This window comes from Flavobacterium covae (assembly GCF_001534645.1).
GTDB classification, from domain to species: Bacteria; Bacteroidota; Bacteroidia; order Flavobacteriales; family Flavobacteriaceae; genus Flavobacterium; species Flavobacterium covae.
Map to the genome: position 1 here is coordinate 1 of NZ_CP013992.1, position 57,671 is coordinate 57,671.

A 57,671-nucleotide genomic window follows, 5' to 3' on the forward strand; every position below is an offset into this window, starting at 1 on the left:
AGCAACTTGAATTAATTTAAATAAAAAACCATTTAAAAAAATTAAATTCAATGAAAATTTTATAGCTTTTAAAGGATTTAGTCCATTCTATCTAGAAAGTGAAAATTTAGATTTAGTTTTTAGTTGCTTGGGAAAAAAAGAAGGTTTTTACGAAATTATTTTAGATGAGGAAAACGGAATAAAAAAATTAATATCTGTTTTAGATACTAATTTTAAATTAGAAACAATTCAAGAATATATAGTAAATTCTATATTTAGTGTAGAATTTGACTCGAAAACTAATCCCTTACATATTAGTCCTTCCGAAAAATCAAAAACCTCAAAATATGACAACAACCAATTTTATTATCCTGTAAGAATCAAAGATAATTGGCTTATGATTAAAGACGATAATAATAAAAATCATTGGATAAAATGGAGAGATAATAATGGCATAATATTAATAACATGGAATTATGATGCTTAATTTTTCAATATATTTTTGATTTCATATTCATTGATTTATAATAATCCTCAAAATAAAAAAAATGAAGGAAGTTATTCAATTACTACTACAATAAAATGTGAATTATCAAAAAAAGCAGAAATATATTATATTACAGTAAAATAGAATACTGCTATTATAAGTATTAGTACTGAACATACAATAGATTATTGACACTGTTCCACCAAATCTGTAAGTTAAAAATCCAAGTCTTAATTTTATAACTTACAGATTTTGTGGGTATTAACCTAAAAAAACTTAAACAATCTCAAAATATTTTCCAGGTAAAGGTCTAATTACGCCTTTTAATTCCATATTTAAGAATATAGAAGATAGCTTATAAATAGGTAGTTCGCATTGGAGTGCAATATAGTCTAGGTGTTCTTTGCCTTTAGTTTTTAAAAAATCATATACGATTTGTTCCTCTGTTTCGAGAGAAACAAACAGTTGTTTTTGTATAGATTTTATTGATTTTTTTAAATCCCAGTTCAGATGGTAAATTAAATCTGTGGCATTTGTTAATAATTGTGCATTGTTTGTTTTTATCAAATTATTACATCCTTTACTATATTTATCGGTTACTCTTCCTGGTACAGCAAAAACATCACGATGATAATTATTAGCCATCTGGGCAGTTAATAGAGAACCTCCTTGTTCTGCACTCTCAATTACAATAGTAGCTTCTGAAATACCTGCTACTATTCGATTGCGTCTTACAAAGTTTTCTCTATCAGGATTAGAAGTACTCCAAAATTCTGTTATAAATCCCCCATTTTCTTCCATTTTTCGCATATATTTTTTGTGACTTTTGGGATAAATTTGGTTCAAACCATGTGCTAAAACACCTATAGTCTGTAATCCGTATTTCATAGCGCATTGGTGTGCTACTATATCTACTCCATAGGCAAATCCGCTTATAATAACAGGGTTAAGAGGTGCTAAATCTTGAATAAGATTTTCGCAAAAATCTATACCTTGTCGTGTTACTTGTCGTGTACCAACAATGCTAATGATTTTTGGGTTTTCTAAATGAATGTTTCCTGTTGTAAATAATAAAATAGGGGCATCATAACATTCTTTTAATCTCGTAGGATATAAAGAATCTTGAAAATACCATACGTTAATGGATTCTTTTAGTAAAAAAGATAATTCTTTTTCTGCTTTGGTAAATAAATTTGTTTTTTTTAAATTCTGTATCAAAAAACCTCCTACTCCATCAATTTTGGCTAATTGTGTAGGGTTGGTTTTAAATACTTCTTCTGCTGATCCGCAACTCAAGATCAATCTTTTAGCAATAACATCTCCTACTCCTTCTGTATTCAAAAGAGCTAAGGCATAAAATAAATCAGTATGTAACATGGCGTATAAATAATAATGTTACAAGTTACATATTTTTTAATTGTTGATAACATTTGTTAATAAAATTTTTAATTTGACTTGTAATTTTTAATTTTGTTCTCTAAGAATTTAATTTTATCTAAAATGAATTACCTATTTAAATAAAAAGGTTTTTTGCAGTTAGTGAGATTAGTTTAAAAGATTATTTAAAAAACAGATGAATATCGAACAATATATATCCGAATTACTTTATCGTTATCAGTGCGTAATTATTCCTAATATAGGTGCTTTTTTAACTGAAACGATAACGACCACTGTACAAGAAAACATAACTACTTTTTTTCCTCCTAAAAAAGTAGTTTCATTTAATAGTTACATAAAAAATAATGATGGTTTATTAGCTAATCACATAGCATTACAGGAAGGGATAAGTTACACAATAGCTGTAGCAAAATTGGATTCTTTAGTAAAAGAATGGGAACAAAATTTGCAAAGACGTGAATTTATTATTTTAAAAAACATAGGTATCTTAAAATATAATATTGAAAATCATATCGTATTTGAGGCATTTGAACATACTAATTATTTAACTTCATCGTTTGGGCTTACTTCGTTAGTATCTCCGACTATTAAACGCGAGGTCTTGAAAACAATCGTTCCTCAGGAGACTATTAAAATATTAGAAGAAGAAGAAAAGGAAGAACCTATTTTGGGTCTTCCACAAAAGAAAAATCCATTTAGAAACTTTTTAAAATATACAGCCATATTAGCGGTAGGTGTAGGATCTGGAACTTTTGGATATTTAAGTTACCTTGAACAAGAAGAGCAATCAAAATCATTAACGGTTCAAAAAGAAGTTCAAAAAGAAGTAGAAACTAAATTACAAGAGGCTACATTTTTTATAGAAAATCCTGTTCATCTCAATTCAGAAAAGAAAACATTGGCCTTTCATCTAGTTGCTGGTTCTTTTAGAAGTTTATCTAATGCTGAGCGTGCAGTAAATGAATTAAAAGCTAAAGGTTTCCCTGATGCTAAAATTATAGATCAAAACGAACAAGGTTTATTTCCTGTTTTTTATGGTAGCTATGCTACTTATACAGATGCACAACATCAACTAACAACAATTCAAGAAAAAGACAATCCAGAAGCTTGGTTATTAATAAAAAATTTATAATTCACAAAAAAGCCTTCTATCTAGAAGGCTTTTTAGATTTTTATACAAAAAAAACATTATATCTTTGTAAAAAATTTAAATTATGCAACCTAAATACCCTTCAGAATCCTTAACTGTTATTACTGACTTAGTTTTACCTGGCGAAACCAATCCGTTAAATAATTTATTTGGCGGTGAACTTTTGGCTAGAATGGATCGTGCAGCAAGTATAGCTGCTAGGAGACATTCACGACGAATTACAGTTACTGCTTCCGTAAATCACGTTGCTTTTAATAGATCTATTCCTTTAGGAAGTGTGGTAACTATTGAAGCAAAAGTATCTAGAGCTTTTAATTCTTCTATGGAAATTTTTTTAGATGTATGGATTGAAGATCGTGAATCGGGTAATCGTACTAAAGCTAACGAAGCTATTTATACATTTGTGGCAGTAGACGAAACAGGAAGACCTGTTGAAGTTCCTCAAATAATACCTCAAACGGAGGAGGAAAAATCAAGATATGATGCCGCTTTAAGAAGAAAGCAATTGAGTCTGGTATTAGCTGGAAAAATGAAACCAGATGAAGCCACAGAATTAAAAGCTTTATTTATCCAATAATAAAAAAGAGGAAGGTGTTCTAAAAAGTAAATAAAGTAATATTTGGTTTATCACTACCGTAATAAGAGGTATCTTATAAAATATTATGTAACTTACCTAACTATTGATTTCATTGGGTCTGACTTTGATTGACTGTAGCGACATGACTAAACCAGATTAAATAACAAAATGATACCTTTTTGAACACCTTCGTTTTTTAAAAAGAAATACTATTTTAGCAAATATTCTTCCATATATCGTATAACTGCTAAACGCTGAAAATCAATATTTGCTTTTTTACGAAACCCATGTCCTTCATCTTTTGCTTCTAAGTACCAAACTACATTTCCTTGTGATTTTAACTTATCGCGCATTTGAGTAGCTTCGGTTACAGGTACACGTGGATCATTTGTTCCTTGGATGATAAACATTGGTTTTTTAATTTTATCTGTATTATTCAAAGGCGATATTTTATCTAAGAACTCATACATTTTAGGATTACGTTCATCTCCGTATTCTACACGACGTAAATCACGACGATAGTTTTCTGTGTTTTTTAGAAATGTATTAAAATTAGAAATTCCTACAACATCTACACTACAACGAATTTTATCGGCATAATGAAATGCTGTTGCTAAGGTCATATAGCCCCCATAGCTTCCTCCCATAATCATAATACGATCCTGATCTAAATCGGGCTGTTGTGCAATCCACTCTAACAAAGCACCAATATCTTTAACGGAATCCTCTCTTAGAAAACCATTATCTTTAGCTAAATAGGTTTTTCCAAATCCCGAAGACCCTCTTACATTAGGATAAATTAGGGCTACTCCCATTTCATTTGTATAATAATTATTAGCTCCTAAAAATGATGCTAAGGACTGTCCTTCAGGTCCTCCATGAATACTAATCATAACAGGTCTTTTTCCTGTAAATTTTTGAGAGGCAGGATAATAAAAACCTGAAATTTTCATTCCGTCAAAACTTTTCCATTCAATTTGTTTAGGAATAGACATATCTTTTTTTTGCATTTCACCTAGTTCGCTCTCTGTCCAACGTGTAATTTTTTGGGTTTTTAAATTTAATTTATACACATCCGAAGAAGAGTCAGCTGTAGATTGTGAAAAGAAAATATTTTGTCCCTCTTTAGTAAATCGTACATTTCCTATTAAGCCATTGTGAATATTAGGAATTGCTTTAAATTGTTTTGTTGCCGTTTCCATCAAATACAATTTATGGACTCCCCCTTCATTGGTTGTAAAAACTAATTTTGTTTTATCTTCACTCAAATCATAGCTTTCTACATCCCATGGAATAGAGGAGGTTAAATATGATATTTTTTTGGTTTGAAGGTTAAATAATGCCAAACGTTTAAATTCATTATCTCGATCCGTTGTAAACCAAATTTCATCTGTTTTCTTTGAAAAGTTAGCATTTGTTTGTACAATGCCTTTGTCTGTTCTGTTAGTAATCTCTGTTAGTTTACTTGTAGTGGTGTCTAACATCCAAATATGCGATTCGTTAGCTGAAATACCTTCTGTAATGAGCAGTTTTTTCCCATCTTCAGAAATATCCGTAATACTCCAACCTCCTCCTTTTACTTCTAAAACTAATCGAGTAGATGAAGGATCATTAGGATTTATATAATAAATATCACGATCGCCTCCATTGCGTTTAGTTGAAGAAAAGTAAAATCCAGCCCCCTTTTTTTTCCAAGTTACGTTTCCATTTTGAGAACGTCCTCCATCTGTTAATAAGGTGGACTGTCCTGTTTTTAGGTCTAATTTATATAATTGTCCAAATTCATTTCCTCCTGCGTCACGACTATAGATTAGGTATTCTCCTTTTACTGGTTCATAAGATGCGTTGGCAATAGGTTCTTCAAAAAAAGTAATTTGGGTACGAGTACCCAAAGGCTGTGTTACCTTATGTAATTGATTTGTTGATCCAAAGCGCGTAAAAACAATTACTTCATCTTTTATAGGATGTACGGTTGATAAACCAGCTCCCCTTGTTTCTGTATATTTTTTTACCTTTTGCAGTAATTCTTTAGAAATGGGTGCAATATTTTCTGCAATCAAGTTTTCATTGGGCAGGACTTCATTTCTTTTGTCTTGTGCAATTGTTTCTATACCTAAAAATAGTACAAACAATTGTAATGGTAATTTTCTCATAATTTATATTAACTAATGTTTTTTATTACTAGTTTGCTATCCTTTTTTGATTCCTTTATTAATAAGATAAATACCAAAGATAACAACGGCTACTCCAATTCCTAAAGTAAGAGTAAGTGGTTCGTTAAAAATAATGGCTCCTAAAATTACAGCCACTATAGGATTAACGTAAGCATAAATACTGCTTACTTCGGTAGGTAAGTGTTGTAAAACATATATTAGGGCTATAAAAGTAGTAATAGAACCAAATACCACTAAATAAGCAATGGACCACCATGCTTGCGACGGAATTTCAAGTAAACCTATAGAAGTTCCAGTAGCTCCTGTATATGCAAAAAGTAAAATACTAGAAATAAGCATTTGTAGTCCTATACTAAAATAAGGGTTGAAGTTTTTAGCTTTCTTTTTAGTATACATACTACCTACAGCCCAGGTAATAGTAGCTAAAACAGAAAGAAAAATTCCAAATTGAAAATCGGGTTTGATAAAATCAGCTAAATAATCAAAAAACACGATACATACACCACTAAAACTTACTAGTAATCCAACAATGGCTAGTTTTGATAATCGCTCGCCATTAAAAAAACTAATAATTACGATCCATAATGGAAAAATAGCTCCAATTACAGCTCCTAATCCACTAGAAATATATTTTACTCCCCAAGTACTGAGTCCGTTACTTAATACAAAATTTAAAATACTTAGAATTAAAATAGTTCGCCATTGTTTAGCTTTGGGCCATGGTGCCTTTTTAAACCAGAAATAACTTATATAAAAAAAGGCTGCTATAAATTGTCGAATAGCAGCTAATTGTAAAGCAGGCATTGCTTTTACTCCTTGTTTTGAAGCCAACCAAGTTGTGCCAAAAAAAAAGCAAACCCATATAAGAGCTAGAATAGGTAATCCTAAGGACTGTATTTTTTGAATTAGTTTCATTAATAAAGATCTATATTAAATTTGTATTGTAATTCATTTCTTAAAAAGGTAGAATCAATTATTTTTCCCTCTGTATCTGAATCAATAAATTTTGGTATTTCTAAATTGTTTTCTATTGCTTTCTTTGTATAGTAGCTTTTTCGTGTAGGATGGAAAGGAGCTACCGCATTTAATGTTTTTCCCCATACTTTATTATGATCATGATGGTTTAATACTGCTTCTATAATACCTATACAATCCGTTTGATGAATTAGGTTTATTGGTGCTTCTGGATTTTCTAGGTTTTCTTTTCCTGCTAAATGTTTTACAGGGTGTCTATCTTGTCCTATTAATCCTCCAAAACGTATTATAGTTGTTTTGAATTTTGTATTATTTTGTAACATTTGTTCTACTTCTACTAATTGTTGACCACCTTCTGTCGATGGAATTGGTATATTTTTTTCTGTTAGTATAATTCTTTCAGGCGTATCTCCATACACAGAGGTAGAACTTATAAAAAGCACTTTTGATATACTAGAGGTTTCAATATAAGGGATAAGATTTTTAATTTTTGTAACAAAATTTTCATTGCTATTCTTCCGTAATTTAGGAGGTATATTGATCACTAAAATATCGGATTCTTCCAAAAAATCTGAAATGTTTTTTGTAATTCCATCTTCAGATAGTTGAATTAAATAGGCTTGAATTTTTAATTTTTCTAGAATCTTTAGTTTATCTAAAGAAGTTGTTGAGCCTTTTATTGTTTCTCCTTTTAAAATTAGTTTTTTTGCTAAGGGTAATCCTAGCCAACCGCAGCCTAAGATTGAAATTTTTTTATCTTTATAAATCATTTTTTAAGATTCTTTTTTAACTAAAATGTAGAAATCATTTTCGAGTGCTCTATATCCTTGATCGTATAGAAAGTAATAGATATTACCCGTTTTAGTAGTATATATTGAGGTAAAATATTCAAAATCAAACCCTTTACTTATTAGCTTTGTTCGGTTTGTTTTAGTTTTACTTTCTGAATTGAGTTCAGTTAATATACGATAATTTTTACGAAGTTTATTATTAATATTGCGCATCAGATTGGTACAATCTTTATTCATGCGATTGTTATAAGCATTACGACACGCATCACTGCAAAACTTTTTGTCTTCGCGACCTACAAATTTTTCGTCACATTCTAAACATTGTTTCATATCTATTGCTATTATCTTATCAATAAAATTTTATTATTTTTTTAAACAAACCTTATGATCTCTCTCTTTTCATCTATTAACTTAGGTATTTATAAAGAACGGAAAAATCAAATCAAAAGTGTTAGTTTTACGCTACAAATTCATAGGTAATCATTAATATATACTTTTTAATCTATAATTTTACGAATACGTTGTAGTTTATATTACCTTTTACTTTTATTGTAATTAACTGTTAAATAATACGTTTTATAAATAGGTTTGTACAGTATAATTTTTTCACCAATTTTAGCTATATTTTTTATTATTTTGTATTGTTCTTCTTTTTGAATTTCGTTTAATTTATCAATAGTCATCATTTTGTCAAAGTCTTCCAGATTTATTTTTTTTACGACTATATTTTCATAAATAGATTTAAACATTGTTACTGATGAGAAAGAAAATGATTTCTCTATATCATATCCTTTATCATCCATTGTTAAGGGTTTCGGAACTGTATTATTTGATACAAAATTTATTAAATTAATATTATCTGTGTCTCCTTTTAATACGAGTACGTTATCAACTATATTGATTATTTCAATAGAATCCTTTCCAATAGTCAATTTTTTTCCGATCTCATTTTTTGTTAAATTAATAGAATTGTAACCTACTATAAAATCCATTTTCATGATCAAAGAACCATGAATTTTTGTGCTATCGGATTGGTTACTATTTAAAGGGTAATTGCAAGTAATTTGATAAATATCGTTTTCAATTCTATTTCCTCCTCCTTGTGTATTTTTGATTACTAATGAATCTTTACCATAAAAAAGTTTATTTTTGGATTTGTTGATTTCAATTAATGAACTACGTAATTTATTGTTATTTAAATTGTTAAGTATATTGACAATAAAGTATAGTCGATCTTTTTCAATTTTAATTTTTGCAGTTTTATTCATCAACTTATAGTAAGAATCTGCTTCCTCAAATGAAAATGGTTTTGAAAAATAATCTTCTGAATTATAAATTGCTGTTTTAAATTTAAAATCTTGAACTTTTAAGATCTCACTATTTATTCCATAAATCAAGTTAACTATCATTTTCCGATCTTCTTCTTTTAAAATCTTTTGAGCTTGTGCCTTTTGGAAAAATAATAGGATTACAATTACTAAAAGTGCTTTATTGTAATATTTCATAGTTTTTTGATTTTTTATGCTAACGCACAATATGTGTATGATCTTGTAATTGGTACTTTTTTAGTACGTATTTAAATTGAATAAAACTTGTACTAACGATACACATCATACTTCAATTCTTTATAAATAGTATTTCTCCAAAGGGTAAAAAACAAGTATGTTTTTGAATATAAAGGTAGCAAAAAAATACTTTCAAACGACAACAAATAATTACAACCGATAATAAATAATTAGTAACCGAATCATTATGAGATAAGTACTCAAATTTGCATTGTCGGATAAATGAAACGACAATTGATTTTAGATAAATAATAACATTTAAATTTTAAACGCCATGAATGCCTTAAAAAACAAAGTACAATTAATTGGTCACGTAGGACAAGAACCTGAAATCAGAATCCTTGAAGGAGGAAAAAAATTAGCTAAATTAACATTAGCAACAAATGAAGTGTATTATAATGAAAAAAAAGAAAAAGTAACAGATACACAATGGCATTATATTACGGCTTGGGGTAAAACTGCCGAAATTATTGAAAACTTTGTCACAAAAGGCAAAGAAATAATGGTAGAAGGAAAAATAACCTATAAAAACTGGGAGGATAAAAATGGTGAAAAACGCAATACAACAGAAATCGTGATAAATGAGTTGTTATTAATCAGTAAGTAAAATTATATTCATAAAGTTACCTTAAAATAATTAATTTTAGAGACTATTTCACAAAATGTATAAGTTAAAAGTTTAGGCTTGGATTTTCATATATCTTATAATAATATTTCGTGCAAAAATATCTATTGTAAATTTTAATTAAAAGAATTACACTCGAAATTCCTGAATCTCGTGTGTAATTCTTTTTCATATCATTAATTTACAGATGTTTGGGAGTTATTTAATTCTTTAATAAAATAGCTTGGTTTTATCCCAGTTTTTTTAGAGAAAGCATTGGAAAAAGATTCTGCTGTATTAAAGCCAAATTCATTAGCAAGGGCTAGTATAGTAAATCTTCTTATTTTATCATCTTTTTGTAAAATTCTTAAAGCATAATCTATTCTCAAATCATTTATATATTGAATAAATGTTTTTTGTTTATACTCATTAATGATTTTCGAAACATATTTTGTATTTGTTTGAAATTCATCCGCTACATTTTGAATGGTCAAATTAATTTTTAAAAATCCTTTCTCGTTTTCGAAGACAGTCAGTTTTTCTAAAATATCGTTTAGTTTTTCTTCATTTATACCAATTTCTTTTTCTTCAATTATAATTTTTTCATTCTGAGCAATTGGCTCAGTTATAATTGTTTTATTATCTAGTTCCTTTATTAATTCTTGAAAACGCTCCTTGTACAGTTTTTTTTGTTTTTTATTGTTCAGAAAAAGAATTAATACTAAACAAATAGATAAGATAGTAGTTATGATTGCTATAATATAATTACTTTTTAAACTTTGAATGGTGGTGTCTTTTTTCTCAATTAAATTAGGTATTTGGTATTTCTTGATGATTACCTTATTTAATAAATGATTTTTCTTATTGATTAGACTATCAATAGAGGTTAATTGAGTCAAATATTTTAAATGGTTTTCTTTATCACCACTCCTTTTATAGTAATTAACTAGATAGGTGTACCCATCTGTAAATTCAGGAAAAATAGATTTAGTTTTCCTGTAGACAGAATCTACCAGTTGAAAGTTTTTTACTGCTAAATTTTTCAGCCCTAATTTTTCGTAAGCTTTGCCTCTATAATAATAGCCAGCAATAACATTTGTACTGTCTTTAAATTCGATAAACTTGGGTAATGATTTATTTATACTATCTAAAGCAATTTTGTATTTCTTTTTGTTTATCTGATTTGAACCTTCATTTAATACAAAAAGGTATTTATAATACTCATCATTTGTCTTTAGAGCTAATTTGTAGCCTATTCTATTATAATAGGAACAAGAATCAGTCTTTTTAAGACTTTTATAAGCGTCAGCTAGGCAAAATAAAACATTGGTATGCAAGTATGAAAAATTATTTCCCGTATATTTCTGATTCTTACTGTAATTATAACATTCTTTATAGATAGGCAAAGCCTCCATTACATCACCATAATGTTCTGAAATAAAAGTTGCTATATCTAAACGACTTCTATAATATAAATCCAGGTCTTTATTTTTTACTTCTTTTACAGCCAGATTAAAATTTTCCATAGCTTCATTATACCTGCCTAACTGTATCAATTTAAAGGCCTTTTCTCGATATCCTGTAAATGGAAAAAATTTACTTTTTGAACCTTTAGTATATTTGATTACACTATCAAAATATTTAATGGACACTGAAGCAGGTTTGTTATATAATAACATATAATAATATTGTGCCACATAAATTGAACTATCACTTTTTACAGCCTTATTATAATAAAACTTTAAAATTTTAGAACGCAATTTTTCATTACTAGTATTATCATAGTAAAGGTCGTTTAATTTATTCAAGTTTAGTTTGGCTAAATTGATTTCTTTGCTTTGTGCCTTTGTTGTACCATAATTTGATAGTATAAGTAAGAAAATAATTGATAATAAATGCTTCATTTTATATGTTTTGCTAAAACTCAAAAAAGAATTTGATAATTTAATTTGTAGGTTAAACTATTGTTTATCAGTGAAATGTTTGTAGAAGGAATCTGGTTTTCCTGAATCCAGACCTTAAATTCCTGAATTCCGAGTATATTGATTTGCACATCGCATTTACCTCCCTTTACTTTGCACTGCAATTGTGAAACAAAGTTATTAAAACAAGTAAAGCTTTAAAACTTTAATTCAGCATTATTTGACGATTGGGTAGGGGATAAACAAGTAACAAACAAAAAACTATGGGTACTAAAAATCAAATCAGTCTTGAAATGCCACAAAGTGTTTTAGACCAAGTACAAACTAAATTACAAGAATGCAAAACTTTATTAGCACCTTTTTTGCAAGGACTCACTGCAACGGAGCGAATGGAAATTTTTAAAATGGGTGACAAGACGGTGGCTACGGCACAAAAAATAAAGTCGTACTTGCAAACTAATCCTGAATTTGCTCCTGCTTATATGGATCAAGCCGAATTTTTAAAAGACGAAGCGGTAGTAACACAACTAACTCCTTTAGCAAACATGGCAGAACAGTTAACACGTGACCTTAACGACACCGTTATGTTAGCTGGTAGCGAAGCTATTTATAACGCCTTACTGTATTACGGTCAGGTAAGAGAAGCGTATGCTAAAGGAATTCCTACGGCTAAACCTGTATATGAAGATTTAAGCCAGCGTTTTAGCAAACGACGTAAAGGAAATATGAGCCTTTAACGAACTAAAATAAGCAAAAAGCGTATTTATAGTCTTTTTAAGCAACTTTAACGAAGCTTTTAGTAATTCGGTACTAGTTGTAAGCGTCAGATGAATAGCTAAGAGGTATTAAAGAATAGTTTTGAGCTCCCTATGAATACCTTTTGGGTTCAAAAAAATAGTTTTTAGCTACAATGGGATGTCTTTTAGGGGAAAAAAGGGTAATTTCTTAAATTAATAAGTAAAAGAGACAAATGGTAAGATTTTTAATAGCACTGATTCAATATATCGTCAATTTTATTTTGGAGTATTGCATCAAGTAAATGACTGAAATTAGTATTATATTTTTTATTGAAATTGCCATTGAATTTTATACATTCAAGAATTTCAAGTAAATAAAAATAGTAAGTAATTACTACTTTTGGATGGTTTTTCTCCTAAGTAAATGAAAAACAAAAAAACTTTTTGGGTTTAAAAGTCTGTTACCAAAAAGGAAGTGAACCAACAGACTGTAAAAAAGCAGCCTTAGCATTTGTTTTGGACGACAACTAAGACTGCAATTAATAAAAAAACAAATTTAGAAAATTTAGGATTGATTGAATTAACACTAACTGAAAAGAGAAATACAGAAGGAGGGGTCTGGTCTTTAATAATTTTGGGTATGCTTTTGCTATCTTCTCAAGAAGCTAGATAATCTTTAAAAAAAGCGTAAGTCATTTATGATAAATATATAGACTTACGCTTTAATATATTTTTAAAAATATGTTTTTGATAATTAAGTATATATATCTTAACAGGTTAAGAGGTTTTACAGGAAAAGGTAATTTTCTATCTATGATGTTTGTGATATTATTATATTACTTTTCATTTTATTTAATATCTCTGAATTATGAGTCAATAGGGTATATAAGCAATTTTTACGCATTAGAAATAATTTTGATACATTTTAATAGAAAGGATCTATCGCTTTTAAAAAAAAGTGATAAATATCTTAGAATAATTGTGTTAGAATATCTACTTCAAATTTTCCCAGCATTGTTTCTATTCATAATTAAAAAGGACGTTCTTAATGCGTGTTTTTTTATCAGTATTTTAGCTTTTGGTTTTTATATTAAAGGAATAAAGCAATTAACTTTTAAAGTTAATCCGTTTGTAAATTATGATCCTCTTTGGATTATAGTCTATAGAAAGTATTATCTACAGATCCCATTAATAGTTTTGTTTTTTATGATTTACATTGTAAAAGAGAATAAAAATGACAATATGTTCATTTTCATAGTCTTATGTGTAGCTATTTTGTGTTGTTTGCCTAGTTTTAGTAGAGAAAATAAATTTGATATTATGAGAAGTGAAAATATTGGGAAGTCGTATTTGATGACACAATTAAAATCATCTCTTATGAATACATTAATAATCATTTTCTCACTAATCTTATTCTCATTTATTTTGCAGATAAATTATATGAATATAATCGTTTTCTTGATTGTACCTCTTTTGGTAATTATCAGTGTTAACCTGAAATACAACTATTTTGAAAACCTTTTTATGCAACAGATGATATTCGTATTAATATTATTATCGAGTTTTTACTCGATGGGGCTATCGTTTATTGTTATACCTTTTTTAGTTAGAAAATCTACATATAATATAAAAATGATTCAGAATGTTACTTGATATACATATAAGTGAAAAAACAATTGGAGTAAACAAAATAATAGATAATCTTAATTTAGTGATTAATTCAAATGGAATTTATGGAATTGTAGGAAAGAATGGAACAGGTAAGACCACACTTTTCAAGTGTATTTTAGGTATTGAATCCTACAGCGGACTTAATAATTCATTCGAGAAAATGAATCTTAGGAATACTTGCTGGTGTCCGACCGAGACATACTTATACGAAGACTTGACAGTTAATGAATTTTATAGATTTTATGATAAATTGATGAATATAAATCTAGAAGATGAACGAATATTGGTATTTAAAGATATTCCATTGGATATACAAATTAAAAATTTGTCCACAGGAATGAGAAAAAAAATGTTTCTAAATGCTTTATTTCAAAAATCATATAAATATTATATATTAGATGAGCCTTTTAATGGGCTGGATCTTGAAGCCAATTTTATATTATGGAATTACATAAAGAAAATTTCTGGAGATTCCCTAATATTAGTATCATCTCATATTTTAGATAGCTTGGTTAAAAATTGTGAAGCGATATTTGTTTTAAAAAATGAGGGTGGAAAATATTTCAGTAGTAATCAGTTTAATCAAATTGAAGATTTCCTTTTTAAATCAATTAAGATATGATTAGCCAAGAAGACCCTATACATACTCAAAAAAACCTTATAGCATGCAATGCTACCCGAAGTAAATCATTATACCTAGTAGTACTGGTAGTTCTAGGAGCACTTCCTTTTATTTATGTCGATATTAGTAGCCAGAGCCGTGGTATTATTCGTAGTCAGCAGGATAAAGTACCTTTGCAAACAGTAGTGAGTGGAAAGAGTATAAGTTACTTACTAAAAAATAATAAACTGGTAAAGAAAGGAGATACCTTAGTACAAATAGCGCAAGATAATTTACAAACAGAAAAAGCCAGTACCCAAGCCACCGTTAACGATAACCAAATTTTATTGAACGACTTGTAAAAAGCCGTATTGGAACAAGACAATTCTAGTAATGCATGAAGGTCAAGTAGTAGAGAAAGGAAATCATTTTGAACTTATAGAAAATGGAGGTAAATATGCAGAGTTGTGGAGTAAGCAAAGTTTAGTTTAATTATCTTGAATTTTAATTTGAAATCATCTAAAAATCAATAAATTTGCACCCGAATTCTTCCATTTAGAATTCAAAAACATTTTGTAACATTTCTCACTTAACGTTTATAGCATGCAACTGTATAACACTTTAAGCGCAGAAGAAAGAGCGGAGTTGATTGACCAAGCGGGGAAACAACGTCTAACCATTTCTTTCTATCAATATGCGCACATCACTGACCCGCAACAATTCCGTAACGATTTATTTTTAGCTTGGGACAAACTAGAAGCTTTGGGACGCGTATATGTGGCGACCGAAGGAATTAATGCACAAATGAGTGTGCCAGCTGAAAATTTTGAAGCTTTCCGCGATACCTTAGAAGCTTATGATTTCATGAAAGGCATCCGTATCAACGTAGCTGTGGAGCATGATGATCATTCTTTTTTAAAATTAACCGTTAAAGTACGTCACAAAATCGTTGCCGATGGATTAAATGACGCTACTTTTGATGTAACAAATAAAGGAGTACATCTGGAAGCTGCAGCCTTCAATGCGATTTTAGACGACCCTAACACGATAGTGGTAGATTTTAGAAACCACTACGAAAGTGAAGTTGGTCATTTCAAAGGAGCTATCACGCCTGATGTAGAAACTTTCCGTGAATCGTTGCCTATTATTAATGAGCAATTACAAGAATTTAAAGAAGATAAAAACCTAGTAATGTATTGTACTGGGGGAATCCGTTGCGAAAAAGCATCAGCTTATTTCAAGCACCAAGGATTCAAAAATGTGTACCAATTAGAAGGTGGAATTATCAACTACGCACGCCAAATCAAAGAGCAAGGGTTAGAAAGCAAATTCATTGGTAAAAACTTCGTATTTGACCACCGTTTAGGAGAAAGAATTACTGACGATATTATTGCGCAATGCCACCAATGTGGAAAACCGTGTGACAATCATACAAATTGTGCTAACGACGGTTGTCATTTATTATTTATTCAATGTGATGCCTGTGCTGAAAAAATGGAGTATTGTTGTTCCACCGAATGTTTAGAAACCACACATTTATCGTTAGAAGAACAAGTAAAACGTAGAAAAGGGATTAATGTAGGTAATAAAATTTTCAGAAAAGGAAAGTCGGATAGTTTAACCTTCAAAAAATCTGGAGTTTTAGAAGGCATTAGTCTAGCTAAAGCCACAGAAGAACTGCCGAAGCCTAAAACTTTACGCCAACGTATAGCTGTGAAAAAAGTGATGGTGGCAAAAGGAGAACATTATTATTCTAAATCACAAGTAGGACAGTTTACAATAACAAATCATGAGTTGAAAGCTGGTGATAAAGTGATTATCCAAGGACCTACCACGGGAGAACAGCATTTGATAGTTGATAAATTAGTTGTTAATGGTCAAGAAGGATTGCTAGCTCAAACGGGTGATAAAGTAACTTTTGTTGTGCCTTTTAAAATTCGTGCATCCGATAAACTTTACAAAGTAACCAACTAATTTTTTTAAATGCTTACTCTTTTATTACTGTAAAATATAATAAGCTTTTTTGAATATTACTAAATGACTTCGACAGGAAAAATAGAATTAATGGCACCAGCAGGGAATTTTGAATCCCTGCAAGCCGCTTTAGATAATGGATGTGATTCCGTTTATTTTGGCGTAGAACAACTTAATATGCGCGCTCGAGCAACAGTAAACTTTGTTTTGGAAGATTTACCGGAAATTGCGCGTCGTTGTCAAGAAAAAAATGTAAGAACATATCTTACACTTAATACAATCATTTACGATCACGATTTATCCATTGTAAAAACCTTAGTATCAAAAGCTAAAGATGCTGGAATAACTGCCGTAATTGCTTCTGACCAAGCTGTAATTATGACGGCTAGAACTTTAGGAATGGAAGTGCACATTTCTACACAGTTAAATGTAACCAATATAGAAACGGTTAAGTTTTACGCCATGTTTGCAGATACTATTGTTCTTTCTCGGGAGTTGAGTTTGCGTCAAGTAAAAAAAATTACAGAACAAATCGAAAAAGAGCAAATCAAAGGACCTAGTGGGAATTTGGTAGAAATTGAGATTTTTGGTCACGGTGCATTATGTATGGCAGTTTCAGGGAAGTGTTATTTAAGTTTACATTCACACAATTCGTCGGCAAATCGTGGAGCTTGCAAACAAAATTGTCGAAAAAAATATACAGTTATTGACCAAGAATCTGGATTTGAAATAGAAATAGATAATGAATACATGATGTCGCCTAAAGATTTATGTACTTTAGATTTCTTAGATCAAGTTATTGATTCCGGTATTAAAGTACTTAAATTAGAAGGTCGTGGGAGAGCTGCTGATTATGTTGCAACAGTAGTTCGCACTTATCGTGAGGCAATTGATGCTTACTACGAAAATACATTTTCAAAAGAGAAAGTAGCCGTGTGGATGGAAACTTTATCGACTGTTTACAATCGTGGATTTTGGAGTGGTTATTATTTAGGACAAAAACTAGGAGAATGGTCTGATAATCCGGGTTCTAGTGCGACTCAAAAGAAAGTATATGTAGGTAAAGGTATGCATTATTTTCCTAAATCTGGTGTGGCAGAATTTAAAATAGAAGCATACGATATAAAAAAAGGAGACAAGATTCTAATTACGGGACCAAGTACAGGTGCTCAAGAATTAATTTTACAAGATATGTTTGTGAATGATATTCAGGCAGAAAAAGCCACAAAAGGAGATAGCTGTACACTAAAAATTCCTTTTAGAATCCGATTGTCTGATAAAATGTATAAAATTGTAGAAGCTTAATGGTCATTATAACTTTACAACGTGATAAATGTATCGGATGTAATTATTGTGTCGAATTTGCACCAGCACAATTTCAAATGTCGAAAAAAGATGGTAAATCAGTATTGATAAGATCAATAGATACCAAAGGCTTCCATACTTTAAAATCCCCAGATCATACAATAGTTGAAAATTGTGAGTTGGCTGAAAAAGCATGCCCTGTACATATTATTTCAGTAAAAGAAACCTAAATTTTATATAAAAAATACTTATTTAAAACCCGTTACGTTTTTATGTATCGGGTTTTGGTTTTTTGAAAATAGTAAATTCAAAATATGTATCTTTACACACAAAACTAAATTGGCAGTAGTAGTCCGCCTTTGGCGAGACGACCAATATATATTCAAATTTTATGGCATGTACAAGTTGTTCAACCTCTACGGGCGGTGCGCCTAAGGGATGTAAAAATAATGGCACCTGTGGTACGGATAGTTGTAATAAACTAACCGTTTTTGACTGGTTAGCCAACATGGCACTTCCAGGAGGACAAGATCCTTTTGATTGTGTAGAAGTTCGTTTTAAAAATGGAAGAAAAGAATTTCTCAGAAATTCAGAAAAAATAAACCTTTCTATTGGTGATATAGTAGCTACAGAAGCCAATCCAGGACATGACGTTGGGATCGTTACTTTAACAGGAGAATTAGTTAAAGTTCAAATGAAGAAAAAAGGGATAGATTACACAGGAGAACTACCTAAAATTTATCGTAAAGCCTCACAAAAAGATATTGATATTTGGCAAGAAGCACGCAACAGAGAATCAGGAATTCAAGTACGTGCAAGGGAACTAGCTATTGCATTGAATCTCGAAATGAAAATATCAGATATAGAGTTTCAAGGAGATGGGTCTAAAGCAACTTTTTATTACACAGCTAATGATCGTGTAGATTTTAGACAACTAATTAAAGATTATGCAGCGGAATTTAAAATCCGTATCGAAATGAAACAAGTGGGTTTTCGTCAAGAAGCCGCTCGTTTAGGAGGAGTAGGCTCTTGTGGACGCGAACTGTGTTGCTCTACTTGGTTAACCGATTTCAGAAGTGTAAATACTTCAGCAGCACGTTATCAACAACTTTCATTAAATCCTCAAAAATTAGCAGGTCAGTGCGGTAAACTAAAATGCTGCTTAAACTATGAGTTAGATACTTATATGGACGCTTTGAAGGATTTTCCAGATATGGAAACCAAATTACAAACGGATAGAGGAGAAGCTACTTGCCAAAAAATTGATATATTTAAAGAGTTAATGTGGTTTGCTTATCCTGATAGTATGGCTATTTGGCACATGCTTAAGGTAAGTGAAGTCAAAGAAATTATTGACTTAAATAAACAAGGAAAAAAAGTAGCTACGTTAGAAGATTTCGTTTACGAGGAAGAAAAAGAAACAGCTGAAAAAACATTTCAAAATGCCATGGGGCAAGACAGTCTAACTCGTTTTGATCAACCTAAAAAACGTAATAAAAATAACAGAAAGAAAAAAAACGTTGTAGTTTCTAATGAAGTAGATACCGTTTCTAAACCTGAAAATAGAAAACCTAAAAACGAAAATCAGCATTCTAAGTCTGAAGGAGGACAACGTACACGTCCTGATGGACAAAAAATAAAACAAGAAAGTAATCGTTCAAAACCCGAAGGCGGAAAACCAAAAGTTGAAGGAAACAAACCAAAAGTTGAAGGAAACAAACCAAAAGTTGAAGGTAATAATCCAAGATCAGAAGGACAACCAAGGATACGTCTAGAACGCCAAGAATCTAAAAGAGAACAAGCAAATCCTGAAACTCACAAACCTAAAAACGAAAATAGAAAACCTAGACCCAAAAATAATAGGTCAAAAAATAGAAATGATAAAAGAGATAATCAAAACTAATTGGTACAGTTTCCTTTTAGGAATCACATTGGTATCTTGTGACAAATCACAAGTATTTGACCAATATAAAACCTTTGAAAATGGATGGCCTAAAAAAGAAGCGGTTCGTTTTGAATTTGAACAAAATGCTTCTCAAAAACCATTAAATTTGTTTATTAATGTACGAAACAATGACGATTACGAGTTTAATAATCTATTTTTAATCGTAAAGTTAGAACAACCTAAAGGGAAAATATACATTGATACACTAGAATATCAAATGGCAAATCCAGATGGAAGTTTGATGGGACAAGGTTTCTCCGATGTAAAAGAGAGTAAATTATGGTATAAAGAAAACTATACATTCCCTAAAAAAGGAAAATATAAGGTAACCATTCAACAAGCAGTTCGTGAAAATGGAAAATTAAAAGGAATTGAGGTTTTAAATGGTGTTACCGAATTAGGTTTTAGAATAGAATCAATAGAAGAAAATGAATAATTATGGCTCAAAAATTAAACACTCGCAAATCAGACTATGATCCTTATGTAAAGAAATTTTGGAAATACTTTCTATATACATTTGGAGGCGTTTTTTTGTTTTTCCTTTTTGCTTCTTGGGGCTTATTCGGTTCAATGCCATCCTTTGAAGAATTAGAAAATCCAGAGTCAAACCTAGCTACTGAAATTATTTCATCAGATGGTGTGGTGATTGGTAAATTTTTTAATGAAAATAGAACACCTGTAAAATATGAAGATTTACCCAAACATCTAGTTAATGCTTTAGTAGCCACAGAAGATGAACGTTTTTATGAACATTCAGGAATTGACGGGAAAAGAACCTTAAGTGCAGCACTAAAACTAGGTACAGATGGTGGAGCATCTACGCTAACCCAACAATTGGCCAAGCTACTTTTTCATGGAGAACGATCTAAATTCAAGATCATAGGACTCATTCAAAAAGCAAAAGAATGGATTATAGCAATTCGTTTAGAACGTCAATACACTAAAAACGAAATTATAGCCATGTACCTTAATAAAGTAGATTTTGTAAACACAGCAGTAGGAATCCGATCAGCTGCCAAAGTATACTTTGCAAAAGAACCTAAACAACTTACAGTAGACGAATCAGCTATGTTAGTTGGAATGCTAAAAAACCCTTCTCTATTCAATCCTTTAAAAAGGGAAGAAAAAGTACGAGATCGTCGTAATGTTGTGTTAAAACAAATGGAAAAAAATGGATTTTTAACCACTACTCAAAAACAAAATTATCAGGCAAAATCTATTAAATTGACTTTTTCACCTGAAAAATATAATGAAGGAACCGCTACCTATTTTAGAGAATACCTTCGCGATTACATGAAAAAATGGGTGGAAGAAAACAAAAAAGAAGACGGTTCTGATTATAACATTTATTCAGATGGATTAAAAATATATACCACTATAGACTCTCGCATGCAGCTATATGCTGAAGAAGCTATGAAGGAACATCTAGCCAATTTACAACAAGAGTTTTTTATAGAACAAAAGAAAAATAAAACAGCTCCGTTCGTAAATATAACAGATACTGAAATTCAAAAAGTAATGGATCGTTCAATGCGTAATTCCGAACGTTGGAGAATTTTGTCAGAAAATGGCATGGAAGAAGATGACATAAAAAAATCTTTTCATATTAAAACAAAAATGACTGTTTTTACATGGAAAGGAGATAGAGATACAGTTATGACACCTTATGATTCAATACGATACTATAAACATTTCTTACAACCTGGTTTAATGGCTATGGAACCTCAAACAGGACATGTAAAAGCTTGGGTAGGAGGTATAGATTACCGTTATTTTCAATACGACCACGTAGGTTTAGGAGCACGACAAGTAGGTTCTACTTTTAAACCATTTGTTTATGCAACGGCTATTCAGCAATTAGGAATGTCTCCTTGTGACACTATTTTAGATGGTCCTTTCATGATTCGAAAAGGTAAACATAATGTTACCGAAGATTGGGAACCACGAAATTCAGATAGAAGATATAGAGGAATGATGACCTTAAAGAGAGCGTTGGCAAACTCAGTTAATACAGTATCAGCTAAATTAATTGATAAAACAGGTCCTGATGCCGTAATTGCTTTATTAAGAAAATTGGGCGTTGAAACAGATATACCTTCACAACCATCAATAGCTTTAGGTGCTGTTGATATTACGGTACGTGATATGGTAGCAGCATTTAGTACCTTTGCTAATCAAGGTATCTATTTAAAACCCCAAGTAATATCTAAAATAGAAGATAAAAATGGAAATGTCATTTTTGAACCTAAGTTAGAATCTAAAGACGTGTTGAGTAAAGATGTCTCGTATGCGGTCATTAAATTATTAGAAGGTGTTACAGAATCTGGTTCAGGAGATCGCTTACGTACACAAGGCGGAGGCTGGAAATACAACAGAGTAACCGGTTATCCTTATATGTTTACAAATCCTATTGCGGGAAAAACAGGAACTTCACAAAATCAATCAGATGGATGGTTTATAGGTATGGTACCCAATTTAGCAACAGGAGTTTGGGTAGGTAATGAGGATCGTTCAGCTCATTTTAAAACGTTAGCTGCTGGTCAAGGTGCTACAATGGCACTACCAATTTGGGGACTATTTATGAAAAAATGTTATGCTGACCCAACTTTAAATATCTCAAAAGAAGCTTTCGAAAAACCAAACGATTTAAAAATAAAAGTAGATTGCTATTCAGTATCGACTCATGCAAGAAGAGAAACTGATAGTACAGCTACCGACTCAACAAGAGTAAAACCAGAAGAACAAAATACAGACGAATTTGGATTATAAACACAACTATGATATCAAGAAAAGTTAACAATGTACAAGAAGCTTTAGAAGGAATTAAAGATGGAATGACCATTATGCTTGGTGGTTTCGGACTTTGTGGAATTCCAGAAAATAGTATTACTGAACTAGTAAATAAAGAAGTGAAAGACTTAACGTGTATTTCTAATAATGCAGGAGTAGATGATTTTGGTCTTGGATTACTTTTACAAAAACGTCAAATTAAAAAAATGATTTCTTCTTATGTGGGAGAAAATGCTGAATTTGAACGTCAAATGCTTTCGGGAGAATTAGAAGTTGAATTGACTCCCCAAGGAACTTTAGCTGAAAAATGCCGTGCCGCTCAAGCAGGTATTCCCGCTTTCTTTACACCAGCAGGTTATGGAACGGAAGTAGCTGAAGGAAAAGAAGTGCGTGAATTTAATGGGAAAATGCACATTTTAGAACATGCTTTCAAAGCTGATTTTTCCATTGTAAAAGCATGGAAAGGCGATGAAGCAGGAAATTTAATTTTCAAAGGAACTGCAAGAAACTTCAATGCGCCCATGGCAGGTGCTGCAAAAATCACTATTGCAGAAGTAGAAGAATTAGTTCCAGCAGGTACGTTAGACCCTAATGAAATCCATATTCCTGGTATTATGATTAACCGCATTTTCCAAGGAGAAAAATTTGAAAAACGAATTGAACAACGAACAGTAAGACAAAAGTAATTTATTGATTCTTTAATTTGAAAATTTGAAGATGAGAAACGATAAAGATAATTTAATTGTGAAATTAACTTTTGAATTTGCATTAGAAATAATTAGTTTCTCTGAGGAAATTAGAAAGACAAATCGTTTCGAAATGGCATCTCAAATTTTTAGAAGTGGTACATCAATAGGAGCAAATATTAGGGAAGCTCAAAATGCTGAAAGTAAGGCTGACTTTATTCATAAGTTTAAGATTTCAGCAAAAGAAGCAGATGAGTTACAATTTTGGTTAGAGTTGTGTAAAAATTCAGAATTCTATCCAAATCCTAATGAAGAATTATTCAGAAAATTGCAATCCATAAATTTGATTATTTCTAAGATTATAGCTTCATCTAAGAAAAAATAATTTTAGAATTTTCAAATTTTCAAATCATCAAATGATATATGGCATTAGATAAAAATCAAATAGCACAACGCATAGCAAAAGAAGTAAAAAACGGCTACTACGTAAATCTTGGAATCGGGATTCCTACGTTAGTGGCGAATTATGTACGCGAAGATATTTCTGTAGAATTTCAGTCTGAAAACGGGGTTTTAGGTATGGGACCTTTTCCTTTTGAAGGCGAAGAAGATGCAGACATCATCAATGCAGGAAAACAAACTATAACGACTTTACCAGGAGCGAGTTTCTTCGATTCAGCATTTAGTTTTGGAATGATACGTGCACAAAAAGTTGACTTAACCATTTTAGGAGCCATGGAAGTTTCTGAAAATGGCGATATTGCCAATTGGAAAATTCCAGGAAAAATGGTAAAAGGGATGGGAGGTGCTATGGATTTAGTAGCCTCTGCCGAAAACATCATTGTGGCCATGATGCACGTAAACAAAGCAGGTGAATCTAAAATCCTTAAAAAATGTACCTTACCTTTAACAGGTGTAGGATGTGTAAAGAAAGTAGTAACCGAATTAGCAGTATTAGAAATCACATCAAAAGGATTTAAGTTGTTAGAACGTGCACCAGGTGTAACGGTCGAGGAAATCATTAAATCCACCGAAGCAGAATTGATTATAGAAGGAGATATACCAGAGATGAAATTCTAATAATAAAAAATAATTTTATATTACTAAAACGATAGATTATCTATCGTTTTTTTTGTTTTAATAAATAAAAATTTAAAAAAATAACATTTAATTTTTTATTTTAAAAAAAATACTATATTATTGTTAAAATTATTATAATTAATATTTTATCAACAAAACAAACTATTAACTATGAAAAAACAACTACAAAGCGTAGCATCCATGATGGCTTTATCATTGGTTACGTTGTCAACTGTTGCTCAAGAAAGCAATAAGTATGTACAACTGAAAGAAAAAAACGAGAATAAAACACCGTCATTTGTTTCATTTAAAGAATCATCAGTCTATAAAACATCAGATGTTAAAATTTTATTTAAGGAACAACTTGGATTAAAATCTAATCAAGATTTTGCTAAAATGAAATCGGATTCTGATAACTTAGGTTTTTCACATGAGAAATACCAATTATACCACAAAGGAATAAAAGTTGAATTTGCAACCTATTCAGTGCATTCTAAAAATGGTAGAGTAAACTCTATGAATGGAGAATATTATAACATTGGAGATATAGATGTAAATCCGTCGATAAAAGCAGATGCAGCATTACAAAGAGCCATATCTCATTTGGGAGCACAAGAATTCTTATGGGACGATTTTGCAGAAGCAAATGCTAATAAATATTCTAAACCTCAAGGAGAGCTAGTTTTATTACCTCTAGATAATACTATTAAATTAGCATATAAATTTGATATTTACGCTACTAAACCTTTAAGCAGAGGAGATGTATATGTAGATGCGCAAAATGGTCAAATATTATTATATAATGCTACTATCAAACATTTAGGAGCACATGCCCACGGTAAAAAATCTACAGAAGGAACTTATATAGATATGTTTAAAACAAATTCTATGGCTTTTGTAGCAGCTAATGCTGCAACTCGTTATAGCGGTTCTCAAACTATTGAAACATCCTTAAGTGGATCATCTTATATATTATCTGAAACAGGAAGAGGAAACGGGATTCAAACCTATAACATGAAAAAAGGGACTTCTTATGCCTCAGCTGTAAATTTTACCGATGCTGATAATAATTGGACAGCTGCAGAATATAATAACACAAATAAAGATAATGCGGCTTTAGATGCTCATTGGGGAGCAGAAAAAACGTATGATTATTGGAAAAATATTCATAACAGAAATAGTTTTGATAACGCAGGGGCAAAAATTAATAGTTATGTACACTATAGCAATAATTATGATAATGCGTATTGGGATGGTACTAGAATGACTTATGGTGATGGTAGTGGTACTTATTTTGATGCTCTAACATCGTTAGATGTATGTGCTCACGAAATTGGCCACGCTATTTGTACAAAAACCGCAAATCTTGTATACCAAAACGAATCAGGTGCTATGAATGAAGGATTTTCTGATATTTGGGGCGCATGTATTGAAAATTATGCGCAAGCAAACAAACAAATTTGGTTAATTGGTGAAGATATTGAAAGAAGAGCAGGTCATCTTGCTTTACGATCTATGAGTAACCCTAATGCAGAAGGACAGCCTGATACTTATAAAGGAACTAATTGGTATTCTGGAACAGGTGATTCTGGAGGGGTACATACTAACTCAGGAGTATTAAATTATTGGTTTTACTTACTATCTGTTGGTGGATCAGGTACTAATGATATAGGGAATGCTTTCAATATAACAGGTATAACAATTACTAAAGCAGAAAAAATTGCTTTCCGTACAGAAAGCGTATATCTATCAGCTAATTCTACTTATGCAAATGCAAGAACAGGTGCTATTCAAGCAGCTACTGATTTATATGGTGCAGGATCTCCAGAAGTTATTGCTACTACTAACGCTTGGTATGCTGTAGGAATAGGTGCTGCTTATTCAGGAGGTACTTCCGATACGACTGCTCCAACGACTCCAACTAATTTAGTAGCTTCGGGTACAACCTCTACCTCGACTACTTTATCATGGACAGCTTCTACCGATAATGTAGGAGTTACAGGATACAATATTTATAACGGAACAACTCTTTTAGCATCTTCTACTACTACTAGTGCTACAGTATCAGGACTAAAGGCTTCTACTACTTATAATTTTACTGTAAAAGCAAAAGACGCAGCAGGTAATTTATCAGCAACAAGTAATGCAGTTTCAGTAACTACTTCTGCTGGTTCTTCTATTACTTATTGTGCATCTAAAGGATCTAGTCAAGCAGATGAATGGATTGATTATGTAGCATTAAATGGTATGACTAATACAACAACTGCTGATGCAGGGTATGGAAACTTTACCTCTAAAATAGCACCTCTACCTTACGGATCAAATACTATTACGTTTAGTGCTGGTTTTGCAGGTAATTCATATACTGAATATTGGTCAGTATGGATTGATTATAATAAAAATGGTACGTTTGAATCAACAGAAAAAGTAACAACAGGTTCTTCTTCTAGTTCAGGAAATTTAACAGGTACTTTTACTGTTCCTACAACAGCTTTAGCTGGAGAAACCAGAATGAGAGTTCAGATGAAATACGGATCTACTTCTACAGCTTGTGAAACATTTTCTTATGGAGAGGTTGAAGATTATACAGTAAATATAGGAGCTGCGGCAATTGCAGGTATTACTTTTGGTACAGAAATTTCAGATGAAGCAAATAACTATAATATGGAAATTTATCCAAATCCATCAAATGGACTATTAAATATAAGAACATTAGATAATAGAGCGGTATCATATCAGATTTATAACCTAATAGGACAACCTTTGAAATCAGGTAAATTAAATCAAGAAATTAATGTTTCTGATTTAGCAGCAGGTATGTATGTGATTGAAATTAATGATGGACAAAAAACATTAGCAAAGAAGTTTGCTAAAAAATAAACTTTCGTTAAGAATTATATTGAGAGACCGAATTTGTTCGGTCTCTTTTTTTATAGTTACATTTGCAAAAAAAAACAAATCATGAGTTTTCCAAAAGTAATTTTAAAACAAGGAAAAGAGAAATCTATTTTGCGTCGCCATCCATGGATATTTAGTGGAGCTGTATATGGAGTATCACAAGAAATAAAAGATGGCGAAATGGTAGAAGTGGTAGATGCTAAAAATCAACTTCTTGGTACGGGTTACTTTAGTGACAGAGGTAGCATAGTTGTTCGTTTACTTACTTTTGCTCAAGAAGAATTTACTAATGATTTTTGGACTCAAAAACTTATTTCTGCTTGGAATTTAAGGACGCGATTGTTAGATTTAGATGCTACCAATGCTTTTCGTGTTATTCATGGAGAAGGAGATGGTATACCTGGTTTGATTATTGATTTTTATAATAATCATTGGGTTTTACAAGCCCATTCATCGGGTATTTATTATCAAATAGAAAAAATAGCACAAGCTATTCAATCCGCTTTTTCAGCGCATTGTGAAACAATTTATTGTAAAAGTACTGGAACGCTTCCCAATACAGGAACAGACTATTTTTTATATGGTAATACAGCAGAAACAATAGCAAAAGAAAACCATATTCTTTTTTCAGTCAACTGGGTTGAAGGACAAAAAACAGGTTTCTTTTTAGATCAACGGGATAATAGAAAATTATTAGCTGAATTTTCAAAAGGAAAAAAAGTATTAAATACGTTTTGTTATACTGGAGGTTTTTCAATTTATGCTATGAAAGCAGGTGCTGAGTTAGTAACATCGGTTGATATTTCACAAAAAGCAGTTGATTTAGCAGCCAAAAATATGGAATTAAATTTTCCTAACGCTAATCACCAAGCTGTGGCAGATGATGTGTTTAACTTTATGAAAGAAAATCATCAAGTGTATGATCTAATTGTATTAGATCCTCCTGCTTTTGCAAAAAGTATAAAGAGTAAACATACCGCAACTCAAGCTTATAAACGTTTGAATATAGCAGGATTAAAAGCACTAGCTCCTAAAGGAATTCTTTTTACTTTTTCATGTTCACAAGTGATAGATGACGTGTTGTTTTATAACACTATAGCTGCTGCAGCTATAGAATCTGGTAGAACCATTCGGGTTTTGCATAAATTAGAACAAGGACCCGATCATCCAACCAATATTTATCATCCCGAGGGACACTATTTAAAAGGTTTAGTGTTATATGTAGAATAAAAATATGCTATTTATTTTATAGAAATATAATAAAAAATGAAGTAAATTAAAGATTTGTCTCGTCCTAATAAATTTATATTTTCATATAAATCTATTTTTAGGACAAGACAAAAACTTACATAACAGTAAACAAACAAATTTCTAAAACATTCAAAATCAATCTAACATTAAATTTTTAAATTTCACTATAATTATTGGGGAATAATCTATAATAAAAGGCTATTTTGCCTAATTGAAAAACTATTTTAAAAGAATCCTTAAAAGATAATTTTGATCCATCTACATGAATCCATCTTTTTAAGGGGACTTCACAAATGACTTTTTTAGCATTTTCAGCTCCATAAATTTTTCTCATTCTCATGAATATTTCCACGTCAAACAGCCATTTGGTAATGAATTTCTTTTGAAATGTTTTTTCTATTATTTCCTGATTCATCACTTTTGCTCCACATTGAGTGTCTCTAAAATCCATTCCGAGTGTTTTTCTAATAATAAAATTTATAGTCATTGAAATAATTTTTCTAGCAGATTCTTTCGTAATTTCTGCTCCCATTCTATCTATTCTAGAACCACTAACAATTTTATATTCAGATTCTTTTATAGTATCAACTAATTTTTGAAAATCTGCAAAATCCGTAGATAAATCAGCATCTAAAAAACCTATGTAATCAAACTGATTAAGTGATGTTAAGTGTAATATTCCTAAACGAACAGCTTCCGCTTTTCCTCCATTTTTTTCGCAGTTATAAACACTCATATTGTTTTGACTACCTTTACACAATTCGTTTAACACTTTTAAGGTATCATCCGTACTTCCATCATTTACAAAGCAAAGATGATAGCCTAAATTTGTTTTAATAAAGTTCTTAAAATCAGTACTAAGTAATCTTTTTTCTTCATTATAACAAGGAATAACAATGCCTACGGTTTTTTCTTGTAAAAATTGATTGTTGTGGTCTACATTTTCTGTTACTTCAGGGGTTCCTAGTATTTTTTTTACACGTGCACCTATTTCGTTCAGACTCAATGGTTTTTTTAGATAATCATCAGCACCTAAATCAAAACCTTCTAATATGACGTTTTCTTGTGTATTGCCAGATAAAACAATAACTGGTGTCGTTTTTTTTCTGCCAATTTTTATATACTTAACTATTTTAAGACCATGCGCATTATTATCAATATCTTCTTTAGATGTATTAGAGATAGAAGAAGGTAATACAGGCATATTCATATCAACTATAACTAAATCGGGTTCAATTTGATCGTATAATTGAATAGCATCGTGTACGTTGTTACAAGTATGAACCTCAAATCCTAAATCTGTTAAATACATCTCTAAAGACAATAATACGAGTTGTTGATCATCAATAGTTAATATTTTTTTCATTTTATGTTTTTAGTTAATTATAATGCTAAATTAAGTTTAAGGAATCTTTCTTTTTAGTATTTTAGACAAACACAAATATTTGTTTCGACGAATGGTTAATTTATAACGATGCAATATTTCTAAAAATTAATTTTTGCAATTACATTTACGATATAAGTTTTATTACTAATAATGTGAGAGAACCCTCAAATAAATATCTTATTTCAGCTCTATTAATTGGGGTTATTTTTCATGGTAGTGCGATATTTTTTACCTTAGAAAATACGTATGATGCACTAATTCATCTTTTTTTTGGTAATCATTATGCTCAAAATTGGTTTGAACCTTGGGATTACAGTTGGTATACAGGTTTTAATGTAATGAGTTATCCTCCATTAGTGCATCAGTGTATAGGATTACTTTCCTACATAGTAGGGTTAAAATTTAGTTTATTCTTAATTGCTATTATAGGGGTAATATTATTTATTACAGGTATTTATAGATTTTCTTTACTTCTCTCTAATAATAGATTTGTAGCCGGATATGCGTCAATAATTACAGTAGTTTCTTCTTCGTTTGTAGAAGCTCTGCATATTTTTGGTCAACTACCCAGCATAATTGGCATTTCAATTTTAATGCATTCCTTACCTGAAATTTATTTATTTATCAGAAAAGGATATATCAAGCATTATTTTAATGCTTTATCATTGCTTGCTGTAACGGTTTGTTCTCATCATGTTACTCCTATATTTGGAATGGTTTTTTTTATTGCCCCTTTAATAGGTATGGCTATTATTGATAAAGCACGTGAATTAACCCATTCGTTCGAAGAAGTTAGAATTCAACTTTTTCTTAAAACATTAGTTAAACTTTTAAAAAGAATTATTGTATTTGGTTTTAGTGTTATTGTTCTAATTGTTGTTTGTATTTTACCTTATTGGATTAATTCTAAAAAAAATCCTATAACTCAAGTTCCAATTCCCCACGGAAGTAGGGATAATTTTATTGAAGTAACTTCATCAGGATTAGTGTTTTTTGTAATTCCTTGGGGGATATTACTATTTGTACTGCCCTATGTTTTTTATAGACTCTATTCAAAACGTTATATCTTCTTTGGTTTATCCTTAGCTATGCTAACTTTATTAGGAACAGGAGGCACTACTCCATTGCCAATTAAAATTTTAGGTTCTAATGCGTTTAATATTTTAACGTTAGACCGTTTTACATTTTGGGCAAGTATTATGTCTTTACCTATGTTTGGTGAATTTGTGTACAGATTAATTGAAGGGGATTTAAAAAAAGTTATACAAAAGAAATATGGTAGTATATATCATAAATTTATAATAGGATTATATGCTGGAGGAATTATATTTTTAGCCATTTTTACGATTACTTTGACTTATTGTAGGCCTTTACAACCTAAAAAAATTGACATGCAGCCCATTGTTAATTTTTTAAATCAGGATCAACACGATCAATGGCGTTTTTTACCATTAGGTTTTGGTGATCAAATGGCTTATTTATCTACTTTAACAAAAGCTATGACAGTAGATGGGAATTATCATTCAGCAAGACGTCTTCCAGAATTAACTTCTAGAGCGGTGGAGCGTTTAGAGAATTGTAAATTCAGAGGATTGGAAGGAATAGGGTCTTTGCAGCAATTTCTTACAGTTCCAGAAAAATATAACTTGAAATATATTTTTTCAAATGACAAATTCTATGATCCTATACTTTATTACTGTGGCTGGCATAGGATAGGTTTGTTAGAAAACGGTATTATGGTTTGGGAAAAAATTAGTGTAAAGCCTTTGTCAAAAATTATACCCAAGGATGATATTCCAAATTATTTAAAATTAATGTGGGGTATTATTCCCCTTTTTACTATTATTGTTGCTTTTGTACTTAACATACAAATGATTTGGGTACAGGCATTAAAAACGAATAATAAAAGCCTTACAAATTTTAAAGAATATGGATTATCTTACAATATATTTAATCAAAAGCTAATTAAAGTACTACATTATTGGGGAATTTTACTTTCTTGTATTATTATAGCTAGCTTATATTTATTTTATAGAGATGTAGATAAACAGCTTTCTCCTGAAAATGTAGTAAAATCCTATTATAATGATTTAGATCATAAAGACTTTAGAGGAGCTTATAAATTAACATTCCCTAAAAAAGAGTATCCTTTTTCGCAATTTATGCTTGAAATTTCTGTAAGAGACGGAATTATAAATTCGTATGCAAAACTAGATTCTATTGCTGTTGAAATAGCATTTGTTGGATCTAAAAAGGCAAAAGTTATAGCAAATACAAAATGGGTTACTCCATTAAAAATGATCTACAAAACATTTACACATTTTGTAAATAAAAAAAATGGAAAATGGTATATAGTACCTGAAAAAAAAGATATAGACATTCCTCCTGATGAGCTTTTAAGTAATAATCAAACGGAATTTTATAAACAAGGAAGAAGAAGAATTACAACTCAACAAACATATCACGAAGATGTATTGAGACAACCTGATTTAGAAATCATTTCAGCTTCACTTGTAGAAAAGAATAATAGATTTGAAATTATTGGAACACTTCAAAACATTGATAACGTTCCAGCCGATGTTATTTTAAAAGCAGATTTGTATGATCGTAATAATACAATGGTAGCTTCTTTTAATTCGAAATACACGATAAAGCATAAATTAAATCCCAAAGAAACAACTCCTTTTAAGATAGAATTTGAAGAAATAGCTTGGTTAAAAAATAGTGATATAAAACCTACTAACTTTAATCCTGATGAGTTTTCACCGAAATTTTTTAAATCAAGACCAGTTCGTTTTAACCTACATGGAGAAGGGAATGTAGTAACAACTGATTTATACAATTCTGTATCTTTAAACGAATTAGAGATAAAAGAAGGCAAAATAAAAGGAAACCTTTTTAATTTTGGAACACAAGAAGTAACAATATCTGAATTAATTATATCATACTACAATGATAAAAAAGACTTGATTTATGTAGATCATTATTTTATAAATGAAGGAATAAGAATTCAAAGAAAACAAGATTTTGATTATACATTATTGGATTTGAATAATTTAAAAATTATTAATTCAAGTATTAAAAATTGCTTTATAAATGGTATTTCAAATGAGTCAATCGCCCGATCTGTTTTTGAAAAAAATAACGGAAACGAATTAAATCAATTACAAAAAATAGAAGGAAAAGGATTTTCATTTATAAAAATAAATTTTAATAATTTTATTGGTAATCCAAGGTTATGAAACAAAAAGCATTCATACTTATTACAATTGGTTTTATCCTGTTTTGTGGGTTTACAAGTCTGTACAATTACAATACATTAAAAAAATACAGACTACTGAATCCTGTATTTAAGAGTGAAGCAGGAAAGAGTGTCTCGTTTCAATTTATAGCACCAGATAACAGTTGGCTTTTTATTAATCACTCATACGGTAAAACAATTGTTTCAGGAAAAAGAAAAGATCATTTACTTACTTTTGAAATACCTGAAATTTACACAAAAAAAACGGGAACTATTTCATGGTTTCTTATACATAAAGAAACAATTGTACTAAAAGGAAGCTTAGAGATTTGTCCTACTTTCATTTCCCCAAAACCTTTAGAAGCTTATTTAGGACCGCCAAGTACTTTGGTTGGATCGCCTCATTTTGTAATGTTTGTTACGATACCTTCAGACATTTATGATAACCCTATGCCCACTAATACAAGTGTAGACTATAAAGAGCATTTTTTTGATAATATTCAGAATAATAAAGTTTTGACAAAAAATTTGATTGCTTGGAAAAATATATTTGCACCAACAAAATCAGGTAAAATATTTTTATCTGCTACAGTTAAGACTTCCTCTACAAAAGAATTTGAGGCCTTAATTTATCCAAATATTCCAACTAATTTTAGTATTGATTATACCAGACCACATTTATTTGCCGATGGAAATCAGATAACTAAGTTATTTACTAATACAATAAAAGATAAGTTTGGAAATATTATAAGTGATGCAACTCAGGTTAATTTTTTAATAACAAATTCAAAAGGAAGTCAGTTAAGTACCCAAGGTACTACTTTAGAAGGTGTAGCCAATGCACAAATTTTACATCCTGATCATAAAGAAAAATATACGATAAAAGCATTTGTAAATGGTATGGCTGAGAGTAATGTTATAAGCGTAAATTATAAAGAGGTTACGACTAAAATACCATATCATTTTATGAATAATAGGTATTTAAAAATAGGACCTATAAAAAGTTATATGAACCAAATAGTACCAGATGGAATAGCGGTTGTTACTAAAGTGTATAAAAAGAATAAATGTATTGCAGAAATTAAAGAAAATACCTTTAAAGGTATTGCGCATTTCAATTTTCCAGAAGAAGAATTTAAAGCAAGTGAGTATTCATTTGAAATATCAGTTTTGGGAAAGACAATAAAAACACAGAAAATTTTATATGGCTATAATAAATAATAAAAATAGTTATCGTTTCATTTTAATTAGCTCTTTTATTTTGCTTAATTTATTACTACTATACGGATTAAGTTCTATAATTGCCTTTATGAACTCTGGGGCAGATAGAGCTACTATACTACATTTAGATAAAGAACCTATAAACACGTATCTTCCAAAAATTGAATGGGAAAAAAACAAAAATGAAGGAAGAGAAATAGAACCTCAAACCTTAAAAACAATAGAAAAACATTATTTATTTTCATGGTATATCAAAAACAATGCTTTGAACAAAAATATAAATACAGCTCTAGCAGATTATTTTACCCAAAATGCGTATAACCAAATATTTAATGTAATAAAAAGGAATAAATCTCAAAAGATTACAATAGATAATACTACTTTGAAACATTACATAAAATTAGAATTTTATAGTGAAGATGGACAGCAAGTCGTAATAACAGATAAAAATGTTGTGGAATTTCAAAATGTTTACCAAAACAAGAAATTTATTGCCTCTGTTAAAGACACCTCCTTATATAAAGTAATTTTACTACTAGAAGATGGTTATTGGAGAGTACGACATATTCTGAAAATGACAAAAGAACCAGAAAAAAAAACCTTAAAAGAACCAGGAATTTTTACCATTCAAAATCAAAAAATTTACAAATCAGGAGTTCCTTTTAAAATAAAAGGAATAAATTATTATCCTAAAGATTCACCGTGGGATATGTACGGAAAAAAGTATGATTCTATAGTAATCAAAAAAGACTTTAAAATTATTAAAAAAGCGAACTTAAATACAATCAGAATTTTTGTTCCGTATGAAGACTTTGGAAAAGCAGAAATAAAAAAAGATAGACTACAAAAATTAATTCAAACTATAAAAATTGCGAAGGATAATAATTTATCCGTAATTGTTACTTTATTTGATTTTTATAGTGATTATTCTATTGAAAGTTGGACACTAACACACCGTCATGCCGAAAAAATAATAACTGCCTGTAGTGAATTAGATAATATTCTAGCTTGGGATATAAAGAATGAGCCTAATTTGGATTTTGAAAGAAGAAAAAAACAAAATGTCATTCCTTGGCTAGAAAACATGATTGATTATATTAAAGAAATAGATAGCAAACATTTGATAACAATTGGCTATTCTAATAAAGAATCAGCAGAAATACTAAAAGATAAAGTAGATTTTATTTCTTTTCATTACTATGAAGAAACTAATGATTTTCTAAAAGGTTATAATGAACTAGTAAAAACATCCAAAAAACCCATAATAGTGGGTGAATTTGGATTGTCTTCAAATAAAAACTTTTGGAATTGGTTTGGAAATTCTAACAATAATCAAGCAGCATATCATAAAGTAATGCAAGAATATTTTAAGAATCATGATATTTCATTTGTCTCTTGGACTCTTTATGATTTTCCGACTGTGCCAGACAACATTTTTGAAAATAAATTTTGGATAAAAAATAAACAGAAAAACTTTGGTTTTCTGGATAAAAATGGAAATAAGAAACCTTCTTTTTCGTTTATATCACATTAATATTTTATGAAAATAAAGACAGATTTGTTTTATCATTATTTTTCGTTTACATTTTTTTATATTAAAAATTCCTGTTTTATTTTAGGGTTTAATAGTCAAAAATGGTTGGTAAAAATGCTGTAAAGCATTATAAAATATGATATTGACGAAAGTTTATTGAAATTAGTTTCAATAAACTTTTTTTATTTCATGAAAACTTCAAAAAAAAGCGTTGTCCAACCTGTAAAAGCCTCAATACGATAAAGTGGGGAATAAGAGAAAATAAGCAACGATTTAAGTGTAATGATTGTGGTCAATTATTTACTTCAAATAATAAATCAGTTTCAGATTCTAATAAAGAGATTTGGTTTAAAAACTGGATAATCGGTAAAGATATTTTTGATAAAATTTCACTTGAATCTGGTTACAGTAAAAGTACTTTACAACGTTATTTTTCTAAAATGTTATCTAAAGCTCCTGTTTTAGAGTTTAGCTCCACTGATGATGTTTATCTTATGATTGATGGAACTTATTTTCCTAATGATATTTGTCTAGTAGTTTATAGAAATTTTCATTTAAAATCTACTCAACTTTATAGAATAACTGATAACGAAAATTATGAAGAAGTTGCAGAAGATTTACAAAATTTATTAAATCTTGGGATTACTATAAAATGTATTACTTCTGATGGTGATAAATCTGTATTAAAAGCGATACAAAATATTTGCCCTGACATAGCTTTTCAAAGGTGTTTAGTACATATTTCAAGAATGTGTAAAATATGGCTCACGGCCAATCCAAAACACAAATCAGGCTTTGAATTAAAGCAAATTATAATTAAAATCCATCAGATTAATTCTGAATACAAAAGACAATTATGGTTAATAGAGCTTATACATTGGGAAGAAAAATATAGAGACTATCTTAATGAAAGATCATATAAAATCGAAAGTAAAAAATATTGGTATACTCATAAAATGGTTAGAAGATCATTTACTGTAATTAAAAAAGCATTACCACATATGTTTACCTATCTTAAAGATGATAAAATACCAAATTCAACTAATGCTCTTGAATCATTTTTTGGACATTTGAAAGACAATCTAAATATTCATAGAGGATTAAGTATAAAAAACAGGAAGAACTTTTTAAGATGGTATTTATACTATAAAAATCAAATTGAAAAATAGGTTTTTTCAGCCATATTTGATTACCGATAATTAAAAAAGGATAGATTAAAACCTATCCTTTAATTATCGTATAATCATCAAACTTATTGCTGGTTGGTTGCTCCTCAGCAGAGCCAACTTCCTCTTCAATTTGATGTTGTAATATAAGCAATTTAAAATCAAAAATTACCAACCATTTTTGACCACATTACCTATTTTAGCATTTGAGATAATACTTGATTAAATAATGAGCTCTAAAAACTTTATATTAAGACATATTACCATGTGTTAATTGATTGATTTCATATAGATATTGATCGGCTATTTTATCCATTGTTAAAGAACTAGCCACAGTGTAATTATTATACGCTAATTCTCTTCTATAATTATCATTTTGTAAAATTTTATGAATAGCTGCTGCTAAAGATTCAACAGATTCTGAATCAAAAAACTCTCCTTTATATCCTTCTTCCTCCACAAGTAGAGCTAAATCACCTAGATTAGGCATTACAACAGCTTTCCCATAACTTCCTGCTTGATGAAGTACTCCTGAACTACCAGTAGTAGACGTATATGGAAAGACCACTACAGTGCTTTCTGTAAAAATTTTTTCTACATCTTTTTCTTCAACATATCCAGTAAAAAACAATCCTTCTACGTTAGTATATTTTTTTTGAACACCTTCCAGATAGCCTATAGTATTTGGACTATCAGTACCAGCAATCACTATTTCTATAGGATCCGTATATTTTTTTCTAATTTCTTGTACCGCGTCAATTAAAATTTCTACTTTTTTATACGTTCCAAATTTCCCAAATGCCATTATTTTTTTAGGACCTACTGGTAAATCAAAATTAGGTTGGGAAACTGTTTCAAAAGAACCATGAGGAATTAAAACTACGTTGTTTACTTTATATTTTGATTTTAAAATTTCAACATATTTACTTATAGTAACAGAGACTTTATTGGCTTTTAAGATAAAATAAGTAAGGCTAGTTCCTATACCATTGTAAATATTTTGCATTAATTTATTTTTTGTAAAACCAGCAGTATTTAAGTCAACTTGTTCAAGTATATTGTGCATTAAAACCATGGTTTTAAATCCTAATAATCGTAAAATAAAAGGTAATAAAAGACCTAACGCAGCGGGTATTTTTTTATCACCAAATTTTACAAACTGAAGATTAAACAAAACAACATCAGGTTTAGTGTTTATGACAGCTTTACAAATAGTAAAAATAATTTTGTAACTATTAAATATCCAACATTCATTTACTTGAATTTTTTGACTATTTTCAAAATCAAGTTGTTTGTTTTCTTGTGTTTTGTCACACATTAAAATTAGCTCAGAAACTTCATCTTTTTGAACAAAATTTTTCACTAGATGATATCCATATTCGTTAAGTGTAACCTTGCTAGGAGGAAATGATGTTATAACTGCTAGTTTCATAGTTTGTTTTACTGTAGTTTATTGTTGTGTTGTATTAATAATAAATATGTAATTATACATTATTTGTTCTTATGGTTTTAAATTTAACATTAATAAAGGAATAAATCATTTGAAATAAAAGTAAAAAAAACATGGAAACTATCTGAACATGTACTACTTGATCCAAGGATTTATGATAAAGAGTAATCAATATAATTTGCACAAAACCAAAAAAAGCCGAAATAAAAACAGGAATATAATTATTGATTGACAAGTAGTAATAAGTCAAAAGATTGGCAATAACAAATATTGTAGTAGCTAAAGCATATTTCCACAAAATAGAAGCAATAACTAAATATTTTTGACCAAACATTATTAATAAGATTTCTTTTGAAAAAAGGGCAGAAAAAATAATTATAATGAATGATAATACAACGATATAAAAAACATAATTTAATAATACACTTTTTGTTTCTTCCCCTTGTTTTTTTAATAATATGACTTTGGGTAATAATAACATTATAAACATCCAAGAAACAAAATAAATGACTCTTCCTATTAGAGCAATAGATGAATATAAACCTGCTTCATAATTTGGGAAATAATGTTTAACCAAAATAATATCACTATTATTAATAATAATTTGAGTAAATTCATAAAAAGCGGTTATTAAAAAAAATAATCTTACTTCTTTAAACCAATTAGAGATTTTAGTATTGTGAAAATAATTTAGTAAATCCACTTTTTTATAAGGAAATAAACCACAAATTATGGATATGAAAATACCTGATGCTACAATATTAGGTACAGCTGATTTTGGAAATATAAATAATAATACATAGGTAACTATTAACCTACTTAACATTTCATACAAATAAGATTTTGATAGATTATAAAAATAACTTTTACCTTGTTCTATTCCGCGCTTTATACTCATTAAAAAATAAAAAGGAATAACACAACCAAAGATTGCAAACATTGTATTGGTTTGAGTCTGAAATATTTTTTGAAAATTTTCTGAAAAAAGGAAAAATAAAGAACCTATTATAAGTCCTAGAATAACAGCAATTTTATTAAAAAATACAATCAAAGCCCTGCGTTCATCCTCTTGTAAAGTAACCGTAAACTTAGTCGTAGCTATTTGAAAAGTCATACCTAAAAATGATAAAACTAATAAAAGCGTAATTAAAATGGCAGTATCAGCAAAAATTTGAGGACCTAAAATTCTTCCTAAAACTAAATTGTATAGATAGTTTCCTAAATTAACAATTAGCATTACAAACATAAAATACCTGTCCTTACTTAATGTAAGTGATGAAAAGATCGTTTTATTTAAGGATAATACCTTCATTATATATGATTTCACAAGTTTACTTTTCTTAGAATGTGATTAATTTTTTCATCGTTAAACATTTTTTCAATTTTTTTGCTTTTTGAAAATATCCGAAATACAACATGTTCTGTAATTGCTTTTTTATATAATTCATATAAAGCACGTACACATGTTCGATCAATTTCTTGATTTTTTTCAAATAAAATTTGAATCTCTTTAGGATGAGTTCCTATTAATGAATTGAAATAATTTATTACAGAGTTTACATTTTGTGCCCCCATATTTCCATTTATTTCATAAACACCTGAATTGTAAGTGATTTTAAGTGACATAATTAATGATTTTAAAGTTCATACTCCGTTTGTTTTACAAATTTCTAAATAGACCAAAATAAAAGATCTCTTTTTCGACGAATAACCATTTACTTTAGTTTAAATTACGATGAATTATGATTAACTTAGTGATATAAAACATTATATCTATGTTAAGTTTTGTAAAGTATATCAGTGTTATGATTTTTACCTGTCATTGTTTTTCTCAGGAAATGACATCTGGGTTTAATTATCTTGAAAAAGGAAATTTTGAAAAAGCAGAAATCTTCTTTAAGGATATACTTAGTAGTTATCCAGAAAATAAAACAGCTAGAATATGTTATGCAAGAGCCATAGGATTGAATAAGAAACCAGAAGAAGCCCTAATCTTGTTTCAAAAATTACTGGATGATTATCCCAATGATTATGAAATTAAGTTAAATTATGCTGAATCAATGCTGTGGAATAATAAATTCATAGAAGGAAAAACATACTATGAAAATTTAATAGACTTAGATTCAAAAAGTTTTCCAGCTGCTTTAGGATATGCAAATTGTCTTTCTAATTTGCGGGAATATGAAAAAGCATTATCCTATGTAGATCAAGCACTAGAATTGTCAAAAAATAACCCCAATGCACTTATTTCTAGAAAATACATACGATTAGGATACGCGGATCAGTTATCAAAGAAAAATAAAATACAGGAGGCTTTAAAATTGTTAGATAATAATCTAATAGACGATCCTGAAGATAGAGAAACACTTCTTAATAAAGCAAATTTATTATTGATAAAGAAAGAGTATTCAAAAGCTGAAAAGACTTATACGAAATTAAATAAAACTCAAAATGATTCTATAATTTCTCTTAATGGAGTAGCGTTAACGAATCATTTAAATAATAAAGAGAAAAAAGCATTACGTTTTACTTTAATGGCTTTAACCAAATCACATAAATCTTCAGATAATACATTAATTTATCAAACAACGGAAAGATATATTCAAGCTCTAATATGGAATAAAAAATATAAAAAAGCTCAAATTGAAATTAATGATTTTAAAGAAAAAACACAAAATAGTGTGCAAAGTATTGCTCTACAAGCAATGTTAAATATTTACAAAAACAATTTTTTAGAAGCAATTAATGAATACAAAAATCTTTTAGTAAAAGATTCAACCTCATTTGACGGAAATTTAGGAATAGCAAATGCCTATTATGCAAATGATCAAATTAAAGAATCATATAATGCTGTAAATAAAACATTAACCTTTTTTCAAGAACAAAAAGACGCTAATGTTTTACTGAATAAAATAAAAGAAAAGTTCTCTTCTTCTATGGAAGAAAAAATTAGTTATTCCTTTGATAATAATAAAAATACAGCTATTTCTTCTTTAACGACGATAAATGTTCCTATTAATTTGAAAACCTCTTTAATAGGTAAGTATACTTATAGAAAAACGCAAAATACAACAAATGATCAATTAGCTAAATCAAATGATTTTATTTTGGGTATTCACTACGAATTTAAGCCTAAATTAATTTTGACAGCATTAGGAGGATTGACAACCGTAAATTCATATTCTCAAAACTATGTACAATTTTTAGGACAGGTTTCCGTAAAACTAAAGCCATTTAAGTTCCAAGAGATAGAAGGAGGTTATTTACGTGAAATTCAAAATTTTAATGCGGAACTTATGGGCAGAAAGATTGTAAATAATCATTTATATATGAATTATAGTATTTCCACAAATTTTAACCTAGGTGGTTTTATTCAATATTTTAGAACTCAACAAAGTGATGATAATAATCGTAATCTCTTATTTACCTCATTATATTATACAGTATTATCAAAACCTACTATTAAGACTGGAATTAATTATCAATTTATTAATTTTAAAGAACAAAAACCTCTTTTCTATTTCAGTCCTTTAAGATTTAATGCGTACGAAATTTTTACTGACATAATTAGAGATGATAAAACAATAGATTTAAAAGGGACTTTTTATCATTTTATTGTTGCAGGAGGAACACAGTTTATAGAGAATAATAAAAATCAACTGACTTATAGGTTACAAGGCAAAATAGGTTATAAATTTAGTCCTCGTTTAAACCTACATTTGTATAGTTTAAAGAGTAATATAGCATCAAGTACAGCTGCAGGGTTTACTTATACTGAAATAGGTTTTGGATTTAAATGGTTATTTGCAAAGTCCTTAAATGAAAAAAGGCTGTCCAAAAAGTAATAAATCAACATCCGGTTGGAGGAGTCTCATAATCAATATTATGTGATTTCTCCCTTTGGTCGAAATGATGGCAAGATTGCGAACTTTTTGGACAGTCTTCTTAAAAGAATATTTCAATACTAATTAATCAGTAGTTTAGCCATTTTATATTCATTATTAGGATTTACAATTTTACAAAAGTAAACACCTCTAGATAATTCTTTTTTAGATAAAGAAATAGAGTTAAATCCAGCATTTGCACTAACATCAAATTGCATTACAATTTTTCCTAATTGATTTATAATTTGAACAGTCATAGAACAGGTCTCACTTGCTATTAATTCAATACTGGCTTCATGGCTTACTGGGTTAGGATAAATTGCTATTTCTAATGATTCATCATGAACTAAAGTATTATTTTTTGAAAAACGAATATCTTCCAATGTTAATTCTTTTAGAACTTCTTGGCCATTTGTTGTAGACATGATAAAAACAATTGTTTTAAGATCGTCTAATTTTATTTTATCAGACATACCAATTAAGGATGAAATAGGTAAACTAAATTCTTTCCAATTATTAGTTAATTTTACATTGATATAAGGTTGATTTTCCCAATTTGAAACACTTGCTTTTATAAAACGTATTTCTAAATTACCATTCCCTTTGGCTTTAAATTTAAAACTTTTATAATCGGATAAATCAATTGCTTTAAATCGAGGTGTTAAAGCACGATAAACACTTATATAGTTAGATACTTTTGCACTTAAACTTACATTTCTTTCAATTGGAAATTCATCATTTAAAGTTTTATAATTATCAGGTTGGATTTGATAGTTTAGAACGGTTGTACCTTTAGCAGAATTATCTAGTCCCCAAGGACCATCAGATAAAAATAAATCGTCTGGTACGGGGGTATTTTTACCAATTCTCATACCTATGTCAAATAAAGAACCAATAGGATAATCATGTTGTACTAAGAACTTTTTGTCTAAATTAATAGTTGTAGTAAAATTTTCAAAAGTTGAGGTTTCGGAAAGTCTTTTGCCACCGTCAAAATCTACATTTTGAACGCCAGAAGGATTAATGATATCTAAATATAGTTTTCCATTAGAATACTTACCTTTTTTAACAAATACAGTTGGCGGATTGGAAACATTATATTCTGTAATGGTTTTTTGATTATTTATTAATGAGATTAACTCAGCACCTAGTTTGTATAAATTATCTAGTGAGTTTGTCCAAATTTGAAAATTATAATACGAAGTGTTTTGTTCATATTTATCTAGATTCCAATGACTATCTATTGAAAAATTATTTTCGTTATTAGTCAATCTAGCGGCTAAACTCATTGAGTACTCAATATTTCCGTCGGGATTTTTTATGATAGAACGTATAAAATTATGTTCATTTAATTGTATAGTAGAAACAGATAAAATTTCAGCACCTAATAATCTATCACAAATATATTTGGTATGTTCATAAACACTATTTTTCGTTTTGATAGCAATTATACTACCAATAGTTTTATTCTTTTTAATATAATCTACAGAGTAAATATCAGTTGCATTTGTAATTTGAGTTAAATCAAAAGGAGTAGATTCAATAACCGAATCTTCGTTAATTATTTGTAGAGGGATAAAAGATTGAAGAGTAAAGTTGTTACTTTTATTTGCATAACGAGCATTTTTTTCTATTCTAGCAGCCTTGCTACGATCAAAAGTATAATTGGTTTTTACTCTGTTATAGTTACGTTTATTAATAATGTCTCCCAATCTGTTATTACTTTCTAAACCACCATTATTACCTCCAGAAGTTTCATCTACAACAGGACAAGATCCCATTCCAGAGCAAGAAGGGTCATCACAATCAACTAGTCCGTCTCCATCATCATCTATTCCGTTTGTACAATCTTCTTGTAATACTGCAGCTGTAGGACAACGCGCTCCATCATTACTAGAACTAGATGGACCAAAAGCAAATAAGTTTGAATTAATGATGTTTGAACCTGTTAAATTTTGAACGTTTCTAATAATATAAATAGTTCCAGTATCATTTGATGAAACATAAAAATTGCCATCTACATCAAAATAGACAGCTCCATACGTATAATTTAATCCAGCCATAATAGGTACTTCTCCTAAACTTTGTACACTTCCAGTTGTAGGAGTAATTCGATATAAAATGTTTGTACTTTTTTCTACAGTGTATAAGTTTCCATCAACAGCGTTAAAGGCCCAATCAAAAACGTTTATAGAGGTACTGAGTGGATAAGAGGTAATATACTGTCCGTAGGTTGCGGAATTTGGGTTTACATCTATTTGATAAATGAAGCTACCTATTTTTAAAAAATACACTCCATCGGAACGAATATCTCCAACAAATCTACTGCCTGTGGGTAATTCAGGTATGTAATACGAAGTCGTTTGAAAATCAGAACCTATTCGTACAATCGTATTTGCAGGAGTACTTAAGGATCCCCACATATAGCCATCAGTAGGGTTATACCCTGCGGCATTAATTGTACCTGGAGTAATATCAGTTGCTATTAAGGTGGCTGTACCTGATGATAGATTTATAGCGTATAAGTCATTCATTTGAAACAAGTAAGCATTGTAATTACAATTAAAAGGCTGATTTTGACTAAATGAAGATAGATTAGCAAGGGTTAAAATAATTGCTAATCCATATTTTACTGATGATAAAACACTATTTTTCATGACCTTACTATTTTAATTTGTTAGTAAAGTTATAAACAAGATCAGTAATTAATTTTGATTTTTGCTTGTTGTATATAAAGTATAGATAAAATGTAATTATCTATAGATGAATGAGATGGTGCTAAAGTAAGTTAAGTCTGTTTATTAATTCAGGTCTATTAGAGCGGCTAACGGGTATTACTTCTTTTCCTATAAGAACACTGTTATCTTCAATATCTATAATTTTTTTTACATTTATTATGTAAGAACGGTGTACTTTTAAAAATAAACTCTGAGGTAGTTTATCTTGAATTTTTTTGAGCGTTGAGTGAACGGTATAGTTTTTATGTTCTGTTTTGATGATAATGTAATCTCCTTTAGCTTCAATTAGATTAATAGATTGAAAATTAATTTTTATAAGTCGTCTATCAATATTTATATAAAAATCGTTAGATTCATTTTGAATAAGAATAGAGTTTTCAGCTTTTGTAATAGGATTTTCTTGTTTTATAGATGAGGATTTGAATTTTTGAATGGCTTTGTCAAGACGTGCTTGAGTAATAGGTTTTACAATATAATCTACTATACAATCGTATTCAAAAGCTTCTATTGCATAATTTTTATCAGATGTAATTAAAATTATTTTAGGAGGATTTTTAACGGTTTGTATAAAATCAAAACCTGTAAAATCAGGCATGTGAATATCAAGAAATATTAAATCTACAGAATTTTGATTTAAATATTTCATGGCTTGAATTGCATTAGAAAACTCTTCAACAATATTCATTTCCGAATAATTAGAAACCATTTGGTAAATTATGGTTCTTGCTAAAGTTTCATCATCTACAATAATACAATTCATTCATTAAGTTAATTGATCAACAAATTGTTGCATAGCATCTAAAATAGCCTCAAATTCTAGTTGTAAATCTGTTGATTGTTTCAGTAAATTTATTTCAAACTCTTCAGCAAGATAATAACTTTTTTCCATTCCTAAAACAGAAATTTTATGTTTAAGTTTATGTACAGAAGAAGCTGTTTGTTGGAATTTTTTGGCGGTTATGTTTTCTTTATAAGTATTGATTTCTTCTGGTAATTCTTGTTTTATTACGGAAATTATTTTTGTTCTAAATACATCGTTATCTCCTGATAATTGTTTGATATAGCTTTCGTTAGGTTGTTCCATGTTGTTTAGATAAAGTAAAATAAAATGTTGATCCTTCATTTTCTTGGCTTTCTACCCAAATTTTCCCTCTATATAAAAGTACGATTTTTTTTACAATAGACAAACCTATACCTGATGAATTGTTATCGTTTTCTAATTTGGTAAAAACATTAAATATTTTATTGAAATATTCTGGACTAATTCCTTTTCCATTATCTTTTATATAAAAAAGATAATTTTCTTTTTGGTCTTCGTAACCTATTTCAATAATTCCTTTTTCTTTATTCATTGAATTTAAGGCATTATCTATTAAGTTTTGAAAAATTTGCTTGAATCTAATCGTATTTCCATAAATTTTTGGAAGGTCTGAGGAAATGTACACTTTAGTATTTAAAGGAATATGGAAACTTTTTAGTACTTCTTCACAAAGTATATTAAAATCAACTAATCTATCACTGGTTTCTAGTTTATCAATAGTAGAATACTCTAAAATTCCTTTGATTAAGAGATCCATTTTTTCTACATTGACTAATACTGAGTTTAGGGAGTTTAGACAATCATTTCCTATTCTGTCTTTATTATCTTCAATGAACCAACTTACTAGTGTATGTATGTTTCTTAAAGGGGCTTTTAAATCATGTGAAACTACATGAGCATACTCGTTTAATTCTTGGTTTTGTTCTTCTAAATCTTTTAATAAGGTTTCTCTTTGTTTGTTTATGGAAATAATTTCTATGGTTTGTTTTTTTAATTTTTCTACAAGATCTTTCTCATTTTCTATTTCATTTAGTGTAGACTTGATAGCCATTGAATTAATAATTTCCTCAAGATTTTTATTGATTTCTTTTAAATTAATTGTTTCAAGCCTTAATTTATCATTTGCTTCATAGAGTTCATCAGAACTTATTTTCATAGCTCTTTGAGACATTTTTAATTGCTCGTCATAATTGTTGTATGAATCATTAATAGCATTAATAAAATCCTGATTTAGTAATAAATCGGTACCTTCTTTTTTTAAGTATTTGTCTATTTGTCTACTTAGTAGAGGATTCATTATTCACTTATTAAGGTTAAAGTCATGGTTTGATTATGCAGTTCACAGCCAGTGTTTCGATCAAAAGGAGCTATTTCGCCATAGGAATAAAAACCACTGATGACAGCTTGATTACCAATTGTTTTTTTTACTTCTTCAATTTCTTCTTCTACTCTTTGATCCATTACTAATTTTCTACCGATACAACTGACTAATAACGCAAATTCAGGTTTATTTATTCTATTTTGCATTGCTTCTTGAGCTGCTTTTTGTGCCCCTTCTGAGAGACCGTCTACTGATGTCATCATCAATTGTACTTTAGAATTGATAGGAACATCACCTGCGAGTGTCATAGAATGATTATCTTCATTTATATTTAATACGGTTCTTACTACGGCTCTTTCTTTATTTTCTGCTTTTACATGTAATGGATATAACAATGCTGCTTTAGGTAGTTCGTTTGCTTTGTCGCCAAGATATTTTCTATAAAGTTCTAGAGCAGGTTTGTCATCTATTTCATATAAAATATTGGCATCAGATTTTGTAATTAATCGTTCAGGACCAAATGTGAGCCAACCACCATGGCTAGCTACTGATATTTCTAATGTTTCTCCATATAACCCAATTAAAATCACTTCTCCTACTTTTGGATCTTCTTTATAGGAGGCAAGTGTTTTTTGAAATCGATCATCATCTCCGCAAATTCCTCCAGAAATCGGAATATTGTGAAGCATTATAGATTCAATGCCTGCTATTAATGAATTACCATTAACAAAACTACCTTCGGATATTACGATCAAATGTTTTAGTTTTTCTTTAGGTATATCCTGAGATAATTTTTTACCTAGTTGATAAACATCTAAATTATATTCTTTGATGTTGCCATTTTTTATAATAAAAGTAGATTTTTCAAATTCTATGGCGGTAATATGAACAGTATTATTTATTACGTTCGTATCAATAATTTCTCCCGAGGTAGAACCAAAAACTAAATGTTCATAAGGAAATTCTTTTCTGATTTTTTCTATAATTTTAGGGTCTTCTAATAGTTGTCTATTGCCAAAAACTAAAACGAAAGGATTTTTTAATTCTTGTTTAGAAACTACATAATTCCATTCAAGATTTTTTTCTAGAAATGCTTGTACTATCTTCATCGTATTAGTTTTGGGATCTTAATAAAAAAAGTGGTTCCTATATTTTCTTGACTTTCAAGCCATATTTTTCCCTTATAGTTTTCAATAATTTTTTTTACTATTGAAAGTCCTATTCCTGTAGATTTTTCGTGTTTAGTAAAAGATTGAAATATGGTAAAAATTTTATCTTGATTTTCAGGGGCTATACCAGGACCATTATCCTTTATGCTGAATAAATGGCTGTCATTAGTATCTTTATAATCTATGATTACTTTTCCTATAGGCTTATCTATATAGGTTACAGCATTACTAATTAGATTTTGAAATAATTGTTGTATTCTATACTGGTCAGCTGTAATAATTGGTAAAATAGTAGCTATAATAACTTCAACATTTTCTGGAATATGAATTATCTGAATTATATTTTGTATGATTTCATTGATATCAACTTCTTCATAAACATTTTCTAATGTGTCTATTTTAGAATAGGTCAAAATTCCTTGAATTAGATGATCCATTTTTTCAACTTTGCCTTCAATCATTTCAAGATAACTTAATGTTTGTGCACTAAATTCTTTCAGATTGTCTTCCTTGATCCAAGAAATTAATGAATGAATGCTTCTAAGAGGCGATTTTAAATCGTGTGAAACTATTTGGGCATAGTCATTGAGTTGCTGATTTTGTTTTTTGAGTCTAAGTAATAATCGTTCTTTTTGTAGTTCTAGATTTTTTTGTTGTGTAATATCTAAATGAATACCTATAGAACCCACTATATTACCTTTTGCATCGTAATTAGGACCACCACTAATAACCCAATAGCGATCGTCTCCGTTTTTAGTTTTTGCTAAAACTTCATAGGAATCAGAAATTCCCTTTTTTCTTGCTTTATTTTGATCTGCTAATAGCATCTTGCTTGTATCATTTGCCAATAAATCAGTTGCATTTTTACCAATTAGTTCATCTATGGTGTAACCACTCATCTCTAGAAATGACTGATTTGAAAAAAGAATTAGATCATCATTATCTACTTCAAGTAGTCCTAAATTCATATTTGCAATGATGCTACTATATTTTTCTTTTTCATATTTCAAGGCATCTTGATAAGACTTTTCATTGCTAATATCTTCTTCTATTGCAAAGTATTTGATTATTTGACCGTTATCATTTTTTAATGCTTGACCATGAATCCTAACCCAATATTTAGTTTTATCTTTTGTATAATTTAATATTTCACAATTAAAGGGTTCTCCTCGAGAAAGTTGTTTTTTTAAATAAGCTATAGTTTCCTTATTAGTTTCTTCACCTTGAAGGAATGCACCTGGTTTTTTTCCTATTACTTCTTGATTGTTATAACCCGTTACTTTTTCAAAACTTTCATTTACCCACTCAATTTTACCTTCCTTATCGCAAATAATGACAGCGTTTAGGTTTACTTTTGCAATAGAGGATAAGACCTGAAGTTCTTCTTTATCTTTTTCAAGTATTTTTTGTTGTTGATTGATTTTAAGAACCAATTCATTTAACTCTTGATTTTGAATTTCTTGATTTTTTAAGACATGTAATAAATCAATTAGTGGGTCATTGAAAGCAAAATCTTGAAAAGTTAGATTATTTTCAACAACCTCTTTTATAGAATTAAACCAAGGAGAGCCGGTAAAGAGATAAAAATTTCCATGTAGATTTATTTGTCCTCGAAGAATTATTTTTTTATCATGTGTATGTAATATAACTAGCTGATCTAATGTTTGTGTAAAATTATTAGAATGAATATTCTTAAAATGTGGTCTTTGAAAACTAAAGGATTCCATAAAATAAGTATCCAGTTCAATTTTGGGTAATAACTTACTTAATGTTTTTCCTAAACTTATGATTTTTAATTGGTCATCAATTAAAATATGGAAAGGAAAAATAGAATTAAACTCATCTTTGTTAAAATTGAATTGAATATTACACATAGTTCTACCAACTTATATTAAAAATCTCGTGAGTATCGCCTTTATTACGGCTTTTGATAACTTTAATTTTGACAGGAGTTTTAAATGAAATACTTAAACCTTGAATCAAACCTTTTACAAAAGCCTGTAAACCTTCTCTTACGGAGAAGTAGTGTAAGTTAAGACTTTTTTCGGAAATATCCGATACTTTAAATTCAGGAGGAGTTAGATTAGGATAAATAAGCATGACTCTATTATGGAATAGAGGAAGATTAATTAAAAAATCTTTTAAAGAAGTGCCTCCTGATTCCATCAAACCTTGGTATTTCTCCTGTGTTGTTTTTAAAACCCACCATTCTCCAAAAGTTGTGAGAACTTCATCAATTGTTGTGTTTAACTCTTTAGCAGTCGTATTTGCTAATTTATAAGTTACATCATCATCATAAGATTGTCCACTTATAAAATAATCTTGGTTAATACCACTTTTATTTCGGATCTCATTCCATTTTTGTTCTCCAAAATTTGATATGATTAAATCTTGAATAGCTTTATTTACAATTCCATACATAAAAATCAATGTGAAATTAATTCATTACGACTCCAATACTCAAAAAGAGATTGAACTTTTTCAACATATTCATCATATTTTAGAGGCTTAATAATATAGCCTGCTATTCCTATTTTGTAACATTCTAATAAATCTTTGTGGTTACTAGAGGTAGAAAGGATTATAGAGGGTATATATTTTAACCTTTCGTCTTCTTTTAAGATTTTTAGAAATTCAATCCCATTTAATTTTGGCATGTTTAAATCTAACACGATTATATCGGGTAAAATGTCTTTGTTTTTTAAAATATCTAGGGCTTCGACACCATTATTTGCTTCAATAACTTTATGGACTAGATTTAATGAGTTAATTACCCTGTTGAATTTCATAACCTCAATTTTATCATCTTCTAAAAGAAGAATGTTTAGTAATTTTTTCATTCCCAAAAATTTATTTAATAAAAATTATTGCAGTAAACATTCAAAAGTAATGATTTGATGAAGGTTGTGGAATCTTATTAGTTGATTGGTTATCATAAAAAGATTAATAACACGAATGTATCGACGAAGATTAAATTATATATATCGTTTTTTGAATGGATAAGAATTTATTATTAATGGCATAAATCGTTGTTTAATGCTCATTACGTTTTATATAGAAATACTAAATAAGAGTATTCCTTAAAATAATTAATATTTTGATTGTAGAGTTTTAATGTTTACAGTAGTGATAATATATCTCTAATGGATTCAATTGCTTTAAAGTTGGTGTGTTTAATTTCAAAATCAATTTGTTCGTAGACCCAAGTAGTGTGATAAGGAATATGCACTCCGTAACCTCCTATATTTAATACAGGCAATACATCTGATTTTAAAGAATTGCCAATCATCATAAAATCTGAAGCTTGTACATCTAATCTTCCTAGCATTTTAGTATAGTCAATCTCTGTTTTATCCGTCATTACTTCAATGTGATGAAAATAATGACCTAATCCTGAATCATGTAGTTTGCGGTGTTGGTCTTTTAAATCACCTTTTGTGGCTACAATTAATTTGTATTTATCTTTTAATTCTTCTAGTACGTTTTCTACTTCTGGGAGTAGTTCTACTGGTTTTAGTAATAAGTCTTTTCCTATTTGGAGGATTTTATTTGTAATATTTCCAGAAATTTGATTTTGAGTTAATTGTAAGGCTGATTCAATCATAGAAAGAGTGAAGCCCTTAATTCCAAAACCATATAGAGGCAAATTTTTAATTTGATTGTTTAGTATTAATTGTAAAATTTCTTGATGCGAGGCGTAGCTGTGAAATAAAGTACAAAATTTTTCTTGCGCTTCGTCAAAGTAAGGTTCATTGTGCCATAAAGTATCATCTGCATCAAAAGCTATTATTTTAGGAGCCATGTTTGAATTATTTAAAGAGTTTTCAAAAATAAAATATTTTAAATGAAAAACTCCCTCATTTGGAGGGAGTTTTAATTTTATCAATCAAATCAAACATAGGACAACGTTTGCATCTTTTTGATTCTTTTTTCTTGTATTTTTCACAACATTTTGACTTGCACTTTTCAGCTTTTTTGTGTAATCTTTCTAAAGCTTTTTCGTGATTGTCCTTGTTTTTATTTTTTTCTTTTTTGCTCAAAACAAGCGTTATTTGGCTTCATTATTTTTATTTGTTATTTGAAGTATGTCTCTATCAAATAAATACAAACCACCTTTGTCATCACCTATCATGTTTATTTTGTCTAGAATAGATTTTGCTTGTGCTTCTTCCTCTATTTGCTCTGCTACATACCATTGTAAGAAATTATGTGTTGCATAATCTTTTCCTTCAAAAGTAATGTGTACTAAATCATTAATTGAATCAGATACAAATAATTCATGTTTATACAATTCTTCAAACATTTCTTGAAAAGTGTTGAAGGATGTTTTTGGCATTTTTAAATCAGTTATTAAGGCATGCCCTCCTCGTTCGTTTACATATTTTACTAATTTAAGCATGTGCATACGCTCTTCATCAGATTGTAAATACATAAAACGGGCAATTCCTTCAAAGCCATGTATTTCTGCCCAACAAGCCATAGATAAATATACTTGTGATGATTCGGCTTCTATTCTAATTTGCTTATTTAACGCGTCTTCAATATTCTTTTGTAACATAAAAATAGGTTTGTTTACCAAGCAAAGGTACGAAAAAATGTTAGGTTATAATTAGGTTACTTAATTTTCTTAATTATTTCCTTTAGATGAAATATATGAGAGTATGTCTTTTTTTAATTAAAAATGAGAGGAATAATTAATAATTGAAATGAATAAATTCCTCAATATGTTTTGTTATTCCTTATTCTATGTAATGTTAGGTTTTACATATATTTTTTAAAAGAGAAAAGGGTATTCTAAAAAAGTAATCTTATTATGTCTATCATAAAGAGAAATGATTTAGTTTTTATGCTGTAATTTCTCTTGTACTTGAAACGATGAACGAAAATTTGAATAATTATTTTTAGAAAACCCTTTATCTGTATTTTGAAATTTGTGTATTAAGCTATTGTGGCTCCGTTTTCAACTCCTTCATTTTCAGGATTTACAAAAACTAGTTTGCCTTCCGTGTTTTGAGTTAATAAAAGCATTCCTTGACTTTCTACGCCACGTAAAGCGCGTGGGGCTAGATTTACTAAAACAGTTACACGTTTACCAATCACTTCCTCTGGTGTAAAATGTTCTGCAATTCCTGAAACAATTGTACGAATATCAATTCCTGTATCTACTTTTAAAACTAACAATTTATCAGCTTTTGGCATTTTTTCGGCTTCGATAATAGTTCCTACACGTAAATCTATTTTTGAAAAATCATCAAAAGTAGCGGTTTCTTTTTGAGGCATAATGTTATTTTTTGTTGAAGCTTTTTCAGCAGCATTAGCTGTTTTGGTTGCTTCTAATTTGTCAATTTGTTTTTGTATTTCAGTATCTTCGATTTGGGCAAATAAAACATCTGTTTTTTCAGTCAAGATGAGGTGTCCTGCGGGTAATAAATCTGATGTTTTAGCCACTTTGTTCCAATCTAGTTGCTCTAGATTTAAGATTTTAGCTAATTTATTAGCTGTAAAAGGTAAAAAAGGTTCAGTTAATACACGTAAAGCAGCTGCTATTTGTAGAGCTACATACATTTGTGTTTTTACTCGTTCTGGATCTGTTTTAACCATTTTCCAAGGTTCCTCATCAGCTAAATATTTATTACCTAAACGAGCTACATTCATCATTTCACCTAAAGCTTCTCTAAATCTATAACGTTCAATAGAAGATGCTATTACGGCTGGATAGGCTTTTAATTCAGTTAATGTTTGTTCATCAACTTCTGTAAAAGTATTTGGAGTAGGAACAATTCCGTTGTAGTAGTTGTTAGTTAAAACAACTACTCGATTAATAAAATTTCCAAAGATGGCTGCTAGTTCATTATTGTTTCTTGCTTGAAAATCTTTCCAAGTAAAATCATTGTCTTTTGTTTCTGGAGCATTAGCAGTTAGAGCATAACGTAATACATCTTGTTTTTCTGGAAAGTCAGATAAATACTCATGTAGCCATACCGCCCAGTTTTTAGAAGTAGATAATTTATTTCCTTCTAGATTTAAGAATTCATTAGCGGGTACATTATCGGGTAAAATGTAATCTCCATGTGCTTTTAGCATGGCAGGAAAAATTACACAATGAAAAACAATGTTATCTTTTCCTATAAAATGAACCAATTTAGTGTCCTGATCTTTCCAATACGGTTCCCATTCTTTACCTTCTTTTTGTGCCCATTCTTTAGTAGAGGAAATATAGCCAATAGGAGCATCAAACCAAACGTATAATTTTTTACCTTCAGCACCTTCTACAGGGACATCAATCCCCCAGTCTAGGTCGCGTGTTACTGCTCGAGGTTTTAATCCGTCATTTAGCCATGAACTTACCTGACCATATACATTTGATTTCCAGTCATTTTTATGTCCCTCAATAATCCATTCTTTTAAAAAAGTATCATATTGATCTAAAGGTAAAAACCAATGTTTTGTTGATTTTAGAATAGGTGTTGTTCCTGTTATAGTTGATTTTGGATTGATTAAATCCGTTGCATTTAAAGAAGTTCCACATTTTTCACACTGATCACCATAAGCCTCTTCATTAGCACATTTAGGACAAGTTCCCGTTACAAATCGGTCTGCTAAAAATTGTTGTGCTTCTTCATCAAATAGTTGATCTGTAGTTTCCTCTATAAATTTGTTTTCCTCATACATTTTTCTAAAAAAAGAAGAAGCCGTTTCATGATGTATCTTTGCAGAAGTTCTTGAATAATTATCAAAAGAAATTCCAAAGTCTTCAAAAGATTTACGAATAATTCCGTTGTATTTATCAATTACTTCTTGTGGAGTAATACCTTCTTTTTTAGCTTTCATAGAAATAGCTACACCGTGTTCATCACTTCCACAAATGAAAACCACATCTTTTCCTTGTAAACGTAAGTATCGAGCGTAAATATCCGATGGCACATATACCCCAGCTAAATGACCAATATGAATAGGACCATTAGTATAAGGTAAGGCTGCTGTAATTGTATATCTTTTTGGATTTATTATCATAGTAAATCAATTTTTTAAAAACGATTTGAAACAAGTATAAATTTAAGGCTACAAAAATACTATTCTATTTTGTATTCAGATAAAAAAAGCATGATATAAAATAAAAAACTCAATTTAAATGTTTGAAAAGATTATTAAGAAGATACGATTTTAGCACTAATACTATTTAAACATAAAATATACTGGATTAAAAAGTAAAATTCTCGATCTGTTTTTTTATTTTAAAACAACCCTAATAAACGGTTGAGTATATAATTGAAATCATCATTAGTTCGAGCGCGCATCGCATCGAGAATCAAGACTAATTTTTAGATACTGCATTAAAAAAGTGTCTAAATCAACATACAGTTTGTCACTCCTACGTAAATAGGAGTCTCATAATAAATATTATGTAATTTCTCCCTTTGGCCGTAATGAAAAGATTGCGAACTTTTTGGACAGTCTCAAGATTAAAAAAATAGTATTATGAGGAAATTTCAAAGTTTAAAAGGTATAATATTTTTTGAGAATATTTTATATAAACAGAAAATATTTATCGAATAAAGAAGATAAGATTAATATAAGTAAATATTTCTTCATACTTATTTGTTTCGGTTTATTAGTTAGTTTTGCAATCTATAAGTATTTTTCAGAAAACATGAAATTTCATCTTTTATTTTTTTTAATTTTTTATTGTTCTTATTCACAAAAAAATATGATTACACCACCTTATTTAAAGAAAGGAGATACCGTAGCTATTGTGGCTACAGCTCGTAAAAACATAGATGATAATTTAAAACCCGCAATAGAATTGCTAAAAAGTTGGGGATTAGAAGTTAAGATAGGTAGTACAATTGGCTTAGACTTAAATCAATTAGCAGGAACAGATGAGCAACGCGCAAAAGATTTTCAAGAGCAATTAGATAATCCAAATATTAAAATGATTTGGTGTGTACGCGGGGGGTATGGAACTGTAAGAATGATTGATTTGTTAGATTTTACTAAGTTTAAGCAAAATCCAAAATGGATTGTAGGTTTTAGTGATGTAACCGTTTTACACAGCCATCTAAATACAATGGGATATAAAAGTATTCATGGTATAATGCCAGTAACTGTGGCTAAAGCAACCAAAGAAGCGAAAGAATCTATGCGAATAGCACTGTTTAATGATGAGCAATTAGAATATACAATTTTGCCGCATTTTATGAATCGTTTAGGATTGGTTAAAGGACAATTAGTAGGAGGGAATTTATCCATTTTGTATAGTTTATTTGGATCTGCTTCAGCGATTGACTGTACAGATAAAATTTTATTCATAGAAGATCTTGATGAATATTTATATCATATTGATCGTATGATGATGAACTTGAAACGCAATGGATGTTTAGAAAGTATTAAAGGAATTGTTGTAGGAGGAATGACCAAAATGAAAGATAATGAAATTCCTTGGGGTAAAGATGCCTTGCAAATCGTGGAAGATGTAACAAAAAAATACAATATTCCTATTATTTACGAATTTCCAGCAGGTCATATAAAAGATAACAGAGCATTGATTCTTGGATCAGAAGTAGTATTAGATGTTAACAAAGAATGTTCTAAGGTTATTTTTAAACCATAATAATAGAAGTAATTATTGTTAATAAAAATAAAAGGTATGGCAGAACATAACGAAATAGGTAAACAAGGAGAAAAAGCCGCAGTTGAGTATTTGCTTCAAAACAATTATGAAATTTTAGAACAAAATTATCAAGCTAGAAAAGCTGAAATAGATATTATTGCACGTAAAGACAATTGGTTAATTGTTATAGAGGTTAAAACTAGAACTTCTGTTGACTATGGTAATCCTGAAGATTTTGTTAATAAAAAGAAAATAAAATTATTGGTAAAAGCAATAGACGAGTATGTTCAAGAAACAAATTTAGATCTTGAAATTCGTTTCGATATTATAGCAATAATAAAAAAAAATGAAGTTCACACAATAGAACACTTAGTTGATGCGTTTTATTATTTTTAATAAAAGGTGAAAAAACAAACAATAAATTATATTTGATAAAAAATTTGTATTTATTTTGTGAATTATAAATATATTTGCATACTGTGAGGTTATTTATTTTACATTATACATTCTAAAAAACAAACTAACAATGAGTGAAAATTAAAATTTAAATTCCCCAGAAATGAAAACAA

At 29.4% G+C, this 57,671-nt stretch carries 48 protein-coding genes (1 of these 48 running past the window's edge); 26 read left to right on the forward strand and 22 right to left on the reverse strand.

Annotation, left to right across the window (positions count from 1 at the left end; all coding sequences use genetic code 11):
• Nucleotides 1–127 precede the first annotated feature (127 nt).
• On the forward strand, nt 128–466 hold the full coding sequence (locus AWN65_RS00005) for a hypothetical protein (protein ID WP_060381277.1): 339 nt from the start codon (nt 128–130) through the stop codon (nt 464–466).
• 276 nt (nt 467–742) lie between these two features.
• On the opposite strand, the gene dprA is transcribed toward AWN65_RS00005, so the two are convergent.
• Nucleotides 743–1,843 carry a DNA-processing protein DprA gene (gene dprA, locus AWN65_RS00010; RefSeq protein ID WP_060381278.1) on the reverse strand — a complete coding sequence of 367 codons (1,101 nt, stop codon included), beginning with the start codon at nt 1,841–1,843 and terminating at the stop codon, nt 743–745.
• A gap of 196 nt (nt 1,844–2,039) precedes the next feature.
• Here dprA and AWN65_RS00015 point away from each other — a divergent pair, with 196 nt between their 5' ends.
• Entirely contained in the window at nt 2,040–2,996 is a 957-nt protein-coding gene (locus AWN65_RS00015) for an HU domain-containing protein (RefSeq protein ID WP_060381279.1), read from the forward strand.
• An 82-nt stretch (nt 2,997–3,078) separates the two neighbouring features.
• Nucleotides 3,079–3,591, forward strand: a complete 513-nt coding sequence (locus AWN65_RS00020) for an acyl-CoA thioesterase (protein WP_014165800.1) — start codon at nt 3,079–3,081, stop codon at nt 3,589–3,591.
• Nucleotides 3,592–3,800: 209 nt separating this feature from the next.
• Here the strand turns inward: AWN65_RS00020 and AWN65_RS00025 are convergent, their stop codons facing one another.
• The 5 genes from AWN65_RS00025 to AWN65_RS00045 all read right to left on the reverse strand — a co-directional run bounded on the left by AWN65_RS00025 (nt 3,801) and on the right by AWN65_RS00045 (nt 9,036).
• Nucleotides 3,801–5,744, reverse strand: coding sequence for a S9 family peptidase (locus AWN65_RS00025; protein WP_081078361.1), 1,944 nt, complete (start codon nt 5,742–5,744; stop codon nt 3,801–3,803).
• A gap of 36 nt (nt 5,745–5,780) precedes the next feature.
• A complete protein-coding gene (locus AWN65_RS00030; protein WP_060381280.1) occupies nt 5,781–6,680 on the reverse strand; it encodes a DMT family transporter in 900 nt (299 codons plus the stop codon).
• Nucleotides 6,680–7,510 carry a Rossmann-fold NAD(P)-binding domain-containing protein gene (locus AWN65_RS00035; RefSeq protein WP_060381281.1) on the reverse strand — a complete coding sequence of 277 codons (831 nt, stop codon included), beginning with the start codon at nt 7,508–7,510 and terminating at the stop codon, nt 6,680–6,682. Before AWN65_RS00035 ends, AWN65_RS00030 begins: the two co-directional genes overlap by 1 nt.
• 3 nt (nt 7,511–7,513) lie before the next feature.
• Nucleotides 7,514–7,861, reverse strand: coding sequence for a hypothetical protein (locus AWN65_RS00040; protein ID WP_014165796.1), 348 nt, complete (start codon nt 7,859–7,861; stop codon nt 7,514–7,516).
• A gap of 203 nt (nt 7,862–8,064) precedes the next feature.
• On the reverse strand, nt 8,065–9,036 hold the full coding sequence (locus AWN65_RS00045; RefSeq protein ID WP_060381282.1) for a hypothetical protein: 972 nt from the start codon (nt 9,034–9,036) through the stop codon (nt 8,065–8,067).
• 334 nt (nt 9,037–9,370) lie between these two features.
• Here AWN65_RS00045 and AWN65_RS00050 point away from each other — a divergent pair, with 334 nt between their 5' ends.
• On the forward strand, nt 9,371–9,703 hold the full coding sequence (locus AWN65_RS00050; protein WP_060381283.1) for a single-stranded DNA-binding protein: 333 nt from the start codon (nt 9,371–9,373) through the stop codon (nt 9,701–9,703).
• A gap of 194 nt (nt 9,704–9,897) precedes the next feature.
• Here AWN65_RS00050 and AWN65_RS00055 read toward each other — a convergent pair whose 3' ends face one another.
• Nucleotides 9,898–11,604, reverse strand: a complete 1,707-nt coding sequence (locus AWN65_RS00055; RefSeq protein WP_060381284.1) for a helix-turn-helix domain-containing protein — start codon at nt 11,602–11,604, stop codon at nt 9,898–9,900.
• A gap of 281 nt (nt 11,605–11,885) precedes the next feature.
• Between AWN65_RS00055 and AWN65_RS00060 the strand changes: the two genes are divergently transcribed.
• From AWN65_RS00060 to AWN65_RS00130, 14 genes are all read left to right on the forward strand, one after another.
• Nucleotides 11,886–12,359: a hypothetical protein gene (locus AWN65_RS00060; RefSeq protein ID WP_060381285.1), complete on the forward strand. Its 474-nt coding sequence runs from the start codon at nt 11,886–11,888 to the stop codon at nt 12,357–12,359.
• 1,642 nt (nt 12,360–14,001) lie between these two features.
• Nucleotides 14,002–14,652 carry an ATP-binding cassette domain-containing protein gene (locus AWN65_RS00070; RefSeq protein WP_060381287.1) on the forward strand — a complete coding sequence of 217 codons (651 nt, stop codon included), beginning with the start codon at nt 14,002–14,004 and terminating at the stop codon, nt 14,650–14,652.
• Complete coding sequence (locus tag AWN65_RS00075) at nt 14,649–14,993, forward strand: biotin/lipoyl-binding protein (RefSeq protein WP_060381288.1); 345 nt, start codon at nt 14,649–14,651, stop codon at nt 14,991–14,993. The genes AWN65_RS00070 and AWN65_RS00075 overlap by 4 nt, the downstream gene beginning before the upstream one ends.
• Before the next feature lie 241 nt (nt 14,994–15,234).
• Nucleotides 15,235–16,605: an oxygen-dependent tRNA uridine(34) hydroxylase TrhO gene (trhO, locus tag AWN65_RS00080; protein ID WP_060381289.1), complete on the forward strand. Its 1,371-nt coding sequence runs from the start codon at nt 15,235–15,237 to the stop codon at nt 16,603–16,605.
• A gap of 63 nt (nt 16,606–16,668) precedes the next feature.
• Nucleotides 16,669–17,910: a peptidase U32 family protein gene (locus AWN65_RS00085; RefSeq protein WP_060381290.1), complete on the forward strand. Its 1,242-nt coding sequence runs from the start codon at nt 16,669–16,671 to the stop codon at nt 17,908–17,910.
• Complete coding sequence (locus tag AWN65_RS00090) at nt 17,910–18,140, forward strand: ferredoxin (protein WP_060381291.1); 231 nt, start codon at nt 17,910–17,912, stop codon at nt 18,138–18,140. Before AWN65_RS00085 ends, AWN65_RS00090 begins: the two co-directional genes overlap by 1 nt.
• 161 nt (nt 18,141–18,301) lie before the next feature.
• The gene (gene ricT / locus AWN65_RS00095; protein WP_060381292.1) at nt 18,302–19,813 is read left to right on the forward strand and encodes a PSP1 domain-containing protein; all 1,512 of its coding nucleotides are present in this window, start codon (nt 18,302–18,304) and stop codon (nt 19,811–19,813) included.
• Nucleotides 19,788–20,291 (forward strand): gliding motility lipoprotein GldH, encoded by a 504-nt coding sequence (locus AWN65_RS00100; protein WP_060381293.1) that lies wholly within the window; start codon nt 19,788–19,790, stop codon nt 20,289–20,291. The genes ricT and AWN65_RS00100 overlap by 26 nt, the downstream gene beginning before the upstream one ends.
• Nucleotides 20,292–20,293: 2 nt before the next feature.
• Nucleotides 20,294–22,624: a penicillin-binding protein 1A gene (locus AWN65_RS00105; protein ID WP_060381294.1), complete on the forward strand. Its 2,331-nt coding sequence runs from the start codon at nt 20,294–20,296 to the stop codon at nt 22,622–22,624.
• An 8-nt stretch (nt 22,625–22,632) separates the two neighbouring features.
• Nucleotides 22,633–23,331, forward strand: coding sequence for a CoA transferase subunit A (locus tag AWN65_RS00110; RefSeq protein ID WP_060381295.1), 699 nt, complete (start codon nt 22,633–22,635; stop codon nt 23,329–23,331).
• A 31-nt stretch (nt 23,332–23,362) separates the two neighbouring features.
• Nucleotides 23,363–23,716 (forward strand): four helix bundle protein, encoded by a 354-nt coding sequence (locus AWN65_RS00115; protein ID WP_060381296.1) that lies wholly within the window; start codon nt 23,363–23,365, stop codon nt 23,714–23,716.
• A gap of 38 nt (nt 23,717–23,754) precedes the next feature.
• Nucleotides 23,755–24,411 (forward strand): CoA transferase subunit B, encoded by a 657-nt coding sequence (locus AWN65_RS00120; RefSeq protein WP_060381297.1) that lies wholly within the window; start codon nt 23,755–23,757, stop codon nt 24,409–24,411.
• Nucleotides 24,412–24,582: 171 nt separating this feature from the next.
• The gene (locus AWN65_RS00125; RefSeq protein ID WP_060381298.1) at nt 24,583–27,291 is read left to right on the forward strand and encodes a M4 family metallopeptidase; all 2,709 of its coding nucleotides are present in this window, start codon (nt 24,583–24,585) and stop codon (nt 27,289–27,291) included.
• An 81-nt stretch (nt 27,292–27,372) separates the two neighbouring features.
• The gene (locus AWN65_RS00130) at nt 27,373–28,539 is read left to right on the forward strand and encodes a class I SAM-dependent rRNA methyltransferase (protein WP_060381299.1); all 1,167 of its coding nucleotides are present in this window, start codon (nt 27,373–27,375) and stop codon (nt 28,537–28,539) included.
• 175 nt (nt 28,540–28,714) lie between these two features.
• Here the strand turns inward: AWN65_RS00130 and AWN65_RS00135 are convergent, their stop codons facing one another.
• Nucleotides 28,715–29,926 (reverse strand): glycosyltransferase, encoded by a 1,212-nt coding sequence (locus AWN65_RS00135; protein WP_060381300.1) that lies wholly within the window; start codon nt 29,924–29,926, stop codon nt 28,715–28,717.
• Between the two features lie 173 nt (nt 29,927–30,099).
• Between AWN65_RS00135 and AWN65_RS00140 the strand changes: the two genes are divergently transcribed.
• From AWN65_RS00140 to AWN65_RS00155, 4 genes are all read left to right on the forward strand, one after another.
• Entirely contained in the window at nt 30,100–33,189 is a 3,090-nt protein-coding gene (locus tag AWN65_RS00140) for a hypothetical protein (RefSeq protein WP_060381301.1), read from the forward strand.
• Nucleotides 33,186–34,409, forward strand: coding sequence for an Ig-like domain-containing protein (locus AWN65_RS00145; protein WP_060381302.1), 1,224 nt, complete (start codon nt 33,186–33,188; stop codon nt 34,407–34,409). The genes AWN65_RS00140 and AWN65_RS00145 overlap by 4 nt, the downstream gene beginning before the upstream one ends.
• Nucleotides 34,393–35,943, forward strand: a complete 1,551-nt coding sequence (locus AWN65_RS00150; RefSeq protein ID WP_060381303.1) for a glycosyl hydrolase — start codon at nt 34,393–34,395, stop codon at nt 35,941–35,943. Before AWN65_RS00145 ends, AWN65_RS00150 begins: the two co-directional genes overlap by 17 nt.
• 161 nt (nt 35,944–36,104) lie before the next feature.
• A complete protein-coding gene (locus AWN65_RS00155) occupies nt 36,105–37,112 on the forward strand; it encodes an IS256 family transposase, variant Zn-binding type (RefSeq protein ID WP_424959246.1) in 1,008 nt (335 codons plus the stop codon).
• A 247-nt stretch (nt 37,113–37,359) separates the two neighbouring features.
• On the opposite strand, the gene AWN65_RS00160 is transcribed toward AWN65_RS00155, so the two are convergent.
• Genes AWN65_RS00160 through AWN65_RS00170 form a run of 3 tightly spaced genes read right to left on the reverse strand, consistent with a single transcriptional unit; the run spans nt 37,360 to nt 40,185 of the window.
• Nucleotides 37,360–38,541 (reverse strand): glycosyltransferase, encoded by a 1,182-nt coding sequence (locus AWN65_RS00160; protein ID WP_060381305.1) that lies wholly within the window; start codon nt 38,539–38,541, stop codon nt 37,360–37,362.
• A 52-nt stretch (nt 38,542–38,593) separates the two neighbouring features.
• On the reverse strand, nt 38,594–39,871 hold the full coding sequence (locus tag AWN65_RS00165) for an MATE family efflux transporter (protein WP_060381306.1): 1,278 nt from the start codon (nt 39,869–39,871) through the stop codon (nt 38,594–38,596).
• 11 nt (nt 39,872–39,882) lie between these two features.
• Complete coding sequence (locus tag AWN65_RS00170) at nt 39,883–40,185, reverse strand: STAS domain-containing protein (RefSeq protein WP_060381307.1); 303 nt, start codon at nt 40,183–40,185, stop codon at nt 39,883–39,885.
• 149 nt (nt 40,186–40,334) lie between these two features.
• Here AWN65_RS00170 and AWN65_RS00175 point away from each other — a divergent pair, with 149 nt between their 5' ends.
• Nucleotides 40,335–42,404, forward strand: a complete 2,070-nt coding sequence (locus AWN65_RS00175; protein ID WP_235588333.1) for a tetratricopeptide repeat protein — start codon at nt 40,335–40,337, stop codon at nt 42,402–42,404.
• Nucleotides 42,405–42,523: 119 nt separating this feature from the next.
• On the opposite strand, the gene AWN65_RS00180 is transcribed toward AWN65_RS00175, so the two are convergent.
• From AWN65_RS00180 to metG, 11 genes are all read right to left on the reverse strand, one after another.
• Nucleotides 42,524–45,100, reverse strand: a complete 2,577-nt coding sequence (locus AWN65_RS00180) for a DUF6923 family protein (RefSeq protein ID WP_060381309.1) — start codon at nt 45,098–45,100, stop codon at nt 42,524–42,526.
• Between the two features lie 121 nt (nt 45,101–45,221).
• Nucleotides 45,222–45,941, reverse strand: coding sequence for a LytR/AlgR family response regulator transcription factor (locus tag AWN65_RS00185; RefSeq protein WP_060381310.1), 720 nt, complete (start codon nt 45,939–45,941; stop codon nt 45,222–45,224).
• Between the two features lie 3 nt (nt 45,942–45,944).
• Nucleotides 45,945–46,265: an Hpt domain-containing protein gene (locus tag AWN65_RS00190; RefSeq protein WP_060381311.1), complete on the reverse strand. Its 321-nt coding sequence runs from the start codon at nt 46,263–46,265 to the stop codon at nt 45,945–45,947.
• Entirely contained in the window at nt 46,252–47,298 is a 1,047-nt protein-coding gene (locus tag AWN65_RS00195) for a sensor histidine kinase (RefSeq protein ID WP_060381312.1), read from the reverse strand. The genes AWN65_RS00190 and AWN65_RS00195 overlap by 14 nt, the downstream gene beginning before the upstream one ends.
• Entirely contained in the window at nt 47,298–48,431 is a 1,134-nt protein-coding gene (locus AWN65_RS00200; protein ID WP_060381313.1) for an FIST signal transduction protein, read from the reverse strand. The genes AWN65_RS00195 and AWN65_RS00200 overlap by 1 nt, the downstream gene beginning before the upstream one ends.
• Nucleotides 48,428–50,365: a PAS domain S-box protein gene (locus tag AWN65_RS00205; protein ID WP_060381314.1), complete on the reverse strand. Its 1,938-nt coding sequence runs from the start codon at nt 50,363–50,365 to the stop codon at nt 48,428–48,430. Before AWN65_RS00205 ends, AWN65_RS00200 begins: the two co-directional genes overlap by 4 nt.
• Nucleotides 50,366–50,369: 4 nt before the next feature.
• Nucleotides 50,370–50,912: a heme NO-binding domain-containing protein gene (locus AWN65_RS00210; protein ID WP_060383783.1), complete on the reverse strand. Its 543-nt coding sequence runs from the start codon at nt 50,910–50,912 to the stop codon at nt 50,370–50,372.
• 5 nt (nt 50,913–50,917) lie between these two features.
• Nucleotides 50,918–51,331, reverse strand: a complete 414-nt coding sequence (locus AWN65_RS00215) for a response regulator (RefSeq protein ID WP_014165761.1) — start codon at nt 51,329–51,331, stop codon at nt 50,918–50,920.
• Nucleotides 51,332–51,609: 278 nt separating this feature from the next.
• Entirely contained in the window at nt 51,610–52,293 is a 684-nt protein-coding gene (locus AWN65_RS00220; protein ID WP_060383784.1) for an HAD family hydrolase, read from the reverse strand.
• Nucleotides 52,294–52,539: 246 nt separating this feature from the next.
• The gene (locus AWN65_RS00230) at nt 52,540–53,049 is read right to left on the reverse strand and encodes a ferritin (RefSeq protein ID WP_060381316.1); all 510 of its coding nucleotides are present in this window, start codon (nt 53,047–53,049) and stop codon (nt 52,540–52,542) included.
• A gap of 380 nt (nt 53,050–53,429) precedes the next feature.
• Nucleotides 53,430–55,505 carry a methionine--tRNA ligase gene (gene metG, locus AWN65_RS00235; RefSeq protein WP_060381317.1) on the reverse strand — a complete coding sequence of 692 codons (2,076 nt, stop codon included), beginning with the start codon at nt 55,503–55,505 and terminating at the stop codon, nt 53,430–53,432.
• A 694-nt stretch (nt 55,506–56,199) separates the two neighbouring features.
• Between metG and AWN65_RS00240 the strand changes: the two genes are divergently transcribed.
• From AWN65_RS00240 to AWN65_RS00250, 3 genes are all read left to right on the forward strand, one after another.
• The gene (locus tag AWN65_RS00240; protein WP_235588334.1) at nt 56,200–57,102 is read left to right on the forward strand and encodes a S66 peptidase family protein; all 903 of its coding nucleotides are present in this window, start codon (nt 56,200–56,202) and stop codon (nt 57,100–57,102) included.
• 36 nt (nt 57,103–57,138) lie between these two features.
• The gene (locus tag AWN65_RS00245; RefSeq protein WP_060383785.1) at nt 57,139–57,498 is read left to right on the forward strand and encodes a YraN family protein; all 360 of its coding nucleotides are present in this window, start codon (nt 57,139–57,141) and stop codon (nt 57,496–57,498) included.
• A gap of 163 nt (nt 57,499–57,661) precedes the next feature.
• Nucleotides 57,662–57,671: the start of a hypothetical protein gene (locus AWN65_RS00250; RefSeq protein ID WP_060381319.1), read on the forward strand. It continues 653 nt past the right edge of the window; the window shows 10 of its 663 coding nt (coding positions 1–10); the start codon lies at nt 57,662–57,664; its stop codon lies off the right edge, out of view.

Coding starts and splice junctions, on each gene's coding strand:
- AWN65_RS00045 (WP_060381282.1), bottom strand. CDS start 9,036: ATGAAATATTACAATAAAGCACTTTTAGTAATTGTAATCCTATTATTT.
- trhO (WP_060381289.1), top strand. CDS start 15,235: ATGCAACTGTATAACACTTTAAGCGCAGAAGAAAGAGCGGAGTTGATT.
- AWN65_RS00185 (WP_060381310.1), bottom strand. CDS start 45,941: ATGAATTGTATTATTGTAGATGATGAAACTTTAGCAAGAACCATAATT.
- AWN65_RS00110 (WP_060381295.1), top strand. CDS start 22,633: ATGATATCAAGAAAAGTTAACAATGTACAAGAAGCTTTAGAAGGAATT.
- AWN65_RS00055 (WP_060381284.1), bottom strand. CDS start 11,604: ATGAAGCATTTATTATCAATTATTTTCTTACTTATACTATCAAATTAT.
- AWN65_RS00030 (WP_060381280.1), bottom strand. CDS start 6,680: ATGAAACTAATTCAAAAAATACAGTCCTTAGGATTACCTATTCTAGCT.
- AWN65_RS00105 (WP_060381294.1), top strand. CDS start 20,294: ATGGCTCAAAAATTAAACACTCGCAAATCAGACTATGATCCTTATGTA.
- AWN65_RS00215 (WP_014165761.1), bottom strand. CDS start 51,331: ATGAAAAAATTACTAAACATTCTTCTTTTAGAAGATGATAAAATTGAG.
- metG (WP_060381317.1), bottom strand. CDS start 55,505: ATGATAATAAATCCAAAAAGATATACAATTACAGCAGCCTTACCTTAT.
- AWN65_RS00130 (WP_060381299.1), top strand. CDS start 27,373: ATGAGTTTTCCAAAAGTAATTTTAAAACAAGGAAAAGAGAAATCTATT.
- ricT (WP_060381292.1), top strand. CDS start 18,302: ATGGCATGTACAAGTTGTTCAACCTCTACGGGCGGTGCGCCTAAGGGA.
- dprA (WP_060381278.1), bottom strand. CDS start 1,843: ATGTTACATACTGATTTATTTTATGCCTTAGCTCTTTTGAATACAGAA.
- AWN65_RS00195 (WP_060381312.1), bottom strand. CDS start 47,298: ATGAATCCTCTACTAAGTAGACAAATAGACAAATACTTAAAAAAAGAA.
- AWN65_RS00145 (WP_060381302.1), top strand. CDS start 33,186: ATGAAACAAAAAGCATTCATACTTATTACAATTGGTTTTATCCTGTTT.
- AWN65_RS00220 (WP_060383784.1), bottom strand. CDS start 52,293: ATGGCTCCTAAAATAATAGCTTTTGATGCAGATGATACTTTATGGCAC.
- AWN65_RS00075 (WP_060381288.1), top strand. CDS start 14,649: ATGATTAGCCAAGAAGACCCTATACATACTCAAAAAAACCTTATAGCA.
- AWN65_RS00050 (WP_060381283.1), top strand. CDS start 9,371: ATGAATGCCTTAAAAAACAAAGTACAATTAATTGGTCACGTAGGACAA.
- AWN65_RS00070 (WP_060381287.1), top strand. CDS start 14,002: ATGTTACTTGATATACATATAAGTGAAAAAACAATTGGAGTAAACAAA.
- AWN65_RS00025 (WP_081078361.1), bottom strand. CDS start 5,744: ATGAGAAAATTACCATTACAATTGTTTGTACTATTTTTAGGTATAGAA.
- AWN65_RS00035 (WP_060381281.1), bottom strand. CDS start 7,510: ATGATTTATAAAGATAAAAAAATTTCAATCTTAGGCTGCGGTTGGCTA.
- AWN65_RS00125 (WP_060381298.1), top strand. CDS start 24,583: ATGAAAAAACAACTACAAAGCGTAGCATCCATGATGGCTTTATCATTG.
- AWN65_RS00120 (WP_060381297.1), top strand. CDS start 23,755: ATGGCATTAGATAAAAATCAAATAGCACAACGCATAGCAAAAGAAGTA.
- AWN65_RS00020 (WP_014165800.1), top strand. CDS start 3,079: ATGCAACCTAAATACCCTTCAGAATCCTTAACTGTTATTACTGACTTA.
- AWN65_RS00165 (WP_060381306.1), bottom strand. CDS start 39,871: ATGAAGGTATTATCCTTAAATAAAACGATCTTTTCATCACTTACATTA.
- AWN65_RS00170 (WP_060381307.1), bottom strand. CDS start 40,185: ATGTCACTTAAAATCACTTACAATTCAGGTGTTTATGAAATAAATGGA.
- AWN65_RS00040 (WP_014165796.1), bottom strand. CDS start 7,861: ATGAAACAATGTTTAGAATGTGACGAAAAATTTGTAGGTCGCGAAGAC.
- AWN65_RS00180 (WP_060381309.1), bottom strand. CDS start 45,100: ATGAAAAATAGTGTTTTATCATCAGTAAAATATGGATTAGCAATTATT.
- AWN65_RS00160 (WP_060381305.1), bottom strand. CDS start 38,541: ATGAAACTAGCAGTTATAACATCATTTCCTCCTAGCAAGGTTACACTT.
- AWN65_RS00015 (WP_060381279.1), top strand. CDS start 2,040: ATGAATATCGAACAATATATATCCGAATTACTTTATCGTTATCAGTGC.
- AWN65_RS00190 (WP_060381311.1), bottom strand. CDS start 46,265: ATGGAACAACCTAACGAAAGCTATATCAAACAATTATCAGGAGATAAC.
- AWN65_RS00200 (WP_060381313.1), bottom strand. CDS start 48,431: ATGAAGATAGTACAAGCATTTCTAGAAAAAAATCTTGAATGGAATTAT.
- AWN65_RS00085 (WP_060381290.1), top strand. CDS start 16,669: ATGACTTCGACAGGAAAAATAGAATTAATGGCACCAGCAGGGAATTTT.
- AWN65_RS00150 (WP_060381303.1), top strand. CDS start 34,393: ATGGCTATAATAAATAATAAAAATAGTTATCGTTTCATTTTAATTAGC.
- AWN65_RS00175 (WP_235588333.1), top strand. CDS start 40,335: ATGTTAAGTTTTGTAAAGTATATCAGTGTTATGATTTTTACCTGTCAT.
- AWN65_RS00115 (WP_060381296.1), top strand. CDS start 23,363: ATGAGAAACGATAAAGATAATTTAATTGTGAAATTAACTTTTGAATTT.
- AWN65_RS00210 (WP_060383783.1), bottom strand. CDS start 50,912: ATGTATGGAATTGTAAATAAAGCTATTCAAGATTTAATCATATCAAAT.
- AWN65_RS00060 (WP_060381285.1), top strand. CDS start 11,886: ATGGGTACTAAAAATCAAATCAGTCTTGAAATGCCACAAAGTGTTTTA.
- AWN65_RS00230 (WP_060381316.1), bottom strand. CDS start 53,049: ATGTTACAAAAGAATATTGAAGACGCGTTAAATAAGCAAATTAGAATA.
- AWN65_RS00245 (WP_060383785.1), top strand. CDS start 57,139: ATGGCAGAACATAACGAAATAGGTAAACAAGGAGAAAAAGCCGCAGTT.
- AWN65_RS00100 (WP_060381293.1), top strand. CDS start 19,788: ATGATAAAAGAGATAATCAAAACTAATTGGTACAGTTTCCTTTTAGGA.
- AWN65_RS00135 (WP_060381300.1), bottom strand. CDS start 29,926: ATGAAAAAAATATTAACTATTGATGATCAACAACTCGTATTATTGTCT.
- AWN65_RS00090 (WP_060381291.1), top strand. CDS start 17,910: ATGGTCATTATAACTTTACAACGTGATAAATGTATCGGATGTAATTAT.
- AWN65_RS00205 (WP_060381314.1), bottom strand. CDS start 50,365: ATGTGTAATATTCAATTCAATTTTAACAAAGATGAGTTTAATTCTATT.
- AWN65_RS00240 (WP_235588334.1), top strand. CDS start 56,200: ATGATTACACCACCTTATTTAAAGAAAGGAGATACCGTAGCTATTGTG.